This is a genomic window from Pseudomonas sp. H3(2019), from assembly GCF_007713465.1.
In the GTDB taxonomy this organism is placed as follows: domain Bacteria; phylum Pseudomonadota; class Gammaproteobacteria; order Pseudomonadales; family Pseudomonadaceae; genus Aquipseudomonas.
On record NZ_VMSG01000018.1, the window covers coordinates 57672 to 113868 of the forward strand.

At 59.8% G+C, this 56197-nt stretch carries 51 protein-coding genes and 2 pseudogenes (1 of these 53 running past the window's edge); 24 read left to right on the top strand and 29 right to left on the bottom strand.

What is annotated here, in order from left to right; genetic code table 11:
• The 7 genes and pseudogenes from FPT12_RS18495 to cfaB all read left to right on the top strand — a co-directional run.
• Nucleotides 1-344, top strand: partial view of an Lrp/AsnC family transcriptional regulator gene (locus tag FPT12_RS18495; RefSeq protein ID WP_054594814.1) — the 3' portion only. The gene continues 130 nt to the left of window position 1, outside the view; the window shows 344 of its 474 coding nt (coding positions 131-474); its start codon lies off the left edge, out of view; its stop codon occupies nucleotides 342-344.
• A gap of 178 nt (nucleotides 345-522) precedes the next feature.
• Entirely contained in the window at nucleotides 523-2496 is a 1974-nt protein-coding gene (gene hflK, locus FPT12_RS18500) for a protease modulator HflK (protein WP_145018250.1), read from the top strand.
• Entirely contained in the window at nucleotides 2493-3536 is a 1044-nt protein-coding gene (gene hflC, locus FPT12_RS18505; protein WP_145018253.1) for a protease modulator HflC, read from the top strand. The genes hflK (FPT12_RS18500) and hflC overlap by 4 nt, the downstream gene beginning before the upstream one ends.
• Nucleotides 3533-4591, top strand: a complete 1059-nt coding sequence (gene hflK, locus FPT12_RS18510) for a protease modulator HflK (RefSeq protein ID WP_145018255.1) — start codon at nucleotides 3533-3535, stop codon at nucleotides 4589-4591. Before hflC ends, hflK (FPT12_RS18510) begins: the two co-directional genes overlap by 4 nt.
• Nucleotides 4588-6498, top strand: coding sequence for a cation-translocating P-type ATPase (locus tag FPT12_RS18515; RefSeq protein WP_145018258.1), 1911 nt, complete (start codon nucleotides 4588-4590; stop codon nucleotides 6496-6498). The genes hflK (FPT12_RS18510) and FPT12_RS18515 overlap by 4 nt, the downstream gene beginning before the upstream one ends.
• Nucleotides 6499-6502: 4 nt before the next feature.
• A pseudogene (locus tag FPT12_RS28035) lies at nucleotides 6503-6640 on the top strand (DUF2063 domain-containing protein); the annotation flags it as partial.
• Nucleotides 6641-6724: 84 nt separating this feature from the next.
• A complete protein-coding gene (cfaB, locus tag FPT12_RS18525; RefSeq protein ID WP_145018261.1) occupies nucleotides 6725-7912 on the top strand; it encodes a C17 cyclopropane fatty acid synthase CfaB in 1188 nt (395 codons plus the stop codon).
• Here the strand turns inward: cfaB and cls are convergent.
• Nucleotides 7909-9348, bottom strand: coding sequence for a cardiolipin synthase (cls, locus tag FPT12_RS18530; RefSeq protein WP_145018264.1), 1440 nt, complete (start codon nucleotides 9346-9348; stop codon nucleotides 7909-7911). The genes cfaB and cls overlap by 4 nt on opposite strands.
• A gap of 131 nt (nucleotides 9349-9479) precedes the next feature.
• Between cls and FPT12_RS18535 the strand changes: the two genes are divergently transcribed.
• On the top strand, nucleotides 9480-10001 hold the full coding sequence (locus FPT12_RS18535) for a DUF3617 domain-containing protein (RefSeq protein ID WP_145018267.1): 522 nt from the start codon (nucleotides 9480-9482) through the stop codon (nucleotides 9999-10001).
• A gap of 94 nt (nucleotides 10002-10095) precedes the next feature.
• On the opposite strand, the gene FPT12_RS18540 is transcribed toward FPT12_RS18535, so the two are convergent.
• Genes FPT12_RS18540 through folE2 form a run of 5 tightly spaced genes read right to left on the bottom strand, consistent with a single transcriptional unit; the run spans nucleotide 10096 to nucleotide 13976 of the window.
• Nucleotides 10096-10656, bottom strand: a complete 561-nt coding sequence (locus tag FPT12_RS18540) for a DapH/DapD/GlmU-related protein (RefSeq protein WP_145018270.1) — start codon at nucleotides 10654-10656, stop codon at nucleotides 10096-10098.
• Nucleotides 10653-11537 carry a metal ABC transporter substrate-binding protein gene (locus tag FPT12_RS18545; RefSeq protein WP_145018273.1) on the bottom strand — a complete coding sequence of 295 codons (885 nt, stop codon included), beginning with the start codon at nucleotides 11535-11537 and terminating at the stop codon, nucleotides 10653-10655. Before FPT12_RS18545 ends, FPT12_RS18540 begins: the two co-directional genes overlap by 4 nt.
• An 11-nt stretch (nucleotides 11538-11548) precedes the next feature.
• Nucleotides 11549-12415: a metal ABC transporter permease gene (locus FPT12_RS18550; RefSeq protein ID WP_145018276.1), complete on the bottom strand. Its 867-nt coding sequence runs from the start codon at nucleotides 12413-12415 to the stop codon at nucleotides 11549-11551.
• A complete protein-coding gene (locus tag FPT12_RS18555; protein WP_145018279.1) occupies nucleotides 12415-13083 on the bottom strand; it encodes a metal ABC transporter ATP-binding protein in 669 nt (222 codons plus the stop codon). The genes FPT12_RS18550 and FPT12_RS18555 overlap by 1 nt, the downstream gene beginning before the upstream one ends.
• Entirely contained in the window at nucleotides 13080-13976 is an 897-nt protein-coding gene (gene folE2 / locus FPT12_RS18560) for a GTP cyclohydrolase FolE2 (RefSeq protein WP_145018282.1), read from the bottom strand. Before folE2 ends, FPT12_RS18555 begins: the two co-directional genes overlap by 4 nt.
• Before the next feature lie 86 nt (nucleotides 13977-14062).
• Between folE2 and FPT12_RS18565 the strand changes: the two genes are divergently transcribed.
• Entirely contained in the window at nucleotides 14063-15274 is a 1212-nt protein-coding gene (locus tag FPT12_RS18565; RefSeq protein ID WP_145018285.1) for an N-acetylmuramoyl-L-alanine amidase, read from the top strand.
• On the opposite strand, the gene FPT12_RS18570 is transcribed toward FPT12_RS18565, so the two are convergent.
• Nucleotides 15271-15648 carry a glutamine synthetase gene (locus tag FPT12_RS18570; RefSeq protein ID WP_145018287.1) on the bottom strand — a complete coding sequence of 126 codons (378 nt, stop codon included), beginning with the start codon at nucleotides 15646-15648 and terminating at the stop codon, nucleotides 15271-15273. The two genes, FPT12_RS18565 and FPT12_RS18570, sit on opposite strands and share 4 nt — an antisense overlap.
• A 137-nt stretch (nucleotides 15649-15785) precedes the next feature.
• On the opposite strand from FPT12_RS18570, the gene zigA reads away from it, so the two are divergent.
• Together zigA and FPT12_RS18580 are read left to right on the top strand one after the other, a co-directional pair.
• Nucleotides 15786-16994 (top strand): zinc metallochaperone GTPase ZigA, encoded by a 1209-nt coding sequence (zigA, locus tag FPT12_RS18575; protein WP_145018290.1) that lies wholly within the window; start codon nucleotides 15786-15788, stop codon nucleotides 16992-16994.
• Nucleotides 16994-17635 (top strand): DUF1826 domain-containing protein, encoded by a 642-nt coding sequence (locus FPT12_RS18580; RefSeq protein WP_145018293.1) that lies wholly within the window; start codon nucleotides 16994-16996, stop codon nucleotides 17633-17635. Before zigA ends, FPT12_RS18580 begins: the two co-directional genes overlap by 1 nt.
• A 1-nt stretch (nucleotide 17636) precedes the next feature.
• On the opposite strand, the gene FPT12_RS18585 is transcribed toward FPT12_RS18580, so the two are convergent.
• Complete coding sequence (locus FPT12_RS18585) at nucleotides 17637-17993, bottom strand: NADH:ubiquinone oxidoreductase (RefSeq protein ID WP_145018296.1); 357 nt, start codon at nucleotides 17991-17993, stop codon at nucleotides 17637-17639.
• A 27-nt stretch (nucleotides 17994-18020) separates the two neighbouring features.
• Here FPT12_RS18585 and FPT12_RS18590 point away from each other — a divergent pair, with 27 nt between their 5' ends.
• Nucleotides 18021-18992: a GTP-binding protein gene (locus FPT12_RS18590; protein ID WP_145018299.1), complete on the top strand. Its 972-nt coding sequence runs from the start codon at nucleotides 18021-18023 to the stop codon at nucleotides 18990-18992.
• A 13-nt stretch (nucleotides 18993-19005) separates the two neighbouring features.
• On the opposite strand, the gene FPT12_RS18595 is transcribed toward FPT12_RS18590, so the two are convergent.
• Nucleotides 19006-19404: a DUF3301 domain-containing protein gene (locus FPT12_RS18595; protein WP_145018303.1), complete on the bottom strand. Its 399-nt coding sequence runs from the start codon at nucleotides 19402-19404 to the stop codon at nucleotides 19006-19008.
• A gap of 115 nt (nucleotides 19405-19519) precedes the next feature.
• On the opposite strand from FPT12_RS18595, the gene pdxY reads away from it, so the two are divergent.
• Complete coding sequence (pdxY, locus tag FPT12_RS18600; protein WP_145018306.1) at nucleotides 19520-20392, top strand: pyridoxal kinase PdxY; 873 nt, start codon at nucleotides 19520-19522, stop codon at nucleotides 20390-20392.
• A gap of 65 nt (nucleotides 20393-20457) precedes the next feature.
• Here pdxY and FPT12_RS18605 read toward each other — a convergent pair whose 3' ends face one another.
• Complete coding sequence (locus FPT12_RS18605) at nucleotides 20458-20940, bottom strand: acyl-CoA thioesterase (protein ID WP_019694342.1); 483 nt, start codon at nucleotides 20938-20940, stop codon at nucleotides 20458-20460.
• A 259-nt stretch (nucleotides 20941-21199) separates the two neighbouring features.
• Between FPT12_RS18605 and FPT12_RS18610 the strand changes: the two genes are divergently transcribed.
• Entirely contained in the window at nucleotides 21200-22963 is a 1764-nt protein-coding gene (locus tag FPT12_RS18610) for a cation:proton antiporter (protein ID WP_145018309.1), read from the top strand.
• Nucleotides 22964-22984: 21 nt separating this feature from the next.
• Here FPT12_RS18610 and FPT12_RS18615 read toward each other — a convergent pair whose 3' ends face one another.
• The 4 genes from FPT12_RS18615 to uvrD all read right to left on the bottom strand — a co-directional run bounded on the left by FPT12_RS18615 (nucleotide 22985) and on the right by uvrD (nucleotide 27272).
• On the bottom strand, nucleotides 22985-23392 hold the full coding sequence (locus FPT12_RS18615) for an SMI1/KNR4 family protein (protein WP_019694340.1): 408 nt from the start codon (nucleotides 23390-23392) through the stop codon (nucleotides 22985-22987).
• A 136-nt stretch (nucleotides 23393-23528) separates the two neighbouring features.
• Complete coding sequence (locus FPT12_RS18620; protein ID WP_145018312.1) at nucleotides 23529-24401, bottom strand: Tim44 domain-containing protein; 873 nt, start codon at nucleotides 24399-24401, stop codon at nucleotides 23529-23531.
• A gap of 178 nt (nucleotides 24402-24579) precedes the next feature.
• The gene (locus FPT12_RS18625; RefSeq protein ID WP_019694338.1) at nucleotides 24580-25020 is read right to left on the bottom strand and encodes an EamA family transporter; all 441 of its coding nucleotides are present in this window, start codon (nucleotides 25018-25020) and stop codon (nucleotides 24580-24582) included.
• A 68-nt stretch (nucleotides 25021-25088) separates the two neighbouring features.
• Nucleotides 25089-27272, bottom strand: a complete 2184-nt coding sequence (gene uvrD, locus FPT12_RS18630) for a DNA helicase II (protein ID WP_145018315.1) — start codon at nucleotides 27270-27272, stop codon at nucleotides 25089-25091.
• A gap of 261 nt (nucleotides 27273-27533) precedes the next feature.
• Here uvrD and FPT12_RS18635 point away from each other — a divergent pair, with 261 nt between their 5' ends.
• From FPT12_RS18635 to FPT12_RS18645, 3 genes are all read left to right on the top strand, one after another.
• On the top strand, nucleotides 27534-30404 hold the full coding sequence (locus FPT12_RS18635) for a bifunctional diguanylate cyclase/phosphodiesterase (protein WP_145018318.1): 2871 nt from the start codon (nucleotides 27534-27536) through the stop codon (nucleotides 30402-30404).
• Nucleotides 30405-30561: 157 nt separating this feature from the next.
• Entirely contained in the window at nucleotides 30562-31428 is an 867-nt protein-coding gene (hexR, locus tag FPT12_RS18640) for a transcriptional regulator HexR (protein WP_007954250.1), read from the top strand.
• A gap of 226 nt (nucleotides 31429-31654) precedes the next feature.
• Nucleotides 31655-31864 carry a PA3496 family putative envelope integrity protein gene (locus FPT12_RS18645; RefSeq protein WP_145018321.1) on the top strand — a complete coding sequence of 70 codons (210 nt, stop codon included), beginning with the start codon at nucleotides 31655-31657 and terminating at the stop codon, nucleotides 31862-31864.
• Here FPT12_RS18645 and FPT12_RS18650 read toward each other — a convergent pair.
• Complete coding sequence (locus tag FPT12_RS18650) at nucleotides 31806-32768, bottom strand: LysR family transcriptional regulator (protein ID WP_145018323.1); 963 nt, start codon at nucleotides 32766-32768, stop codon at nucleotides 31806-31808. The genes FPT12_RS18645 and FPT12_RS18650 overlap by 59 nt on opposite strands.
• 189 nt (nucleotides 32769-32957) lie before the next feature.
• Here FPT12_RS18650 and FPT12_RS18655 point away from each other — a divergent pair, with 189 nt between their 5' ends.
• Together FPT12_RS18655 and oadA are read left to right on the top strand one after the other, a co-directional pair.
• A complete protein-coding gene (locus tag FPT12_RS18655) occupies nucleotides 32958-34373 on the top strand; it encodes an acetyl-CoA carboxylase biotin carboxylase subunit (protein WP_020294870.1) in 1416 nt (471 codons plus the stop codon).
• Nucleotides 34374-34384: 11 nt separating this feature from the next.
• Complete coding sequence (oadA, locus tag FPT12_RS18660; protein WP_145018325.1) at nucleotides 34385-36208, top strand: sodium-extruding oxaloacetate decarboxylase subunit alpha; 1824 nt, start codon at nucleotides 34385-34387, stop codon at nucleotides 36206-36208.
• A 78-nt stretch (nucleotides 36209-36286) separates the two neighbouring features.
• Here the strand turns inward: oadA and FPT12_RS18665 are convergent, their stop codons facing one another.
• From FPT12_RS18665 to FPT12_RS18675, 3 genes are all read right to left on the bottom strand, one after another.
• Nucleotides 36287-37468, bottom strand: a complete 1182-nt coding sequence (locus tag FPT12_RS18665) for an autotransporter domain-containing protein (protein WP_256676805.1) — start codon at nucleotides 37466-37468, stop codon at nucleotides 36287-36289.
• Nucleotides 37469-38003: 535 nt separating this feature from the next.
• Nucleotides 38004-38840: an amino acid ABC transporter permease gene (locus tag FPT12_RS18670; RefSeq protein WP_145018329.1), complete on the bottom strand. Its 837-nt coding sequence runs from the start codon at nucleotides 38838-38840 to the stop codon at nucleotides 38004-38006.
• On the bottom strand, nucleotides 38837-39658 hold the full coding sequence (locus FPT12_RS18675; protein ID WP_145018331.1) for an ABC transporter substrate-binding protein: 822 nt from the start codon (nucleotides 39656-39658) through the stop codon (nucleotides 38837-38839). Before FPT12_RS18675 ends, FPT12_RS18670 begins: the two co-directional genes overlap by 4 nt.
• Before the next feature lie 113 nt (nucleotides 39659-39771).
• On the opposite strand from FPT12_RS18675, the gene FPT12_RS18680 reads away from it, so the two are divergent.
• Nucleotides 39772-40671, top strand: a complete 900-nt coding sequence (locus FPT12_RS18680) for a homocysteine S-methyltransferase family protein (RefSeq protein WP_145018333.1) — start codon at nucleotides 39772-39774, stop codon at nucleotides 40669-40671.
• Between the two features lie 94 nt (nucleotides 40672-40765).
• Here the strand turns inward: FPT12_RS18680 and FPT12_RS18685 are convergent, their stop codons facing one another.
• The 3 genes from FPT12_RS18685 to FPT12_RS18695 are packed head-to-tail and all read right to left on the bottom strand — an operon-like array spanning nucleotide 40766 to nucleotide 42533.
• A complete protein-coding gene (locus FPT12_RS18685; RefSeq protein WP_145018335.1) occupies nucleotides 40766-41437 on the bottom strand; it encodes a GNAT family N-acetyltransferase in 672 nt (223 codons plus the stop codon).
• Nucleotides 41438-41454: 17 nt separating this feature from the next.
• On the bottom strand, nucleotides 41455-41901 hold the full coding sequence (locus FPT12_RS18690; RefSeq protein ID WP_145018337.1) for a GNAT family N-acetyltransferase: 447 nt from the start codon (nucleotides 41899-41901) through the stop codon (nucleotides 41455-41457).
• A gap of 2 nt (nucleotides 41902-41903) precedes the next feature.
• Complete coding sequence (locus tag FPT12_RS18695) at nucleotides 41904-42533, bottom strand: FMN-binding negative transcriptional regulator (RefSeq protein ID WP_145018339.1); 630 nt, start codon at nucleotides 42531-42533, stop codon at nucleotides 41904-41906.
• A gap of 104 nt (nucleotides 42534-42637) precedes the next feature.
• Here FPT12_RS18695 and FPT12_RS18700 point away from each other — a divergent pair, with 104 nt between their 5' ends.
• On the top strand, nucleotides 42638-44182 hold the full coding sequence (locus tag FPT12_RS18700; protein WP_145018341.1) for a PLP-dependent aminotransferase family protein: 1545 nt from the start codon (nucleotides 42638-42640) through the stop codon (nucleotides 44180-44182).
• Between the two features lie 81 nt (nucleotides 44183-44263).
• Here the strand turns inward: FPT12_RS18700 and FPT12_RS18705 are convergent.
• The 7 genes and pseudogenes from FPT12_RS18705 to FPT12_RS18735 all read right to left on the bottom strand — a co-directional run.
• Nucleotides 44264-44398, bottom strand: a pseudogene (locus FPT12_RS18705) (polyamine ABC transporter substrate-binding protein); the annotation flags it as partial.
• Nucleotides 44392-45423: a histone deacetylase family protein gene (locus FPT12_RS18710; protein ID WP_145018343.1), complete on the bottom strand. Its 1032-nt coding sequence runs from the start codon at nucleotides 45421-45423 to the stop codon at nucleotides 44392-44394. The pseudogene FPT12_RS18705 and the gene FPT12_RS18710, both read right to left, overlap by 7 nt.
• A gap of 165 nt (nucleotides 45424-45588) precedes the next feature.
• Nucleotides 45589-47478 carry an ankyrin repeat domain-containing protein gene (locus tag FPT12_RS18715; protein WP_145018345.1) on the bottom strand — a complete coding sequence of 630 codons (1890 nt, stop codon included), beginning with the start codon at nucleotides 47476-47478 and terminating at the stop codon, nucleotides 45589-45591.
• A gap of 72 nt (nucleotides 47479-47550) precedes the next feature.
• A complete protein-coding gene (locus FPT12_RS18720; protein ID WP_145018346.1) occupies nucleotides 47551-48543 on the bottom strand; it encodes an AraC family transcriptional regulator in 993 nt (330 codons plus the stop codon).
• 119 nt (nucleotides 48544-48662) lie between these two features.
• A complete protein-coding gene (locus tag FPT12_RS18725) occupies nucleotides 48663-49667 on the bottom strand; it encodes an asparaginase (RefSeq protein WP_145018349.1) in 1005 nt (334 codons plus the stop codon).
• 97 nt (nucleotides 49668-49764) lie between these two features.
• Entirely contained in the window at nucleotides 49765-51216 is a 1452-nt protein-coding gene (locus FPT12_RS18730) for a sodium:alanine symporter family protein (RefSeq protein WP_145018352.1), read from the bottom strand.
• Between the two features lie 427 nt (nucleotides 51217-51643).
• Complete coding sequence (locus FPT12_RS18735; RefSeq protein ID WP_103314797.1) at nucleotides 51644-53068, bottom strand: aspartate ammonia-lyase; 1425 nt, start codon at nucleotides 53066-53068, stop codon at nucleotides 51644-51646.
• A gap of 180 nt (nucleotides 53069-53248) precedes the next feature.
• Between FPT12_RS18735 and FPT12_RS18740 the strand changes: the two genes are divergently transcribed.
• Nucleotides 53249-54157: a LysR substrate-binding domain-containing protein gene (locus FPT12_RS18740; RefSeq protein ID WP_145018355.1), complete on the top strand. Its 909-nt coding sequence runs from the start codon at nucleotides 53249-53251 to the stop codon at nucleotides 54155-54157.
• Nucleotides 54158-54203: 46 nt separating this feature from the next.
• Here the strand turns inward: FPT12_RS18740 and FPT12_RS18745 are convergent, their stop codons facing one another.
• The gene (locus FPT12_RS18745; RefSeq protein WP_145018358.1) at nucleotides 54204-54479 is read right to left on the bottom strand and encodes a hypothetical protein; all 276 of its coding nucleotides are present in this window, start codon (nucleotides 54477-54479) and stop codon (nucleotides 54204-54206) included.
• A 59-nt stretch (nucleotides 54480-54538) separates the two neighbouring features.
• On the opposite strand from FPT12_RS18745, the gene purE reads away from it, so the two are divergent.
• Nucleotides 54539-55030, top strand: a complete 492-nt coding sequence (purE, locus tag FPT12_RS18750) for a 5-(carboxyamino)imidazole ribonucleotide mutase (protein WP_019694319.1) — start codon at nucleotides 54539-54541, stop codon at nucleotides 55028-55030.
• Nucleotides 55031-55041: 11 nt separating this feature from the next.
• Nucleotides 55042-56124 (top strand): 5-(carboxyamino)imidazole ribonucleotide synthase, encoded by a 1083-nt coding sequence (locus tag FPT12_RS18755; protein ID WP_145018361.1) that lies wholly within the window; start codon nucleotides 55042-55044, stop codon nucleotides 56122-56124.
• The last annotated feature ends 73 nt before the right edge of the window (nucleotides 56125-56197 follow it).

Sequence of the window (56197 nt, forward strand, 5' to 3'; positions counted from 1 at the left end):
AAGAGGCCGGGGTGATTCGCGGTTATCAAGCCAATCTCGACCGCGACGAAGTGGGGCTGGGGCTGACCGTGTTTGTCGGGGTCAAGGTCGAGCGCCACAACGACGAAGAGGCCGAAGCGTTTCGTCTGGCGGTAACGGCATTGCCTGAGGTGATTTCAGCGTTTCTGGTGTCAGGCGAATCGGATTTTCTGCTGCAAGTGGTGGTGCCGGACTTGCGCGGTTATGAGCGCTTCCTGACCGGCAGCCTGCTCAAGTTGCCGGGTGTGAGTGATATACGCAGCAACTTTGCGATTCACACGGTGAAAACCCCTGGGCCATTACCGCTGGGGCATTTACCGAGCTGATGCCCTGCGCAGCCCGGCTACGCTTTACCTTTCTGCTTCATCATTTGTGCCGGTTGGGCGATGGGCGGGGAGCCAAAAAATCACTACCATCGTTATATCGTAACGATTTTCAAAAAATGCAACGGCCTGACGACTTATCCACAGGCCTGGCTCACGTAACAACAAGTACTGAGGTGGTATGCAAGTCGATCTGGAGGCTGAGGGAGCGAACGTGGAAGGACTGCCACGTTTTCAGCAGGCGGTGTTTCACGGTCGTCGGTTGAAGCGGGTGGGTATCGGCCTGGCGAGTCTCGCAACCGCAGGATTGTTGTTGGCGTTTTTTGTCGGGCTGTTTGCACCACAATCGCTCTGGGCGCCACTATTGGTCAGTCAGTCCTCGGCGTTGATCGTGGTGGTGGCCGGTCTGCAATCGGCCTGGTGGATCACCCAATGGCGGGCGCGGGCGCTGGTTGAACCGGTGGTTGTGCTGGCTGCGGAACAGACCGAACCCACCGAGGCGCTCGGCTGGTATGAGCGACTGTTGGCGCGAGCGGGTGAGCGCTGGATTCGATTGCTGGCGCAGATCGGCGCGCCGACGTTGTGGCTGGCCGGTTGGTCATTGCTGGTGATGTTCAGCCTCGAACAATTCTGGAGCCTGACATTACCCGCTGCTGCACTGGGCCTTTCGGCCAGCGTTGGGGCGGCGCTGTCGTTGTTGCTGGCGTTCGGTTTGTTGGTGTGCGAGCGCCAACTGGCCCAGGAAAATCCCGCCGAATGGCCCGAAGCCGGACAGTTGGCGCAGCTCACTCGCGTGGCGATCATCTGCCTGGTGATCAGCGCATTCTGTCTGTTGTTCAGCAGCGAAACGGCTATCTGGCCGGCGCGTCTGGCGGTGTTGATCGGGTTACTGCCGGGACTGGTCGCCGTAGAATTGTTGCTGCGTGCGGCACTGTCGTTGTTCAGTCCTCGTCGCGATCTGCTCGAACCGACGTTGCTGGCGCGCAGTTTTGTCGCGGACATGTTGCGCTGGCCGCCACAACCTTTGTTGGCGTTGCAGCACGAATTGCATAACCGCTTTGGCATCGATCTGCGGCAGATCTGGGCTTTCACTTACATGCGTCGGGCCTTCTTGCCTGTGCTGGCCGTGGTGCTGTTCGTGGGTTGGCTGCTCACCGGGATTCACGAAATACCGCTGCAAGGGCGGGGGATCTACGAGCGTTTTGGCAAGCCGGTGCAGGTGTTTGGCCCGGGTTTGCATGCTGGTCTGCCTTGGCCGTTGGGGCGGGTGCTGAGCGTCGAAAATGGCGTGGTTCACGAATTGGCAACCAGCGTCGGTGACGCGCCAGCAGCGACGGTGGCCGATCCTGCGGAAGGGCCCGCGCCGGCGATTGCCAACCGGTTGTGGGACGCCAGCCACGTGAATGACAAGTCCCAGGTGATTGCCAGTAGCAGCAACGATAAACAGAGTTTCCAGATCGTCAACATGGACGTGCGTTTTGTCTACCGCATCGGTTTGAGCGATCAGGCCGCGTTGGCGGCGACCTACAACAGCACCGATGTACCAACACTGATTCGCAGCACCGCGAGCCGGATTCTGGTACACGACTTTGCCTCGCGGACCCTCGACGGTTTGCTTGGCGCAGATCGGGTAGGGCTCGCCGAAGACATTGGTCGTGCAGTGCAGGCTGATTTGCAGAAACTCGACAGTGGCGTGGAAATTCTCGCCACGGTCGTCGAAGCCATTCACCCTCCGGCCGGAGCTGCCAACGCCTATCACAGCGTGCAAGCTGCGCAGATCGGCGCGCAAGCGTTGATCTCGCGCGAGCGTGGTGCGGCTGCCGAGCAGACCAATCAGGCGCAATTGCAGGCCAGTGTCGCCCATGACCATGCGCTGGCCACGGCCCGTGAAGTCAACGCCACGGCTCAGGCCGATGACCTGCGTTTCGCTGCCGAACGCAAAGCCTACGCCGTAGCCGGTCGAGCCTTTGTGCTGGAGCAATATTTCGCACAACTGAGCCAAGGATTAGCCAACGCCAAAGTACTGGTCCTCGATCATCGCTTGGGCGGCAACAGTACGCCGACCATCGACTTACGCAACTACACGTTACCCGCCACCTTACCGACTGACACTTCGCCGTCACGTCAACCCGTTCAGTCAGGAGCCGCCCATTGAGTCCGTCGCATTCCCACGAGCCGCATGATCATCACGACCACGCCGGCCACGACCATGGCGGGCATCATCACGGCCATCACCATCATCACCATGGCGACCCGCAAGAGGCGGGCCCGTTCCCGTGGCGACGCATGGGCTGGGCGGCGCTGCTGGTGCTGTTTGCCATTGCGACGGCGAGCCTGGTGCAAGTGCGCTCGGGCGAGGCGACGGTGATTACCCGTTTCGGCAATCCTTCACGGGTACTGCTCGAACCTGGCCTCGGTTGGCGCTGGCCGACACCGTTCGAGGCGGCGATACCGGTCGACCTGCGACTGCGCACCACCTCCAGCGGTTTGCAGGACGTGGGCACACGCGATGGTTTGCGGATCATCGTTCAGGCCTATGTTGCGTGGCAGGTGCAGGGTGATCCGGACAATGTGCAGCGCTTCATGCGAGCGGTACAGAACCAGCCGGACGAAGCTGCGCGGCAGATTCGTACGTTTGTCGGCTCCGCGCTCGAAACCACCGCCAGCAGTTTCGACCTGGCCAACCTGGTGAACACCGACGCCAACCAAGTGCATATCGCTGATTTCGAGGCACAACTGCGCAAGCAGATTGATCAGCAACTGCTGACCACTTACGGCGTGCGTGTGCTGCAAGTGGGGATCGAACGCCTGACATTGCCGTCAGTGACCCTGACCGCCACTGTCGATCGTATGCGCGCCGAGCGTGAAACCATTGCCACCGAACGCACCGCCATCGGCAAGCGAGAGGCGGCGCAAATCCGTTCAGCCGCCGAGCGCGATGCGCGCATCGTCCAGGCCGACGCCACGGTGAAGGCTGCGGATATCGAGGCCCAATCGCGGGTTGAAGCCGCGCAAATCTATGGCAAGGCTTACGCGGGTTCGCCGCAGTTGTACAACTTGCTGCGTTCGTTGGACACCTTGGACACGATGGTGAAACCGGGCACAAAGCTGATTCTGCGTACCGATGCAGCGCCATTTCGAGTGTTGGTCGATGGACCGCCGACGCTGGATAACAAGTCTGGGTCGCAGCCATGAGTGTGGTTCCACGTGGAACAAATGAACTCGACAGCCCGTGGATTCAGGCGGGGCGCCTGACATTTCTCGCGCTTTACGCGGTAACGGTGTTGGCGGCGTTGGCCTGGGCTTTCTCCAATGTGCGGCAGATTGATCCGCAGAATCGCGCCGTGGTGTTGCACTTCGGAGCACTGGATCGTATCCAGAACGCCGGCTTGCTGTTGGCGTGGCCGCGTCCGTTCGAGCAGGTGATTTTGTTGCCGGCAGCGGATCGAGTGATCGAACGGCGGGTGGAAAATCTGCTGCGTTCTGATGCTGCGCTGCAAGGTGAGCGTGTGGCGAGTTTCGCCGCTCCACTGAGCGATGCACTCGCCGGCTCGGGGTATTTGCTCACTGGCGATTCAGGCGTGGTGCAACTGGACGTTCGGGTGTTTTACAAAGTGACCGAGCCTTACGCCTTCGTCCTGCAAGGTGAGCATGTGCTACCGGCGCTGGACCGCTTGGTGACTCGCAGTGCGGTGGCGCTGACGGCTGCGCGAGACCTGGACACTATTCTGGTCGCTCGGCCGGAGTTGATCGGTGCCGATAATCAGGCCGCCGAACGGCGCGAACGTCTGCGCGGTGATCTGGTGCAAGGGATCAATCAACGCTTGGCAGAGTTAGCCGCGACGGGGCAGGGACTGGGTATCGAGGTCGCCCGGGTCGACGTGCAATCGAGTCTGCCCGAACCTGCGGTCAATGCTTTCAACGCGGTACTGACCGCCAGTCAGCAGGCGGATAAAGCCGTGGCGAACGCACGTACTGAAGCCGAAAAACTCACTCAGACCGCGACCCAACAAGCTGACCGCACACTGCAAGTCGCTCACGCTCAAGCCAGCGAACGCCTGGCCAAAGCGTCGGCTGACACCGCCACGGTGCTCAGCCTGGCACAGGCGCAGCAGAAGGGCAGCGACCCGGAAATGCTCCTGCGGATCTATCGCGAGCGTATGCCGAAAATTCTCGGTCAGGCCGGCTCGGTTACGACGGTCAACCCTAAAGACGATTCCCGCCTGATCATTCAGGGAGCCGAACAATGACAACTCAAACCGCCGCCGCGCCAAGCATGTTGAGTACGGCTGAACAACGCAGCGCTGCACGCCAGTTGACCTTGGCAATGCTTGCTTTGGGCCTGCTCGGCCTGGGGTTGGTCTGGCGCTGGTTGTCTCCGGAGCAAACCGGTGTCAGCCAGTTATTGCTTGGGTTGGCTTCGTTGCTGGTAGCCGTTCCGGTCATGCGTTCGGCCTGGTACAGCCTGCGTTATCCGAGCCTGCACGGGATCACCGATCAACTGATTGCTCTGGCGATGATGGGCGCCTGGGCGACGGGCGATCTGCTGACCGCGGCCTTGTTGCCGATCATCATGATCTTCGGCCACGTGCTGGAAGAGCGCAGCGTGATTGGCTCTCAGGAAGCGATTCACGCGTTGGGCCGTTTGACGCGCAGTCACGCACGCAAGGTTCAGGCCGATGGCTCGATTATCGAAATCGACAACGCTGCGTTGAAGGCCGGAGACATAGTGGAAGTGCGCGCAGGCGATCGAGTGCCGGCCGATGGGCTGGTGCTATCCGGTCAAGCGAGTCTGGACACTGCGCCGATTACCGGTGAGTCGGTGCCACTTGAAGCCACCGTCGGCATGCAAGTGTTCGGCGGGGCGATCAACCTCGATGGTTTGCTGCGGTTGGAAGTGACCCGCACCGGCAACGAATCGACCCTCGGCAAAGTCATTGCACTGATGCAAAGTGCCGAGCGCTCCAAGCCACCGATCACCCGTTTGCTGGAACGCTATGCCGGCAGCTACATGGTGCTGGTGTTGCTGTTGGCCGCAGTGACCTGGTTCGTCACCAATGATGCGCAAGCGATGCTCGCGGTACTGGTTGCCGCGTGCCCCTGTGCATTGGTGCTGTCGGCCCCGGCCACGGCGATTGCCGGGATCGCGGTGGCGGCGCGCCACGGCATTCTGATTCGCAGCTCGGCGTTCCTCGAAGAGTTGGCGGACCTGACGTCGTTGGTGGTCGACAAGACCGGCACCCTGACGTTCGGCACGTTGCGTTTGCAGTCGATCGACAGCCCGGTCGAGGACCGCAGCACGTTGCTGAAACTGGCCGCCAGCCTCGGCTCGGCCAGCAGCCACCCGGTCAGTCGGGCGTTGGCCGGGCTGGTGACTCAGGAGCATTTCCTGCTGCTGTCGGACATTCGTGAGCGTCAGGGCCTGGGTGTGGTGGCGATGACCGAGCAGGGCGAAGCTGCACTCGGTCGACCCGAGCTGTTTGCGCAGTTGGGCATCGCCACCTCGACGGTGCCGGAGCATGATGGGCCGATTGCCGGACTGGCGTTGGATGGACGTTTCCTCGCGTGGTTGTTGCTGGCTGACAGCGTCAAACCGGAAGCGCGTTTTGCCATGAGAGAACTGCGTGAACTGGGCCTTGGCCGGCAGTTGTTGTTGACCGGTGATCGACAAAGCGTCGCCCACAGCCTGGCCCATGAAGTCGGCATCAGCGATGTCGAGGCGCAAGCCTTGCCGGAAGACAAGCTCAACCGCGTCCTGACTGAAATCGACAATGGTTTCCGGCCGATGGTGGTCGGCGACGGCATCAACGATTCATTGGCGCTCAAGGCTGGCGTGGTCGGAGTGGCCATGGGCGCGGGCGGCGCAGACATCGCCTTGGCCTCGGCCGACATCGTGTTGATCGGCAGCGATCTGCGTCGACTCGGTACCTGCGTGCGCTTGAGCCGCCAGTGCCGGCAGACCTTGCAGGTCAATGTGATCATCGGTCTGGGCTGGACGCTGGCGATCGTCGCGTTCGCCGCGTTTGGCTGGCTGGGAGCGGCAGGGGCGATGATTGCTGCGGTCCTGCATAACCTGAGCACGTTGCTGGTGTTGGGCAATGCCGGGCGTTTGTTACGGTTCCAGGAGCCGCTGCTGAAGCTGAAAGAAGAGAGTTGAGCGCCTGGTCAATGAGGGCTGGAGCTTTGCCGAACTGTGCGCACAATTGACAGTCAACTGTGAATAGGGCGCACCTCTTCAGGCCGTCACGTGGCTGAAACAGTGGGTTTTCGACAGTTTGTTGCCCCGTCGTGACTCATAGGAAAAGGCTATTAAATCGATAGCCAGCTAATTTTCCACAATGGTCTACCCTCAAATCAGACGTCTGAAACAAGGGGGACTATTCATGCTCGCGCAATTACCACCGGCCTTACAGAATCTGCAATTACCGCTTCGTTTGCGACTCTGGGATGGCCATGAAATTAATCTGGGCCCTGCGCCCAGCGTCACGATTGTGGTCAAGGACCCACAATTAGTGTCTCAATTCACTCGCCCAAGCCTCGACCTGTTGGGCGCCGCTTTCGTTGAGGGCAAGCTCGAACTCGAAGGCTCGATCAGCGATGTGATCCGGGTGTGTGATGAGTGGAGCCAGGCATTGCTGGATGACGCTGACGACAATCAACTGGTGCGCTCAGTCCATGACAAAGCCACTGACGCGGCGGCGATCTCCTATCACTACGACCTCTCGAATGCGTTCTATCAGCTCTGGCTCGACAGTGACATGGCGTATTCCTGCGCTTACTTCGAAACCGGCAGCGAAACCCTGGAACAGGCCCAACAAGCAAAATTCCGCCACCTGTGTCGCAAACTACGGCTACAACCCGGCGAGTACCTGCTGGATGTCGGCTGCGGCTGGGGAGGGCTGGCGCGTTATGCGGCGCGGGAGTTCGGGGTGAAAGTATTTGGCATCACCCTGAGCAAGGAGCAGTTGGCATTGGCCCGGGAGCGAGTGATCGCTGAAGGTTTGCAGGATCAGGTTGAGCTACAACTGCTTGATTACCGCGATCTACCTCAGGATGGGCGGTTCGATAAGATCGTGAGTGTCGGCATGTTCGAACACGTCGGGCACGCCAACCTGGCGGAGTACTGCAAGACATTGTTCGGTGCCGTGCGTGAAGGCGGCCTGGTGATGAACCATGGCATTACCGCCAAGCACACGGATGGCCGGCCGGTCGGACGTGGCGCTGGCGATTTCATCGAGCGCTATGTATTTCCTAACGGTGAATTACCGCACCTGTCGATGATTTCGGCCGAGATCAGCGAAGCGGGGCTGGAGATCGTTGACGTCGAAAGTCTGCGTCTGCATTACGCTCGCACGCTGGACCACTGGAGCGAGCGGCTTGAGGATAACCTTGAAGCCGCGTCCAAAGAAGTTCCGGAGCAGGCGTTGCGGATCTGGCGATTGTATCTGGCGGGCTGCGCCTATGCGTTCGCGCGGGGCTGGATCAACTTGCACCAGATCCTCGCGGTCAAGACCCACGCCGACGGCAGCCATGAGCTACCGTGGACGCGTGACGACATCTACAACCCTTAAAGAATCGGCGAGATAAGCCGGGCGACCCGCATGCCAAGCTGTTGCAGGCGGTGGGTCTTCCGGCTTTCGCCTTTGGCAATTTCGTGGGCCTGAGCAAAGTCGTCGTTGAGCATGTGTTCCACCAAACCTGCGAACTCGCTGTCGACGGTCAATAGCATGACTTCGAAGTTGAGCCGGAACGAACGATTGTCCAGATTTGCACTGCCGATGGCCGTGATCTCACTGTCGATCAGCACGACCTTCTGATGCAAGAAGCCCGGTTGGTAACGGAACACCCGAACCCCGGCACGTACGGCTTCGAAGGCGTACAGGCTGGAGGCTGCATAGACGATCCGGTGATCCGGCCGCGATGGCAACAGAAGCCGCACATCGACACCGCGCAGCACGGCCAGGCGTAGTGCAGCAAACACCGCTTCATCGGGAATGAAATACGGGCTGGTGATCCACACGCGTTCGGTTGCGGACTGGATGGCTTCCACGAAAAACAGTGAGCAGGTTTCGTGAGGGTCCGCCGGGCCGCTGGCCAGCAGTTGGCAGAGCACGCCGCCATCGGGGTAGCTCTGTGGCAATATCAGCGGTGGCAGTTTTCGGGAGGCCCAGAACCAGTCTTCCGCGAAAGACTCCTGCATGCACGCAACCACGGGACCGCTGACGGCAATGTGCGTATCGCGCCAGGGTGCCAGCGGTGGTTTCTGGCCCATGTATTCGTCACCGACGTTATGTCCGCCGACAAATCCCTGCACACCGTCGACCACGACAATCTTGCGATGGTTACGGAAGTTCACCTGGAACCGATTGAGCCAGCCACTGCGTGTGGCAAACGCTTCGACCTGCACCCCGGCATCGCGCAAGGGTTGAACATAGCTATGAGGCAGGGAGTGGCTGCCGATCCGATCGTAGAGCAGGTAAATAGCGACGCCTTCCGCGGATTTTTCCATCAGCAGGGTTTGCAGGCGTCGGCCGAGTTGGTCGTCATGGATGATGAAAAACTGAATCAACACGGCTTCGCGGGCGGCACGGATCGCTTCGAAAATCGCATCAAAGGTTGCCTGGCCGTTGATCAACAGGCGCACCTGATTGTTTGCCAGGCACGGCATCCGCCCCAGCTTCGGCATCGCCCGCAACGAGGTGTAGGCCTTGGAAGCGCGGGCTGTCAGCGCTTCCTCAATCCACGGACGCCAGTTCAGGTCAGCGATGGCCTTGCGCATTTCTTCGTTGGCCTGTCGACGAGCCTTGATATACGCGTCGAAGGTGCTGCGACCGAAGACCAGATAAGGTATGAGCGTCAGGTAAGGTATGAACACCAGCGACAAGGCCCAGGCAATCGAGCCTTGAGCGGTCCTGACGGTCAATACGGCGTGAATGGCGGCGATCGTGCCCAGTGAGTGGATGAGCGCGATCAGATACGCGAAAAGATGGGGTCCAAAAAAATCCATGGGGCAACCGTGCTCCTGACAATTCAATGCTTAACAGACCATGTTCCACGGCGAATGTCGCTATTTAATTAGACATGCAACCGAAGTAGATTGGCGACGTCTAACGGCCACTATTGTCTAGGAGTTACTCGATGAACGTACGTCTGCTGGGTTTGGCCATGGCTGTTGGCTTGTCACTTCCTGTGGTCGCTCAGGCGCAGATGCTGCAACCGGGTTTGTGGGAATTGACCTCAAGCAACATGAAGGTCGATGACCAGAACCTGCCGGATCTGCAGTTGATCCTCAGCCAGTTGGGCAGCCAGATGACGCCGGCACAAAAGGCCGCGCTGGAGAAACAAGGCATCACCATGGGCGGTAAAGGGATTCGTGTATGCCTGACCCAGGCACAGGTTCAATCCGATACCATTCCGCTACAGGACCCACAATCGGGTTGTACGCAGCAAGTCACCGACCGCAGCGGTAACCAGTGGAAGTTCCGCTTCAGCTGCCCGAAAGCTCAGGGTGCCGGTGTTGCTACGTTCCTTAGCGACCGTGAGTTCAACACCACGGTCAACGGCACGTTCAATGCCACCGGCATTCAGCAAAAGGGCAGCATGGATACTCGTGCCGTATGGTTGGGGCAGGATTGCGGGACGGTCAAACCTCGCGCCTGATCTCTATTGCTGGCAAGGCCCAGACCTTGCCAGCAATAGCTTCCGCTTCAATCCTGCTTCAACACTCATCCGCCCCAGATCCCGAGGCTCATGCTCAAAACTCGTTCTGCAGCGCTTTGTAGCCGCGCACCAGATCGACGTTGGTACGCGCCACGTCCTCGGAAAACTCCAAGGCGCTGACACTGACCGGCGGGAACTGGCACAAGTCGGTTTTGGGACCGATGCGGGTGGTGGACGGCACGTAGAAGTCGGCCGGCAAGTCTCGTCCGTCGACCACCGAGTTGTGCCGCACGACACAACCGTCGCCGACTGCACAGTTGAACAGCACGCTGTTGAAACCGATGAACACCCGGTTACCGACCGTGCATGGGCCATGGACGATGGAGCGGTGAGCGATGGAGCTGAACTCGCCGATGGTCACCGCTGCACCGGATTTGGAGTGGATAACCACGCCGTCCTGAATATTCGAGTTGGCGCCGATGGTGATCGGCTCCATCTCGCCCGATTCGTCGACTTCGTCGGCGCGAATCACCGCGTAGGGACCGACGAAAACATTCTCGCCAATCACTACCTTGCCGCAGATGATCGCGGTTTTATCGACGTAGGCGGACTCGGCAATCCGCGGCAAATCGCCGGACGGGTTCTTGCGGATCATGGCTTGCTCAGGGCGTCGTAAAGCGTATTGAGGTTGTATTCGAACAGCCCGGCAAAGGTGCTGGCCGGACCTTCGGCGGCGAGTGCGTCCGAGTACAGGGTGCCGCCAATTTGCGCGCCGCTTTCATCGGCGATTTGCTTGAGCAGACGGGCGTCCTTGATATTTTCCATGAACACCGCTTTGACCTTGGCCTGACGGATCTGGGTGATCAATGCAGCAACTTCAGCGGCGGACGGTTCGCGCTCGGTGGACAAGCCTTGAGGCGCCATGAAGTCAATGCCATACGCCTGACCCAGATACCCGAACGCGTCATGAGACGTAACGATCTTGCGGTTGCCTGGAGGCAATGCGCCGAGCTTGGCTTTGGCTTCGGTTAGCAGACGGTAGATCTGTTTCAGGTAGGTCTGGCTGTTGTGTTCGTAGTCGGCTTTGTTTGCCGGGTCTGCGGCGATCAACGCCTTGGTGATGTTGTTCACATAGAGTTCGGTGTTCGCCAGATTGTGCCAGGCGTGCGGATCGGGGATGGTCTCGCCGTCCTCTTCCATTGTCCTGGGGATCACTCCGCGGCTGGCAGTGATCACCGGGGTTTTGGTTGCGGTGCTGGCCACCATGCGGTCCAGCCATGGCTCGAAGCCGAGGCCGTTTTTGAAGATCAGTTTGGCCTTGAGCAGGGCCTTGGCGTCATTCGGAGTGGGTTCGTAGGTGTGAGCGTCAGCATCCGGGCCGACCATGTTAGTGATCTGGATGTGCTCGCCACCGACCTGATGAACCATGTCGGCAAGGATGCTGAAGCTGGTGACCACCGGGAGCTTTTCGGCTGCCGATGCCGTTGAAAGCGACATCGACAACCACACACTGAACAGCACGAGTAGAGCGCGCATCGGGAAACACCTCATTGGGATGTGAGCAAAGGCGGGCGGCGCAGCAAACCGTGCACCGGACCGAATACCACGGACAGCAGGTACAACGCGCCGGCCACCAGCACGATGGCCGGGCCACTGGGTAGCGAGTAGTAGAACGACAGCAACAGACCGAGCCATACCGAGAGACAGCCGAGCAGCCCGGCGATGACCATCAGCATCGGCAAGTGGCGGCTCCAGAAGCGTGAAGCGGCGGCCGGTAACATCATCAATCCGACCACCATCAGCGCACCGATGGCCTGGAAACCGATCACCAGATTCAGCACCACCAGGGTCAAAAACACGCCATGGGCCAACGGGCCGAGACGGCTGACGGTTTGCAGAAACAGCGGGTCGAGGGTGTCCAGTAGCAGTGGCCGATAGATCAACGCCATGGCGATCAGGCTGATCCCCGAGACCCAGAGCATGCCGGTTAATGTCGGGCCGTCGACGGCCAATGCCGAGCCGAACAACAGGTGGAGCAAGTCGAGGCGTTTGCCGGCGATCCCCAGAATCAGCACGCCACTGGCCAGCGAGATGGGGTAGATCGCTGCCAGGCTAGCGTCCTCCCGAAGGCCAGTGCGGCGGGTGATCCATGCCGCCAATCCGGCCATGCTCAGCCCCGCACCGAGGCCACCGATGGTCAGTGCTGGCAAGCTCAAACCGGCGAACCAAAACCCTAACGCGGCACCGGGCAAGATGCCGTGAGCCACGGCATCGCCGATCAGGCTCATGCGCCGCAGGATCAGAAACACCCCAAGCGGTGCAGTGCTGCAAGCCAATACCAGACCGCCAATCAGTGCTCGGCGCATGAATACGAATTCGTGGAACGGTTGCCAAAGTTGCGCGGCGGCGAGCATTACGCCACCTGCGTGTGTGGTTGCTGGAGAATCAGTTCACGGCTCGGCGCCAGGACGCAGCCCGTGTTTTTGATCAGCAATGTTTGAGGAATGTGTTGGCGAACCGCAGCCAGGTCATGACAAACCACAACCAGGGTCCGGCCTTCGTTGTGCCAGGTGTGGATATGTTTCCACAGCAGTGCCTGGCCGAGTTCATCCAGCGCCGCGTGAGGTTCGTCGAGCAGCAACAGTGGCGCTTCGGCGAGGCTCAAACGGGCGAGCAGGGCGCGTTGCAATTCGCCGCCCGACAGCGCCATCAATGGGCGTTGTTCCAAACCGTTCAGGCACCAGTCATTCAGCACGCTGTCGAGGCGTTGGCGGCGAACGTCCGGCGTTTGTTTGCTGCCCCAGAATCCGGCGCTCACCAATTCTTGCAAACTGATTGGGAACTGTCGGTCGAGGTACTGTTGCTGTGGCAAAAAGGACAAGCCACCCCGTGGCGAAACGTCGAGAGCAACTTTGCCAGCTAACGGTTTTTGCAGGCCGGCGATGACTTTCAGCAAGCTGCTTTTACCCGAGCCATTGGCGCCGATTACTGCGGTCAGGCTACCGCCGGGTAAATCAAAATCGAGGGCGGGAGTGAGTGGTTGGCCGGGTGCACCCCAGCGTAATCCTTGGCAACGAATCATGCGGCCTCCCAGTTCCAGCGACTTTCGGCCACCGCATCGTGGGCGTGCAGACTTTCGGCGTGAACTACGCGCAACTGAAAAGCCTTGATGCCAGGCGAGCGTTTCAACGCCAGGTTCAAACGCCGCGCGGCGTCTTCGCAGAACATCAGGTTTTGTCCGTTAGCGAGTGCGAAGGCTTGTTCGTCGGCACGTTTTACTGCGGTTTGAACGGCGGTGCCGAGTGCGGCTTCGGCGTCGTTGAGTGCGGTGATCAATGGCAAATCGTCCAGATAGTCATCCAGTCGTAGCCGTAATTGCGCACTGCTGCGTTGGCTGTGGGGCGTCGCGACGATGCCTTTTGATGATCCGAGCCAAGTCAAAACGTCGGCGTGCTGCAACGGCTTGTTGGCAAAGTCATCGATGAATTGCTGCTGAATAAGTTGTCTCGAAAGCGCTGCTGAGCAGGGGCAAGTGGATGAGTAAGACGCTTCAATTTTAAGTTCCACGTGGAACACTGCGTTTTCCAATCGAGCTTCGACAGTGATCGGATAGCTTTTCCAGCCGGCCAAAGGGCTGATCAAGGCTGGGCGTTTGAGCAGCAAATCGGCGTGAATCCGTAGGTAAGCGGCATTGGATAAACCCTCGTGGCTGTCGAGGAAGCGTTGCAGAACTTGCCGCAACAACGCCGGAGTGAGGCTTTCCTGCTCAAGCATTTCCAGCGCCAGATACAGCCGAGACATATGAATGCCACGCGCTTCGCCATCATCGAGACTGACGCCCGCATCGGCTTTCGCGTTCAATCGCTGGCCGTCGAACACAACAGGAAGAGCAATGCCGTACATGCCTACCCACTCGAGTGGCAAGGCTTGGCGTGAGGCCTGCGCGGCGATATCCGGCAGAGTCAGCGCATTCATGAGCAGGTCCATCGTTGGAAATGTTTTGCCATGTTATATTATAACAAGTAAATCGACGATGCCTTTTTCTCGAGCGGTCTTTCACTATGCACAGGCGACAATTGCTCAACCTGTTGTTGGCCAGCGCTGCGCTGGTTTTACCTTTCGGCGTGTCGGCGACGCAGATCCGCAATGCACGGCTCTGGCGTTCGGATGACAAGCTTCGCCTGGTACTCGATCTGAGCGGACCGGTGCAGTACAAAACCTTTTCGCTGAGCGCACCCGAGCGACTGATCATCGACTTGAGCGGTGCGCAGCTCAGCGGTGACTTCAGCCAGTTAGTGCTCACCAACACGGTGATTCGTTCGATCCGTTCAGGGCACTTCGGGCAAGGCGATACGCGGATCGTCCTCGACCTTGCCGGTCCGGTGCGGCTCAATAGTTTTCAACTGCCGCCACAGGACGGGCAGGGCCATCGTCTGGTGCTCGACCTGCTCAACGCCGCGCCCGTGCAGATCGCTGCGGCGGCACCTTTGGTCCAGCGAGAAACACCGGCTGACAAGGCTCACCCCAAGCGCGACATCATCGTCGTGGTCGACCCTGGCCATGGCGGCAAGGACCCCGGCGCGATTGGCGCCAAAGGCGAGCGCGAGAAAGACGTGGTGCTGTCCATCGCACAATTGCTGGCCAAGCGTTTGAAGCGCGAGAAAGGTTTCGATGTGAAGTTGGTGCGCAATGACGACTTCTTCGTGCCGCTACGCAAGCGTGTGGAGATCGCCCGTACGCACAAGGCCGACATGTTCATCTCGGTGCACGCTGACGCGGCACCACGGCTCACGGCCTCTGGTGCTTCGGTTTACGCATTGTCCGAAGGCGGTGCAACCTCGGCCACGGCACGTTTCATGGCGCAGCGGGAAAACGGTGCCGACTTGTTGGGTGCGACCAGTCTGCTCAATTTGAAGGACAAGGATCCGATGCTCGCCGGAGTGATCCTCGACATGTCGATGAACGCCACCATCGCCGCCAGTTTGCAGCTTGGCAACACGGTACTTGGCAGCTTGGCGGGGATTACCACATTGCATCAGAAACGCGTGGAACAGGCCGGATTTGCAGTGCTGAAGTCACCGGATGTGCCTTCGATCCTGGTCGAAACCGGCTTCATTTCCAACGCCCGAGACAGTCAGAGGCTGGTGACAGCGCGGCACCAAAAGGCGGTAGCCGACGGCCTTTTTGAAGGTTTGCAGCGCTACTTTCAGAAGAATCCGCCGCTGAACAGCTACATGGCCTGGCAGCAGTCGCAGCAAAAATCGCAGGTCTAGCAACCCGTCAGTCGGCTACAGGTGAACTTGCCGCTGGAACCGCCAGAGCTGGAAAACCGATTGAGGGTGGTCCAGCCAACGCGGCGGGTGTAACCGACCCAGGCTTCGCCGTCGGACGCCAAACCGGTGAAGAACGTCAGTTGGCCGTAACGGCTGCTGGTTTGCGCCCAATAGCGTTTACCGCTCACTTCAAACCCGCGCATGTAGGTCGTGCTGCCCGCCGTAGCGACGCTGTAAGAGTTGCCGTCCGGGTCTACGCAGGCCAGCAGATTAGCGCTGCGCGTGCACTTCGCCTGGCTCGATGCCTGCGCGCAGGCGTCTGCTGCGACAAACAGCGAAAGACTCAACAGTGTGCATTTCAAGGCGTTGTGCATGGGTTTTCTCGTGGTGCGAACGGGCTCAAGCATTGCGTCCTTCGTCGCTGGGAGCAAGAGGAGATTGGTGTGTTTGTGTTGTTATACTATAACATTAAAAATTCACCTGACCGGCCACTCCTGATGAGGAATACCTGATGCCCAATCGTCTCCCCGTTACCGTGCTGTCCGGTTTTCTCGGCGCCGGCAAAAGCACGCTGCTCAACTACGTACTTCGCAACCGCGAGAATCTTCGGGTCGCGGTGATCGTCAATGACATGAGCGAAATCAACATCGACGGCAGCGAAGTTCAGCGCGATGTCACCTTGAACCGCGCCGAAGAAAAACTCGTCGAAATGAGCAACGGCTGCATCTGCTGCACCTTGCGCGAAGACCTGCTGGAAGAGGTCAGCAAGCTGGCCAGAGACGGTCGTTTCGACTACCTACTGATCGAGTCCACTGGTATTTCCGAACCTCTTCCCGTGGCGGAAACGTTCACCTTTCGCGACGAGAAAGGCCAAAGCCTGGCCGACATCGCGCGGCTCGACACCATGGTCACGGTGGTCGATGGGATGAACTTTCTGCTCGATTTTCAGGCCGCCGAAAGCCTCGCTTCACGGGGTGAAACCCTTGGCGAAGAAGACGAGCGCTCGATCACCGACCTGCTGATCGAGCAGATCGAATTCGCCGATGTGCTACTGATCAGCAAGATCGATCTGATCAGCAGCACCGAGCGCGAAGAGTTGATCGCGATCCTCAAACGGCTCAACGCTCAGGCGCACATTATCCCGATGGTCATGGGCGAAGTACCGTTGAAACAGATCCTCAACACCGGCCGCTTCGACTTTGAAAAAGCCTCTCAGGCACCAGGCTGGCTGCAAGAGTTGCACGGTGAGCATGTGCCGGAAACCACCGAGTACGGCATCGCTTCCATGGCTTATCGGGCACGTCGACCGTTTCATCCGCAGCGCTTTTTCAGCTTCATCAATCGGCCGTGGGTGAATGGAAAACTGCTGCGCTCCAAGGGCTTTTTCTGGTTGGCCAGCAAGCACCAGGACGCCGGCAGTTGGTCCCAGGCCGGTGGTTTGATGCGTCATGGATTTGCCGGTCGCTGGTGGCGCTTTGTGCCGAAAGCACAGTGGCCACAGGATCAGGAAAGTACCGCCGCGATCATGGAAAACTGGACCTCCGCCACCGGTGATTGCCGTCAGGAGCTGGTGTTCATCGGCCAGAATATCGACTTTTCTGAACTCACCGAACGCCTCGACAATTGCCTGCTCAACGATGACGAAATGTCCCTGGGTGTCGAAGGCTGGCGCCTGATGGCAGACCCGTTTGGTCCATGGCTCGAAGAGGAGGCAGCCTGATGTTGGCGCCGAGTCTGAAAGCGCGCCCGGTGGTTCGTCAGGTACAGGGCCAAACCCCTGAAATTTTCACGCAGATACTTGAAGACGGTACCAACCTGGCGCTCTGGCAGCGCCATTTGCCGGTACATATCGCCGATTTCGGCACATTGTTGTTATCGCTGAATGAACCACTGGGCGAGTCTTTGGTGGTGGAGTTGGCAACAGACGACGTTGAACCCGATCTGCGGGGGCTGGCCGCAAGCTTTAGTGATCTGGAGGGTTACGAAGGGTTTATCGCTGACGTTTCATGGCTGGTCAGCGCGTTTGCCTGCTTGCTGGGGGCGACGCGTATAGGCTTGCGTTTACGAGTGCTGGATAAAGCCATGTGCCCGCGTTTTCACGTCGATCATGTGCCAGTGCGGCTGATTACCACCTACGCCGGCATCGGCAGTCAGTGGCTCAGAGAAGGTGCCATGGATCGTAAGAACCTGGCCAGGGCGGAGACCGAGCCGCAGGACTGTGAGCAAATGCTCTGTGGTGAAGTGGCGTTGCTCAAGGGCGAGAAGTGGCACGGCAACGAGGGCTTCGGGTTGATTCATCGTTCGCCGCAACCGGCACCGGGTGAGCGCCGGCTGATCCTGACCCTCGACTGGCTCGCGTGACTCAAGGCGTGAGCCACGCGCCCTGACTCTGGCTTTCGCAAAAAGGCTTCAGGTACACCGCGTCTGTGGCCACGCCGTAATAGTGAATATCCTGCCGGTAAGGCATATTGGCAACTTGAGCGTTGCTGCATACACCGAAGGCACCGCTGGGACATTGCTCGAGGAATGTGACATCGACCTTCTGCCCCACGAGATTTGGCTGGCAGAAGCCGTCATGGAACATTTTTTCCGGGATGTTGCGGTTCTGCTGGCAGACTTTGACATCGAGTCGCTCCGCTTGGCTATGAACCACACAGGCCTGGGCCAACGCCTCGCTCGAAGCGAAGGCCAACAGCAATGACAAACCGATCAGTCGCATCCTTTTGCTCCCAAGAAACCGTCGAACATGCTGCAGAACATTCCTACTCACGTCATCGCCGGACCGTTAGGCGCCGGCAAGACCAGCCTGATCAAGCATCTGCTGACGCAGCGGCCGGCGAACGAGCGCTGGGCGGTGCTGATCAACGAGTTTGGTCAGGTCGGTCTCGATGCCGCGCTGTTGACCACGGGCGCCGATGGTATCGCACTGGGAGAAGTGGCTGGCGGCTGTTTGTGTTGCGTGAATGGTGCGCCGTTTCAGATTGGCCTCGGGCGGTTGCTGCGCAAATCACGGCCGGATCGCTTGTTTATCGAACCCTCGGGGCTGGGACACCCGGCGCAATTGCTCAAGCAATTAGGTGACGCGCCGTGGCTGGGCGTTCTGGCGATTCAGCCAAGCGTTCTGGTGCTCGACGCTCAAGCACTGGCCGACGGAAAACCACTGCCGGAGGCGCAACAGCAAGCGCTACCAAGCGCGGGCCTGTTGCTGTTGAACAAGGCCGAGCACCTGAACGATGAAGATCGCCAGCGCATCACCGCGCAGTTGCCGGAATGCCCGCTGTATTGGACGCAGCAGAGCGCACTGGCATTGAGTGATTTGCCGGGCGTGCACAGTCGAGCGATCGAGGGTGTGGATAACTTCAGTGCGCCTAAAGGTCTGGCGCAGATGCCGGCAGTCTGGACTGATCCGACGCAGCCGATTTGCCTGAGTCAGCAGCAGGAAGGTGGCTGGAGCATTGGTTGGCGTTGGCACCCGAGTCAGTCGTTCGAACTTTCCCGGGTCCAGGCTTGCCTGGCGGCCTTGGACTGGCGCCGGGCCAAGCTGGTTATCCACAGCGCCAAGGGTTGGGTGTCGGCCAACTCGCTGGATAACGCCGCGCTGCGCTGGCAACCCAGTGAATGGCGTCAGGACTCGCGCATCGAGCTGATTTTCGATAAGCCGCAGGATGCCGAATTACTGCAGAGGAAACTTGCGAGCTGCCGGGTGAACCTGATTTAACGCGGTTCAGGGCTCAGTGACGCAACTTGTTGTGGTCCTGGCGCCATTGACTCAGCTCGATCACCTCGGCGCTGGGCAGCACAGGTTTTTCCTCGAGCGGGATCGGGTAGGGTGCCAATTCGATCTGCGCGCTGTGGGCACCGAATTGGGTGATGGTGCCCACATGACGTGTTTCGCCAGTCACGGTGAACTCAAAGTTATACACACGGGCCAGACGTCGCCGCCCGTTGGCGTCCTTCACGAAGCCGATTTTTTTCAACGCCACATTGCCGTCGAGCAATTCGATGTCGAGTTTGGCGCAATGCCGCTTGACCCGTTCCAGGGCCCGCTCGCGCAAGCCATGGTTGTGCCATAGCCAGGCGGCACCGGTCGCCAGCAGCATCAGCACGAAGATATTTCCAAGGGTCAGCATGAACAGTGCTCCAACAAATTAGTGTCAGCTTAACTGTGTCTTCGGTCTGTCGTACAGGCCATGTTTAGTCGCATACTGCGCGGCTCGAATTTCAATCGGTTTACGGAAATCCCGCATGAAACGTACTCCCCATCTGCTCGCCATCCAGTCTCATGTGGTTTTCGGTCACGCCGGCAACAGCGCCGCGGTTTTCCCGATGCAGCGGGTCGGGGTGAACGTCTGGCCGCTTAACACCGTGCAGTTTTCCAACCACACTCAATACGGCCAGTGGGCCGGTGAAGTGCTGGCGCCGCAGCAGATTCCCGAGCTGGTGGAAGGGATCGCGGCCATTGGCGAGCTGGGCAACTGCGACGCGGTGCTGTCCGGTTATCTGGGCAGTGCTGCTCAAGGGCGGGCGATCCTCAGCGGTGTGGCGCGGATCAAGGCGATCAACCCCAGCGCCTTGTACCTGTGCGACCCGGTGATGGGGCATGCGGAGAAAGGCTGCATCGTACCGGCTGAAGTCAGCGACTTCCTGCTGGATGAAGCGGCGACGGTGGCGGATTTCATGTGCCCGAATCAGTTGGAACTGGACAGTTTCTCCGGTCGCAAGCCGCAGTCATTGTTCGATTGCCTGGCGATGGCTCGCGCGCTGTTGGCGCGTGGTCCGAAGGCGGTGCTGGTCAAGCATCTGGACTATCCCGGCAAGTTGCCGGACAGCTTCGAGATGTTGCTGGTGACGGCCGAAGGCAGTTGGCATCTGCGTCGTCCATTGCTGGCGTTCCCACGTCAGCCGGTGGGCGTGGGCGACCTGACGTCGGGTCTGTTTCTGGCGCGGGTGTTGTTGGGTGACAGCCTGGTCGCGGCCTTTGAATTCACGGCGTCGGCGGTGCATGAAGTGCTGCTGGAAACCCAGGCCAGCGCAAGCTATGAGCTGGAACTGGTGCGAGCCCAGGACCGTATTGCCCATCCTCGGGTGAAGTTCGAGGCGACGGCGATCAGTTTGTAACGTCGTCGCGGCGGAAAAGATCGCAGCCTGCGGTAGTTTCTACAGAGGCTGCGATCTGCGCGGTGTCAGGCGTCTGCCTTGATTTCGCGATAACGCTGATCCAGTTCCTGACGAATCTGCCGACGCTGTTTGGCTTGGGCATATCGGCGTTTATCTTCGCTGTTCTGCGGTTGCAACGGTGGGACAGCCGCCGGCTTACGCTGATCGTCGACCGCGACCATGGTGAAGAAGCAGCTATTGGTGTGACGCACCGAGCGCTCTCGGATGTTCTCGGTCACCACCTTGATGCCGACCTCCATCGAGGTGTTGCCGGTGTAGTTGACCGAAGCCAGAAAGGTCACCAGCTCACCGACATGGATCGGTTCGCGAAAGATCACCTGATCCACCGACAGGGTTACCACGTAGCGTCCGGCATAACGGCTGGCGCAGGCGTAGGCGACTTCGTCGAGGTATTTGAGCAGGGTGCCGCCGTGGACATTGCCAGAGAAGTTGGCCATGTCGGGGGTCATCAATACCGTCATCGACAGCTGGGCGTTTCCGGGTTCCATAGCACACTACTCACGGTTCAAGGCTGGGATTGCGGGTGCACCTCTGTGGGTGCCTGGCTGGCTTTTCAAAACCACCGTTAACGGGACGCCACGCCGATGATGGCCGTCACGCCCGAATCGATCTGTTTCTATATATTGCACCGCCTTTGCGCCCGAAGTCGCGGTGTTACCCTTCAAAAGCCCACCTCAAGGGCCCTTTCATCCGATCTGGTAATCGCCCAACGACGTCAGCACACCCAACCGCCAAGGAGTCCTTGCCATGCATGCCATCAGTTTTATTCAGGATCTGGCAGTGATCATGCTGGTTGCGGGTGTGGTGACCATTGTTTTTCATCGGCTCAAACAGCCGGTCGTCCTGGGCTACATCGTTGCCGGTTTCATCATTGGCCCGCACACCCCGCCATTCGGGTTGATCCACGACGAGCAAACCATCAAGACCCTTGCCGAACTCGGGGTGATTTTCCTGATGTTTTGCCTGGGCCTGGAGTTCAGCCTGCGCAAGCTGTTCAAGGTCGGTGCCACGGCGTTCATCGCGGCGTTCCTGGAAATCGTGCTGATGATCTGGATCGGCTACGAAATCGGCCGCTGGTTTGACTGGGGCACCATGGACTCGCTGTTCCTCGGCGCGATCCTGGCGATCTCCTCGACCACCATCATCGTCAAGGCCCTCAACGACCTGAAGATGAAGAATCAGCGTTTTGCCCAGCTGATCTTTGGTGTGTTGATCGTCGAAGACATCCTCGGTATCGGCATCATTGCCTTGCTTTCGAGTATCGCCGTCAGCGGCACCGTGAGCTCCGGCGAGGTGTTTTCCACGGTCGGCAAACTCTCGCTGTTCATGATCGTTGCGCTGGTGATCGGCATCCTGCTGGTGCCGCGCTTGCTGGCTTATGTGGCCAAGTTCGACAGCAACGAAATGCTGCTGATCACCGTACTTGGCCTGTGTTTTGGCTTTTGCCTGCTGGTGGTCAAGCTTGAGTACAGCATGGTGCTCGGGGCGTTTCTGATTGGCGCGATCATGGCCGAATCTCGGCAGCTGGTGAAAATTGAACGCCTGATCGAGCCGGTTCGCGACATGTTCAGCGCTATATTCTTTGTCGCCATTGGCCTGATGATTGATCCGCAGATTCTTCTTCAGTACGCCTGGCCCATTGCGGTGATTACCGTCGCGGTGGTGCTCGGCAAGATGCTCTCCTGTGGCCTTGGGGCGTTTATCGCCGGCAATGATGGACGCACCTCACTGCGCGTCGGTATGGGCCTGTCGCAGATTGGCGAATTCTCTTTCATCATTGCGGCGCTGGGCATGACCTTGCAGGTCACCAGCGATTTCCTTTATCCGGTGGCGGTCGCTGTTTCGGCCATCACCACCTTACTGACGCCGTACCTGATCCGTGCCGCCGATCCGCTTTCGTTGAAGTTGGCTGCAGTTATCCCGCTGCGTTTGGGCCGCGTGTTGGGGATGTATGGGGAGTGGTTGCGCAGCATTCAACCGCAGGGCGAGGGTGCGCAGCTGGCGTCGATGATTCGGCGGATTTTGTTGCAGGTCGGGGTCAATCTGGCGCTAGTGATGGCAATCTTCTTCTCGGGCAGTTTTTTTGCCGAGCGGATTTCCAGCTATCTGCATGCCTGGATCGATGATCCAAGCTGGCAGAAGGCATTGATCTGGGGCGGGGCGTTGTTGCTGTCGCTGCCGTTCCTGATTGCCGCTTATCGCAAGCTGAAGGCGCTCTCGATGTTGTTGGCGGAAATGGGCGTGAAGCCGGAGATGGCCGGCCGCCACACACAGCGAGTGCGTCGGGTGATCGCCGAAGTGATCCCGATTCTCTCGCTGCTGGTGATTTTCCTGCTGCTGGCAGCCTTGTCGGCTAGTATCTTGCCGACCAACAAGTTGCTGGGGCTGATCGCCGTTGTAACCGCCGCGGTGGCGGCTCTGCTCTGGCGCTGGTTCATCCGCGTGCACACGCGGATGCAGGTCGCCCTGCTGGAAACCCTGGACAACCACAAGGATTCGTCCGGGTATTGACCCAGCGGGGCGTCAGGCAGATCAGCTTTCCAGCCAGACGTCCCGCGCCCAGTGCCACACCGATTCCCAGGTTTCTTCGGCCAACAGCTCTTCTTCGGCCAGCCACAGCACCACGGTGCCGTCTTCTTCGACCAGGTAGTAGTTGTCACCGTCCTGGCAGATCGGAATCATGCTGCGATCAACACCGGCATCCCAGGCGTTGGCGGCAACGTCCGGCAGGTAGGTGTGCGATTGCGGGTCGGTGACAGTCACCGGCTCCAGGCTGCCGTACACGACGTCGCTGACGGTCAGCAGGAATTCTCTGAAGACGAACGGGATATCGATGAACAGTTGTTCTTCGATTTCCACCAGCAGGTCTTCGTCAGGCAGCTCCAAGGGCACCGGTACCGGTTCGTTGGCTTCTCGCAGTTGTTCGATGATTTCTTCCACGTCCGGGATCCTCTTGCTCAATGGCGCGGTTTAGTTGGGGCGGTTTATACAGTAGCTCGCTATAGATGCAACTGCGAAATAGAAAACCCCGGACGAGTCCGGGGTTTTTATTACAGCATGCGAAACGAGGGCGGTATTAACCGTTCTGACGGATACCGGCCACCAGCCAAGGCTGGTTTTCGCCTTGCGGACGTTCCATGTTCCAGCTTTCGCTGAACACTTCGCCCTGGTCGAAACGCGAGGTTTTCGACACGCCCGTGAAGGTCAGGGTGGCGATGGTCTTGTCGGCGCGATCATCCACGCCGTCCAGTTGAACGGTGAGATTGTCGATGTAGGTGGACTGGAAGCCGTCACCCAGATCGGCGCGTTCGCGCTTGAGGAACTCCAGCATTTGCGGGGTTACGAACTCGGCGATCTTGTCCATTTCATTGGCGTCCCAGTGCTGTTGCAGGGACTGGAAGTGGTTGCGTGCGGCTTCAACGAAGCGCTCTTCGTTGAACCAGGCCGGAGCGTTGATCACCGGACGAGCGGCAGCAGGAGCCGCCGAACCGCCGAAGATCGAACCCATGGCCGGCTTCTGTTCGTACACTTCACGCTGCATTGGCGCGCCCGCAGGGGCCATATGCTCTTGTTGCTTGCGGCGACGAGCGGCGATGAAGCGGAAAATCACGAACCCGATGACTGCCATGATCAGGATGTCGAAAATCTGCATGCCATGGAAGCCGCCGCCCATGAACATGGAGGCCAGCAGGCCGCCGGCAGCGATGCCGGCCAGAGGGCCGAGCCAGCGCGAAGCACCGCCGGCTTTGGCGGCAGCGCCTGCGGCACCCGCAGCACCGGCGGTCGCGGCAGCAGAACCCATGCCAGGCGAGGACGGCGCCATTTGGCTGGTCTGGTGGGTAGGCGCAGCACCTACGCTTTTGCCGCCACCGAAGCGCTTGGCGTTGGCGTCGAGGCTCATCGTCAGGCCGATGCACAGCGCCAGGGCGATGCTAAGAAAACGTTTCATAAAGGGAATTCCCATTTGTGGATGGCACGCGCGCCATGTTGCACAGGTGAAGTGACACTGGCTAGCGGCAGAGTGTTTCGGGCTTTTGCCTGACAGGCTGCGTTCAGCTCCGTCGATACAAGTAGGCGCATGTATCTTTGTCTGTAGGACAAGTGGATTGGTTGAGCAGGAACGTTGCTTAACGTCGCAATGCCAACATCACCACGCCTGCCGTGATCAGGCCGATTCCACCCCATTGGCGCAGGTCGAGCCGCTCACCCAGCAACACTGCGCCCAGCACGGCCACCAGCACCACACTAAGTTTGTCGACGGGGGCTACCAGCGAGGCTGGCCCGAGTTTCAGCGCACGGAAGTAACAAATCCACGAGGCACCGGTTGCCAGGCCAGACAGCAGCAGGAACAGGTAGCTCTTGGCGGATATCGATCCTAATGACTGATATTGGCCCGTTGCGTACAAAATCAAGGCCAGGCTGACCAATACCACGATCGTGCGCAGCAGTGTGGCGAAGTCGGAATTGACGTTTTCGATGCCGACCTTGGCGAAAATCGCGGTCAGCGCAGCGAAAGCAGCCGACAACAGGGCCCAGAATGTCCAGGAAGAAAAGAAGCCTGAGCCCATGCGTATTCCTCTAAGTTGATCGTTCCCACGCAGAGCATGGGAACGATCATCAACGGTGTTGCGATCAGTCAGATGGCTTCGAGCTTGGCGTAGCCGAGCATCAGCCACTTGCTGCCTTCGCTGAAGTTCACTTGCACCCGGGCCTGCGCGCCAGCGCCTTCGAAGTTGAGGATCACCCCTTCGCCGAAGACCGCGTGTTGCACTTGCTGACCGAGGCTGAACGCGGTTTCCGGGATCTCCGTGCCGGCGAACATGCTGCTCGAACTTTGCTTCTGGCCGCCACCGAATGGGCGGCTGACGCTGTTGGACAGCCGCACTTCCTGAATCAGGCCTTTAGGGACTTCGCGTACGAAGCGTGAAACCTTGTTGTAGGTTTCGCTGCCGTACAGGCGTCGGGTTTCGGCGTAGGTCATCACCAGGTTTTGCATGGCCCGGGTAATGCCGACGTAAGCCAGGCGGCGTTCCTCTTCAAGGCGGCCGGGCTCTTCCAGGCTCATCTTGTGCGGGAACAGGCCTTCTTCCATGCCCACCAGGAATACGTAAGGGAATTCCAGGCCTTTGGCGCTGTGCAAGGTCATCAGCTGAATGCTGTCTTCGTGCTCGTCGGCCTGAGTGTCGCCGGCTTCCAGCGAAGCATGGCCGAGGAACGCGGCCAGCGGCGTCAGGTCTTCGTCTTCTTCGGCGCTTTCAAAGTTGCGCGCCGCGCTGACCAGTTCCTCAAGGTTTTCTACCCGCGCCTGACCTTTCTCGCCTTTTTCCGCTTCGTGATAGGCAATCAGGCCGGACTGCTCGATGACGGTCTGGGTCATCAGGTGCAACGGCATTTCGGCGGTGGTGGTCGCCAGGTGCTCGATCAACTCGATGAACGCACCCAGAGCGCCGGCTGCGCGACCGGTGAGGCCTTTATTGGCCACCAGCTGACGCATGGCTTCCCACATCGACACATCGCTGTGACGAGCGTGATCACGGATCGCTTCGACGGTTTTTTCGCCAATGCCACGGGCCGGAACGTTGATCACCCGTTCCAGCGCCGCATCGTTGCCGCGACCTTCGAGCAAACGCAGGTAAGCCATGGCGTTCTTGATTTCAGCCCGCTCGAAGAAGCGCTGGCCGCCATAGATGCGGTACGGAATGCGTTCGCGCAGTAGCGCTTCTTCCAAAACCCGCGATTGGGCGTTAGAGCGGTACAAAATCGCGATATCGCTGCGCGCCATGCCGGTTTTCAGCGCGCTTTCGATGGTTTCCACCACGTAGCGTGCTTCGTCATGTTCGTTGAATGCGGCGTACAGGTTGATCGCTTCGCCTTCGCCGCCGTCGGTCCACAGCTCTTTGCCCAGACGCCCGGTGTTGTTGGCGATCAAGGCGTTGGCGGCCTTGAGAATTCCGGCGGTGGAGCGGTAGTTCTGCTCCAGGCGAATGACTTCCGCGTCCGGGAAGTCGGCCGAATACTGGTGAATGTTCTCGATTTTCGCGCCGCGCCAACCGTAGATCGACTGATCGTCGTCGCCCACCACCATCAGGCTGTCGCCGCCCTTGGCCAGCAGACGCAACCAGGCGTACTGCACGGCGTTGGTGTCCTGGAATTCGTCCACCAGCACATGACGGAAGCGCTTCTGATAATGCGCCAGCAGGCCCGGATGATCGCGCCACAGGTCGAGGGCGCGCAGCAGCAGTTCGGAGAAGTCGATGACGCCCGCGCGCAAGCACGCGGCCTCGTAGGCTTCATAGATGCTGCGCATGGTGGCCAGGAACAGATCGCCACTGGCTTGAATATGTTGCGGGCGCAGACCTTCGTCTTTCTGCCCGTTGATGAACCACTGGGCCTGACGGGCCGGCCAGCGTTGCTCGTCCAGTCCCAGCTCGCGGATCACCCGCTTGACCAGCCTCTGCTGGTCATCGCTGTCGAGGATCTGGAAGGTCTGGCTCAGGCCGGCTTCCTGCCAGTGCGCCCGCAGCAAGCGGTGCGCCAGGCCGTGGAAGGTGCCGACCCACATGCCGGCCGGGTTGATACCCATCAGTTGCTCGATGCGATGGCGCATCTCGGCAGCGGCCTTGTTGGTGAACGTCACCGACAGGATCGAGTGTGGCGAGGCGTTCTCGACCTGGATCAACCAGGCGATACGGTGCACCAGCACACGGGTTTTACCGGAACCAGCACCGGCCAGGACCAACTGACGACCCACGGAGGCAGCTACGGCCTGGCGTTGGGCATCGTTGAGGGAGTTCAGCAGAAGGGAGAGATCATCGCGCATCAGGGCATTCTAGGGTGCCGCGCCACACCGGGCAAACCGAGCTTTGCATTAACCGATGAAAGAAGTGCAGGGGACGACCGGTCAGTCATTCATCGCAAGCCTTGATGGGCCGCGCTTCTGCGGTTTTGAGCGCTGGCAACGGGCCATTTGATTTGTCGATTTTCTGATCTGGAGCTGTTTGGTCCGGGCCATTGCTTGTGTATGCTCCGTCGACATTTCGGGCTCATCACGCTCGCCTTTATAAGAACAAGAATATTGCCTATGACCCTCAGCACCAGCCTGTCGGGCCCTTCTGTGGATCCGCGGGTTATCCGCAAACAGTACGCCATGGAGATGGCGGTCGAGCGCACGCGTCTGCTGTATCAGGGCTCGTTGCTGCCCACGTTGTTCATGTTGATCAATGGCCTGGTCTGCGCCGGGTTGCTCTGGAGTCCGCAGCGCTATTTCCTGGTGAGCATCTGGCTGATCTGGTTACTGTCGCTGGTGGCGCTGCGGGTGATTCAGGTCGCAGCCTTCGACTCGGCGATGCCCAGTCGTCAGGCGCAGCCAGTCTGGCGTCGAATGTTTCTGTTGGGTTCGGCCATGACCGGCCTGACGCTGGCCGGTGCCGGTATTGCCTTGGTGCCCACCGACAGTTTCCTGCAACAAGCCTGGGTATTCGGCCTGATCGGCGCGGCGACCCTCTCGGCCAGTGTCGCCTATGCGGTGAGTCTGCCGGCCTTCCTGTCTTTTACCTTGCCGTGTCTGTTACCGGCGATCGGTTATTTGTTCTGGGGCGGCGATGAACAGCAGCAAGGCTGGGGTTGGCTCGGGCTGATTCTGTTGGGCTCACTGAGTGTGGTCGCGTGGCAGGTTAATCGGCTGATCCAGCACGGCTTGATGCGGCGTTTCCAGAATCAGGCACTGATTGAGCACTTGCAGCAGGCGCAAAGTCGCAGCGAGCAACTCAATCAGGAATTGGCGCGGGAAATCGAACAGCGTCGCCACGCCGAAGAAGAGCTGCGTGAAGCCCAGGTCGGCCTCGAAAGCCGTGTCGCCCAGCGTAGCCGCGAACTGGACGCCGCCAACCAGGCCCTGAGCAAGAGCGAAGCGCGGCTGGCGCTGGCGTTGAAGGCCAGTGAACTGGGGCTCTGGGACTGGAACCTGCAAACCGATGAGGTGCATCACACCCAACTCAAGGAGTTGTTCGGCCTTGAACCGGAATTCGTCACGGCGATGCTCAGTCACTTGAAGCCGCGCCTGCACCCGCAGGACTTGCCGCCGCTGCGGCGGGCGCTGGTCGAGCATTTGAAGGGCCGCACCGAGGATTATCAGATCGAATACCGCGTGCGCCATGGTGATGGCCACTGGGTCTGGATCGAAGACCGCGGCCGGGCAGTGGAGCGGGGGGCCAATGGACGGGTGATCCGGATGGTCGGCACCCGGCGTGACATCAGCGTCAGCAAAGGGCTTGAAGAGCAGCGGCAACTGGCGGCGACAGTGTTTGAAGCGGCCAGCGAAGGCATTGTGATTTTCGATCCGGATTACGCCTTGATCGCGGTCAATCAGGCGTTCAGCCGGGTCACCGGGTATCAGATTGAAGATTTGCTGGGGCGCAATGTGGTCGAACTGCCGTGCAGTCGTGATGCGCGGCGGCACTACTCGGCGATCCATCAGGCACTGGAACAACACGGTAGCTGGCAAGGTGAGTTGGTGGAGGCGCGCAAAAACGGCGAGCTCTATCCACAATGGCTGCAACTGAGTGTGGTGCGCGATGCTCGAGGAAATATCAGTCATATCGTGGGCTTTTTCGCCGATCTGTCAGCCCGGCGCGAATCCGAAGAGCGCATGCGCTACCTGACCCACTACGACGAACTGACCGGGCTGGCCAACCGCTCATTGTTCCGTGAGCGCCTGCATGAAGCCCATCAACGGGTACGCCAGGGCGGCCGGAGTCTGGCGCTGCTGCACATCAACCTGGACCGTTTCAAATTGCTCAACGACAGCCTCGGCCATGAAGTCGCCGATCAGATGCTGCAGAAAATGGCTCGGCGTCTGGTCAATGCGCTGCCAGAGGCGGACACCATTGCGCGTTTGTCGGGAGACGAGTTCGCGGTGCTGTTCGATGCTTATGGCAACCTGTCGAGCCTGGCTCGGGTCGCTACCCGATTGTCGGCCAAGCTGCGCTTGCCGCTGACCGTTGAAGGGCATGAGCTGGTGGTCAGTGCGTCGATGGGCATCAGCATGTTGCCGGACAACGCGCGGGAAACTTCCGCGCTGGTCAGCCAGTCAAACATGGCCATGCAACATGCCAAGCATCTGGGCGGGAACAACTTCCAGTTCTACACCGACAGCCTGCAGGCCAGCACCCTTGAGCGCTTGCAGCTGGAGAACCAACTGCGCAAGGCCATCGAAGAAAAGCAACTGAAGGTGTTTTACCAGCCGAAACTCTGCCTCGCGACTGGCCGTTTGAACTCCGCTGAAGCGTTGGTGCGCTGGGATCATCCGACCATGGGGCGGGTGCCGCCGGGGGATTTTATCGGGTTGGCAGAGGAAGTCGGATTGATCGGGGCCATTGGCGAATTCGTGCTACGCCAAGCCTGCTGGCAAGCGTGCGAGTGGCAGCGTCAGGGGCTGGAGCCGATTCGGGTTTCGGTCAATCTGTCGGTCCACCAGCTGCGTCAGGGCAAGCTGGTCAGCCTGGTGCGCCAGGTGCTTGAAGAAACCGGTCTGGCGCCTCACTACCTCGAACTGGAACTGACAGAAAGCCAGTTGCTGGACAGCGTCGAGCACATCATCGCGACCTTCCAGCAGTTGCGCGACCTTGGTGTGAAGCTGGCGATCGACGACTTTGGCACGGGGTATTCGTCGCTGAGCTACCTCAAGCGCATTCCCGTGGACTACGTGAAGATCGATCAGGCGTTCATCCGTGGGCTGGGGGAGGGCGGTTCAGACGCCGCGATCACCCGGGCAATCATTGCCATGGCGCATGGGCTTTCGCTGAAAGTAGTGGCGGAGGGCGTGGAAACGTATGAGCAGCTGGCGTTTCTCAAGGATCAATCCTGCGATGAAGTGCAGGGCTACCTGATCAGCCGGCCGGTGCAAGCGTTTGTATTGGCGGACTTACTGCGTGCGGACAATCTGTCTGCGTAGCTGCTGCGGTTGTATAGACCACCTTGCTACATGGTGTGCGCCCGGCCAAAACAAGGACATGGAGTTACGCATTGAGCAGGCAAAAAGCGAATTCTTGTAGTATAACTACAAAATTGCTACATCCCCGGCGTCAGCCAATAACAATGAGTCCTGCCCTTTGAACCTGTTGCAACACATCGCCCAGTCGCGCCACCTGTTACGCAAATCGGAGCTCAAGGTTGCCGATCACGTGCTGCTTGACCCTGCGGCTGTGATGCACAGTTCCATGGCCGATCTTGCCCACAGCGTCGGCATCAGCGAGCCGACCATCGTGCGTTTCTGCCGTGCCATTGGTTGTTCGGGTTTTCAGGACTTGAAGCTGAAGCTGGCGCAAAGCCTGGCAGCTGGGGCGAGCTTCGGGCAGTTCGCGATTCACGAAGACGACTCGGTCGCCGACTACAGCCTGAAAATTTTCGACACCACCCTGCACACCCTGATGGAAGTTCGCGAGAAGCTCGATCCGTTGGAGTTGCAGAGGGCTGTGACCCTCATGTCCCAGGCTCAGCGCGTCGAGTTCTATGGTTTTGGGGCGTCCGGCGCCGTTGCGGCGGATGCCCAGCATAAATTCTTCCGGTTGCTGCTGACGGCTGCGGCCTATTCCGACCCGCACATGCAGGCGATGTCGGCGGTCACGCTGAAGCCGACGGACGTGGCGATCTGCATTTCCCAGTCCGGCCGCTCCAAGGACCTGTTGATCACCGCCAACCTGGTGCGTGAAAGCGGTGCCTCGCTGATCACGTTGTGCCCAAGCCAGACCCCGTTGGCCGAGCTGTCGACCGTCAACCTGGCGATCGATGTGCATGAAGACACCGAAATCTATACGCCGCTGACCTCGCGTATCGCACACCTGGTGGTGATCGACGTGCTGGCCATGGGCGTGGCCATGGCGCGTGGGCCGAGCCTGGTCAACCACCTCAAGAGCGTCAAGCGCAGCCTTCGCAGCCTGCGTCTGTCGCCCAAGTCGGTCAAAGCCCTCGACGATTGACCTCAAGGCTGGTGATCGTTCCCACGCGCAGCAAAGGAATGCAGCCAAGGACGCTCCGCGTCCCGCAATGCAGAGCGTCGCAAGAGGCGCTACCACGCAGAGCGTGGGAGCGATCAATAGCGTCCTCGAAGTTGGCAACTTTCACATCCCTGTAATCCCCGCGCCGCTAAACCGTCATCCCCCGGGCCTATCTTGAAACTCCCGTACTCGCCTTGGGAGACTCGAAATGGCCCAGCACTACGAAGAACGCAACAGCGCAGTCAGAACCCGCCGTCAGCAAGAAGACCAGCGTCGCATGGCGTTTCGCCGCGCGATTGAAGATCGCTGCGAGCACCGCCAGCTTCTGGCCGAGATCGGTGAATACCCGGATCTGGAACTCAATTACTGGCAGGCAAAACCGGCAGTTTCGCGTCGAAACGCTCAACCAGCGCGCTGATCTGCACCCGTTCACTGCGGATAAACCCCAGGAACGCATGCGCTACCGGTGACAGGCGTTTGGCTTTGGCCTGCACCAGGCACCAGCTGCGGTACAACGGCAGCTCTTCGACCGGCAGCTCTTTGAGCCCGCCGGTCGCCAACTCCAGGTTCAGGGCGTGGCGCGTCAACAAGGCCAGGCCCAGACCCGCCACCACACATTCGCGCTGGGCTTCGGCCGACGAGACTTCCTGGGTCTGGTTGAAGTGCACGCGCTTCTCTTTGAAATACTCCTCGCACGCCAGCCGTGTCCCGGAGCCGGGTTCGCGCAGCAGCAATGTGTAGGGCTCAAGATCCTGCAAGCGCAGGGGGCCCATATGGCACAGCGGATGATCCGGTGGCGCCACGGCGACGATCGGGTTGTTGAGGAACGGCAAAAACTCCAGGCCCATGTCCTGCGGCACCATGGACATGATCACCAGGTCGTCGCGGTTGTCGGACAGGCGTCGGATGACCTGTCCGCGGTTGACTACCGTCAGTTGCAGGTTCACTTCCGGGTGTTGGCGCTTGAAGGCGGCAAACAAGTGCGGTACGAAGTACTTGGCGCTGGATTCCACCGCCAGTTTCAGCTGGCCTTGCAATGAGCCTTGCATGTCCGAGAGCTGCATATCGAGGTTTTCCAGGCGCCCGAAAATATCCCGGCTGGCGCGCTGTAACGCTTCAGCCGCTTCGGTCATGTAGAGCTTTTTGCCGACGTAATCGAACAAAGGCTGACCAATCAGCTCTTCAAGCTGACGAATCTGTAGGCTGACGGCCGGTTGTGTGAGCGACATTTCGTCGGCGGCGCGGCTGTAGGAACGCAAATCGCAGACTTCGTTGAAGATCTGAAGCTGGCGTAATGTCATACGCATCAAGGACTTACGCATTATTGAAACACTCTGGTCGCGGGCGGGCCCTTCAACTATAAGTCTTTACTTATGCCTGACCCAATTATTATTGATTTTTGTTAATCCCTTGAGCGGGCTAGTGTGACTACGCGACTGGCTTGAAATATTTAGTCACGCGCCGACCCAGTCCAAGGTCGTGGGTAGCAACCGGCTCAAGGGAACCTCCAAGTGATAAAAAAAATCCTGATTGCCAACCGTGGTGAGATTGCCGTACGAATCGTACGTGCCTGCGCCGAGATGGGCATTCGTTCGGTCGCGATCTATTCCGACGCCGATCGCCATGCGTTGCATGTCAAACGCGCCGATGAAGCCCACAGCATTGGTGCCGAGCCACTGGCCGGCTACCTGAACCCGCGCAAGCTGGTGAACCTCGCGGTGGAAACCGGTTGCGACGCGTTGCACCCAGGTTATGGCTTTCTTTCGGAAAACGCCGAGCTGGCCGATATCTGCGCCGAGCGCGGTATCAAATTCATTGGCCCATCGGCAGAAGTCATACGCCGCATGGGCGACAAGACCGAAGCTCGCCGCAGCATGATCAAGGCTGGCGTGCCGGTCACGCCGGGCACAGAAGGCAACGTCGCCGACATCGCCGAAGCCCTGACCGAAGGCGATCGCATCGGTTACCCGGTGATGCTCAAGGCCACCTCCGGTGGTGGCGGTCGCGGGATTCGTCGCTGCAACAGCCGCGAAGAGCTGGAGCAAGCTTTCCCGCGGGTGATTTCCGAAGCGACCAAGGCCTTTGGTTCGGCGGAAGTCTTCCTCGAAAAATGCATCGTCAATCCCAAGCACATCGAAGCGCAGATCCTTGGCGACAGCTTCGGCAACGTGGTGCACCTGTTCGAGCGTGATTGCTCGATCCAGCGTCGCAACCAGAAGCTGATCGAGATCGCCCCGAGCCCGCAACTGACGCCAGAGCAACGCGCCTACATCGGCGACCTGTCGGTGCGTGCAGCCAAGGCGGTGGGTTACGAGAACGCCGGCACCGTGGAGTTCCTGCTCGCCGAGGGCGAGGTGTACTTCATGGAGATGAACACCCGGGTGCAGGTGGAACACACCATCACCGAAGAAATCACCGGTATCGACATCGTCCGTGAGCAGATCCGCATTGCCTCCGGTCTGCCGCTGTCGGTGAAGCAGGAAGACATCCAGCACCGCGGTTTTGCGCTGCAATTCCGGATCAACGCCGAAGACCCGAAAAACAACTTCCTGCCGAGCTTCGGCAAGATCACCCGTTACTACGCACCCGGCGGTCCCGGTGTACGTACCGACACGGCGATCTACACCGGTTACACCATTCCACCGTTCTACGATTCGATGTGCCTGAAACTGGTGGTCTGGGCGTTGACCTGGGAAGAAGCGATGGACCGTGGCTTGCGTGCCCTCGACGACATGCGTCTGCAAGGGGTCAAGACCACTGCCGCTTATTACCAGGAAATTCTGCGTAACCCGGAATTCCGTAGCGGTCAGTTCAACACCAGCTTCGTTGAAAGCCACCCTGAGCTGACCAACTACTCGATCAAGCGCAAACCCGAAGAGCTGGCCCTGGCCATCGCCGCCGCCATCGCCGCCCACGCAGGCCTGTGAGGACTATTCCAATGACTAACTCTTTACCTACAAAGCGTATCCACATAACCGACACAATCCTGCGCGACGCCCACCAATCGCTGCTCGCGACCCGCATGCGCACCGATGACATGCTGCCGATCTGCGACAAGCTCGACAAAGTCGGCTACTGGTCGCTGGAAGTCTGGGGCGGCGCGACGTTCGACGCCTGCGTGCGCTTCCTCAAGGAAGACCCGTGGGAGCGTCTGCGCAAACTGCGTGCGGCGCTGCCTAACACCCGTCTGCAAATGCTCCTGCGCGGCCAGAACCTGTTGGGCTATCGCCACTACAGCGACGACGTGGTCAAAGCGTTCGTCGCCAAGGCGGCGGTGAATGGCATCGACGTGTTCCGCATCTTCGACGCGATGAACGACGTGCGTAACCTGCGGGTGGCCATCGAAGCGGTGAAAGCTGCCGGCAAACACGCTCAGGGCACCATCGCCTACACCACCAGCCCAGTGCACACCATCGAGGCTTTTGTGGCGCAAGCCAAGCAAATGGAAGCCATGGGTTGCGACTCCGTGGCGATCAAGGACATGGCTGGCCTGCTGACCCCGTACGCCACTGGCGAACTGGTCAAGGCGCTCAAAACCGAGCAGTCGCTGCCGGTGTTCGTCCACTCTCACGATACCGCTGGCCTGGCTGCGATGTGCCAACTCAAGGCCATCGAAAATGGTGCCGACCATATCGACACTGCGATCTCCAGTTTCGCCTGGGGCACCAGCCACCCAGGCACCGAGTCGATGGTCGCCGCCCTGAAGGGCAGCGAATACGACACCGGCCTGAGCCTGGAACTGCTGCAGGAAATCGGTTTGTACTTCTACGCCGTGCGCAAGAAGTATCACCAGTTCGAAAGTGAATTCACTGCCGTCGACACCCGCGTGCAAGTCAACCAGGTGCCGGGCGGGATGATTTCCAACCTCGCCAACCAGTTGAAAGAGCAGGGCGCTCTGAACCGCATGAGCGAAGTGCTGGCCGAAATTCCGCGGGTTCGCGAAGACCTCGGCTTCCCACCGCTGGTGACTCCGACTTCGCAGATCGTCGGCACTCAGGCGTTCTTCAACGTGTTGGCCGGTGAGCGTTACAAGACCATCACCAACGAAGTGAAGCTCTACCTGCAAGGCGGCTACGGCAAAGCGCCGGGTGTTGTGAACGAGAAGCTGCGCCGTCAGGCGATCGGCAGCGAAGAAGTCATTGATGTCCGTCCGGCGGATTTGATCAAGCCGGAAATGACCAAGCTGCGCGGCGAAATCGGTGCCTTGGCCAAGTCTGAAGAAGACGTGCTCACCTATGCGATGTTCCCGGACATAGGGCGCAAGTTCCTTGAAGAACGCGAAGCCGGCACCCTGACACCGGAAGTGCTGTTGCCGATTCCGGAGGCTGGCGGCGTGACCTCGGCGGGTGGCGAAGGTGTGCCGACCGAGTTTGTCATCGACGTTCACGGCGAAACCTACCGCGTCGACATCACCGGTGTGGGCGTCAAGGCCGAAGGCAAGCGTCACTTCTACCTGTCCATCGACGGCATGCCGGAAGAAGTGGTGTTCGAGCCGCTCAACGAATTCGTCAGCGGTGGCAGCAGCAAGCGCAAGCAAGCCAGCGCGCCGGGCCACGTCAGCACCACCATGCCAGGCAACATCGTCGATGTGCTGGTCAAGGAAGGCGACACCGTGAAAGCCGGTCAGGCGGTGCTGATCACCGAAGCGATGAAGATGGAAACCGAAGTGCAAGCGGCCATCGCCGGCAAAGTGACTGCCATCCACGTGGCCAAGGGCGACCGGGTCAACCCGGGCGAAATCCTGATTGAGATCGAAGGCTGATTTAACAGCCTCGACTGCAACACTTTTACCTCGGGGGGGCATGTGCCCCCCTTTTTTTTCGCCCCGGATTTGTGGACGTTAGAAGCTCATCCGCCACTGCCCCATCACGCCGTTTTCGTGGCTGTTGCTGCTCATCTCACCGTTGTAGGCAACACTCAGGGAGTGCTGCTGTGAGACCCTCAGGTCCAACCCCGCTTCCAGTGTCAGGCTGTTGCGGTCCAGTGGAATGCCTTCGACGTAGAACGACTCGCCACCTACCAAAAAGGTCTGATGTACATGGCTGCTGACATTGCCGTAGATGTGCTTCCAGCCAGCGCTCATACGCGGGGTCAGGCTCATGCCGTTTTCCAGGTCGCTGCGGTGTGCCAGGCGCAGGCCAAAGATACTGTTGAAGTTGCGTTGGGTTTGTTTGTCGACTTTCAGCGCAGCATCCCCACCTTTTTCCCGGTAGCTGTCGCGTTGGTAATGTTCATACCCCAGGCTTGCGAAAGGCTCGGCCTGCAGGGCGCCACGCCCCAGGTTGTAACCGACTTCGGCGAAAACCAGCTGGCTGCTGGCGTCGTAGCTGCCTTTGAGTGGGTCGCTGTAACCATTGAAGGCAATGTTGCGTTTGGTGGTTCCGTCATGACTGCTGTAGGTCGCACCCAGCCGCAATGCCAACGGACCACTTTGGCGCAGCGCATAGGCACCGAGGTGCCAGCTGTCGAGATCGCCGTCCAGTAATACCCCGTCCAGGCGTGTTTGTGATTTGCCACCGAGTACGCCTGCGCGCCAATCATTGTCGAGTGACCAGTCGGCCCCCACCACTACACCGTGAGTGCGTTGTCGTAATGCGCTGTCGTCCTGTTTGTCATCGAGGGTTGCGGAGTTGCCCAGCGCCTGGATCCAGACCCTGCCGTTGCTATCGTGACCGGTTGCCGAGTGATCTTGCAGGCTCGCGTCGTTGCTCAGCTCGCGCAGGGTCGAAAGCATGCTCGCGCTCACCGGCCGGACACTGCTCAGCGTGGCATTGGCGAGGTTGGCGTTGCTGGCGCCAGCCAGTTGCTCCAGCGCTATGGCGGCCGTTGCGGTGTTGCTGGTGAGCAGGGCATTGATGGCGGCATTGTTTGCAAGCGTCTTCGGCGTTTGTGTTGTGCCGGGTTTATCGGAGTCGAGGCTGTTGGCGACCGAGGGGGCATTGGTCATCACTTCCGCCGGGAGTTCAGGTGTCAGTGCAGCGCTCAATCCTTCACTTGCCGAGGGTTCTTTGGGGGCAATCATGTCCTCGACGAGCAGCGGATCAGGATCAGGAACAGCAACAGGAACGGCTTGTCTGTTATCGGGGGGGATCAACGCCACTGCGGTGGTGACGGGGACGTCGGGTAAGTGCTGTTCGACAGAGTCCTGAGGGGTGGGTTTGGGTTTCGCAGGTTTTCGGGCTTTGACCGGACGAGGCTTGGTCTCGGTTACTTCGGGCTCTGTTAGCTGAGCATGGGACATTTCGCTGCAGCCGAAGACGAGGGCGATTGCCAGAGCGAGATGGTGTGGACGATGAGTGTGCAAAATGGGCATTGAATGCGACCTCTTCCTTGGGGAGGTCGAACTCTAAAAGGGCGGGCACATGCCTCGATGCCGGGTATTTCCGGCTCTTGTGCGAGGTGTTGGAGCTTCGGTTGTAGAAAAGACTCCGCCTTGGAGGCCGCATGACTATTGGCCTCCCGTTGCTGACGTTTTTCCTTACGTCGTTCTCGGATACATCGATTTCAGGAGGGTTGCGATGCCTTGGATGCACAAGGCTTGCGGCGAAATGGACGTCTTAGCTCCGCTGCTTGTACGCCTTCCCGTAATGCTGCTCCATCCGCGCCTGAATCAACTCCAGACCAATCGACATCAGCCAGTAGATGATCGCTGCCGTGCTCAGCATTTCGATGTAGCGATAGCTGGAACGGCCGTAGGACTGCGCCAGGAACATCACTTCCCAGACGCCCATCACCGAGATCAGTGATGAGTCTTTGAGCATCGAGATGAATTGGTTGGTGGTGGGCGGGATGATGGTGCGCATGGCCTGTGGCAGGGTGACTCGCCAGAAGATCACCGACTCGCGCATACCCAACGCGAGGGAAGCTTCGCGCTGGCCATGAGGTACACCGACGATGCCCGCACGGAAAATTTCGCTCAGGTACGCACCGTAATTCAGCGATAACGCGATGATCCCGGCGGCAATGGCGCCGGGGACAATGCCCAGCTGCGGCAGGCCGAGGTAGATCAACAGGATCTGAATCAGCAGCGGCGTGCCCCGAAAAAACGACGCGTAGAAACTGGCGATGCCGAACGCCACGGCACTCTTCGACAACCGCGCCAGGGCGGTGATGAAGCCCAGCAGCGACGAGGCGACAATCGAGCACAGGCACAAAAACAGTGTCAGTGCTGCGCCTTGCAAGAAGCCGTTGGGCGCCAGATGCAGGCCGATCAGGTTCGGCAGCTTGTCGAGAATGATCGAAAACTTCAGGTCGAAGCTCAGGAAGAAACTCGCGAACAGACCCAGCATCGCCGCCCAGGTCAGGTACAGGCGGGTACGAAAACCAAAGACGCGTTTGAGCAATGACTCGGCCACCGGTTGCGGTGGCTGAGGAGGGCGGGGGAAAGAAGTCATTTGCTGATATCGGCGCCGATCCATTTTTGTGACAGCCGGCTCAGGGTGCCGTCCTGTTTCAACTGGGCAAAGACTTCGCGCACTTTGCCATCCCACTGGGCATCACCCTTTTCGATGGCCACGGAGTTGGGTTCCGAGTACAGCGGCTCGCCGGCAAGCTTGAAGCGCTGGTCCTGGGTCAGGCGCGGTTGTGCGGTCACCAGGTTGGTGAGGACTGCATCCAGTCGCACGCCAGCGCCCAGGCTCAGGTCCTGGAAGGCGACGTTGTCGGTGTCATATGGGGCGATCTGCACGTCCTCGAACGGGTACTGCAATCGGGTGTCTTCAGCGCCTTCGATCACCAGGTTCTTGTTCAGGTAGCTTTCGTAGCTGGATGCGCTGGTGAGGCCGACTTTTTTGCCGCTCAGGTCTTTGGCGTTATGGATGCGATCGTCTTTGGCATTGACCACAATCACTGCTGGCGAAGCGTAGTACTCCACCGGGAAATCGAAGACTTCGGCGCGGGCCTTGCTCGGGGTCATGGAGCAGATGCAGATGTCATAGCGACCGCTCCAGCGACCGGCAGCGATCACGTCCCAGGACGGTGTTTCGAGACGCAGTTTGACGCCAAGTTTGTCCGCCACGGCTTTAGCCACGTCGACGTCGAAACCGTCGAGCTGGTTCTGATCGTTGAGGAACGAGAACGGCGGATAGCTTTCCATCAGCACGCCCACCAACTCTTTCTTTTGCTCGATACGGTCCAGCGTCGCACCGGCAAAGGCTTGGGAAGAGGCAGCGAGAATCGTCAGGCCCAGGGCCAGTAGCGGTTGAAGTTTCACGGGCAGTTCCTGACTAAAAAAGAAGTTGTTATTAACGGAATGGTGCGTATTTAATAGTTATAAGGACGACTCCGGTAGTGAGTTATTTTCATAAGCATATGAGAAAAAAACATATGGACGCAGGCAGCACGGTAATTCTGGATGGCGGTATGGGTCGCGAACTGCAACGCCGAGGCGCGCCGTTCAGGCAGCCTGAGTGGTCCGCGCTGGCGTTGAGCGAAGCACCGCAAGCGGTTGAGGCCGTCCATACGGCCTATATCGAAAGCGGTGCGAACGTGATCACCAGCAACAGCTACGCGGTGGTGCCGTTTCATATCGGTGAAGAACGTTTTGCGGCTGAAGGTCAGGCGCTTGCCGCTTTGGCAGGTGAGCTTGCACGGCGTGCCGCCGACGCGGCTAAACAGCCCGTGCGTGTGGCGGGTTCATTGCCGCCGCTGTTCGGCTCCTATCGTCCGGACCTTTTTGATGCTGCTCGGGTGACTGAATTGCTGACGCCATTGGTCACGGGGCTGGCGCCTCATGTCGACCTGTGGCTGGCCGAAACCCAGAGTTCGATTGTCGAAGCGCGGGCTATTCATGCCGGTTTGCCAAAGGACGGTAAGCCGTTCTGGCTGTCGTTTACCTTGAAGGATGAAGACACGGACGACGTGCCGCGTTTGCGTTCGGGTGAACCTGTAACCGAAGCCGCTGCGGTGGCCGCAGAGCTGGGTGTCGAGACGTTGCTGTTCAACTGCAGCCAGCCGGAAGTCATCGGTGCGGCGATTGATGCTGCGCGGGAAACCTTCGAGCGTTTGGGTGTGAAGACTCACATCGGCGCGTACGCCAACGCCTTTCCGCCGCAACCGAAAGAGGCCACGGCCAATGATGGTCTGGACCCGTTGCGCGAGGACCTCGATCCGCCTGGTTACTTGCATTGGGCGGCCGATTGGCAGAAGCGCGGCGCCAGCCATCTCGGTGGTTGCTGCGGGATTGGCCCGGAGCATATAGCGGTGTTGGCGCAGAAGTTGGCGTGAAGCCATTCGCGAGCAAGTGAAGCATCGCTTGGGGCATTATCGTAAAGTCAAAAGATCGCAGCCGCAGGCTGCGATCTTTTACTGTCAGGCGCTGTTACCCCCGGCACTCAGCCAGTGTTTTCAACTGACCCGAATCCGTCTGGTTTTCATCCGACAACCACTTCTCAAACCCCACCCCAATCGCCGGCCACTCCGAATCCAGAATCGAATACCACGCCGTGTCGCGGTTCTGACCCTTGACCACCATGTGCTGGCGGAACACGCCTTCGAAGCTGAAGCCCAGGCGTTCGGCCGCGTATTTTGAACGAGCGTTGCCGTTGTTGCACTTCCACTCCAGGCGACGGTAGCCCAGGGCGAACGATTCTTTGGCCAGCAGGTACACCGCTTCGGTGCTTTTCGGCGAGCGCTGCATCGCTGCGCCGAAGGTGACGTGGCCGATTTCGATGCGGCCGTGGGCCGGAACGATCGACATCAGGCTGAGCATGCCCTGCACATCGCCGCTGGTACGGTCGACGATGCAGAAGAAATACGGGTCGCTGTTGGCGGCATGATTATTCAGCCAATCGTTGAAGGCGCTGCGCTCCGGGAATGGGCCGTATGGCAAGTAATCCCACAGTTTCGGGTCGGCGCCCGGGCCTTGCAGGGCTTTGAACAAGCCGTCGGCGTGGCGCGCCGGGTCGAGTTTCTCCAGGCGAATGAAGCGCCCTTCGATCAGTTGAACCGTTGGTGCCGGGACACCTTTCCAGTCAGCGAGTGAAGTCGACATGTTGCTCTCCTTGAGCCTCAAAGGGCTTTGCAAAACTGGATGAAACCCGGGCGTTCGGCAATGCGCTCGTAGAGCTGGATCGCGGTGGCGTTGGTTTCGTGGGTCAGCCAATGAACATCGCAGCAACCGTCGGCCTTGGCTGTGGCGTAGACGAATTCGATCAGCAATCGACCGATACCAGTACCACGCTGTTCAGGGGCCACCAGCAGGTCTTGCAGGTAGCAGGCGTTTTCGATGCTCCAGTTCGAGCGCTGGTAAATGAAGTGCACCAGACCCACTGCCTTGCCATCGAGCCAGGCAAGGGCACCGTTGGTGGGTTCGTTCGGGTCGAGCAAACGTTGCCAGGTACTCTGATAAACAGCGCTGGGCAATTCGGTGTCGTAGAAGCGCAGATAGGCTTGCCACAACGGTTGCCAGGCGGCGTGGTCATTGGCGGTAACGCGGCGAATTTCAATTTGGCTCATGATCATTCCTTTGGTATCAAATGGGCGAGGGCCTGGTCGTGCGGGTTGGCGCTGGCGATCAGCCCTTCGCGCACGCCGGCGATGTCTGCGCTACTGCGGTTCTGGCTGAGCTTGCGCTTGCCTTCCAGGCGCTGGATGGGCAGGGCGAAGCCGACAATGGCCTTGAGCATCCCGTCGATGTAATGGGCTGGCGCATCGTCGACTTTCCACGGTTTGGCGCGGCCATGTTCATGGCGATCGGTCAGGGCGCTGACCAGATTACGCAGACGATGAGCGTCGCTGAACACCTCGGCGTTGCCATAGGCGTGCACCGCCACGTAGTTCCAGGTCGGCACGACTTTGCCGTGGTCAGCTTTGCTGGGGTAGAACGATGGGCTGACGTAAGCATCGGCCCCGGCAAAAATCACCAGCGTCTCGGCCCCGGCCTCCAGTTCCTGCCATTGCGGATTGGCCCGGGCCAGATGGCCGTAAAGGGTGCCATTCGGGCCTTGTTCGGGGCTGAGCAGCAGCGGCACATGGCTGGCCTGCAAGCCCTGCTCGCCGTGGGTGACCAGGATGGCCAGGCGTGTGTCGAGGATCTGCTGATGCAGGGCGGGAAGGTCTTCGATGGCGAATGCGCTGGGGGTATACATGGATATTTTCCTTGGCGAATGCTTGTATCCTAGGCAGGCTATTGGTCTGTTGTAAGAGCCATTAACAGCCAATTTCGTAGGTCCATTAGCGAGGCTCCGTTGCCATGAACAACCCGCTGCTGTCCCTGTCGTTCAACCCGGCGGGTATCGAACTCGATCGCCGTCAGGGCTTGAGTCGTCAGCTTTATCAGGCTTTACGCGTGCGGGTGCTCGACGGTCGGCTGGTGAGTGGCACACGCTTGCCCGCCAGCCGCGATCTGGCTGCGGCGTTGTCGATTTCGCGCAATAGTGTGGTCCGTGCCTACGACCAACTCTACGCCGAAGGTTTCATCGAGGGGCGGGTGGGGGACGGCACGTACGTGGCGCAATTGCCGCAAACTGCGTTGCCGGCGAAAAAACTATCCACAAAAGTATCCACAGGGTTATCAACAGGCTTACCCACAGGGTTATCCACAAATTGGCTGAATTTACCTGTGGTTACATCCAGTAAAGTTATCCACAGCGGGGCTTTAGAGCGGATCGAGAAGCATCATTTGACCAGGCCTGCGGGTGGTCCACCGAGGGCTTTTCGGGTCGGTGTGCCGGCCTTTGACCTGTTCCCGTTCGAGGTCTGGGCCAAGCTGAATGCGGCTTTCTGGCGTAAGCCGGATTTACAGCAGCTGTGTTACGGCGCGCCGGAAGGTGACGAGCGCTTGCGCGGATTGATCGCGGCTTATCTGCGCAGCTCACGCGGCATGCAGTGCAGTGCTGAGCAAATTGTGATCACCAGTGGCGCACAGCAGGGGATTAGCCTTTGTGCACAGCTGCTGGTGGAGCCAGGCGATGGGGTCGCGGTGGAAAACCCCGGCTATCGCGCGGCCGGGCATGCCTTCGCCGTGGCCGGGGCGCGCTTGCATGGGGTTTCGGTGGACAGCGACGGTATCAATTGCGCCGAACTGGACGGGTTGAGCGATTGCCGATTGGCCTACGTCACGCCGTCCCATCAGTATCCGACCGGGGTGATCATGAGCCTGGCCCGACGTCTGGAATTGCTCGCCTGGGCCGAGCGCACCGACGGCTGGATCATCGAGGACGATTACGACGGAGAGTACCGCTACAGCGGCGCACCGCTGGCGCCCTTGGCGGCGCTGGATCGACAGGGTCGAGTACTTTACGTCGGCACCTTCGGCAAGGTCGCGTTTCCGGCGTTGCGTCTGGGGTATCTGGTGTTACCGATGGGCCTGGTAGACGCGTTCTCCCAGCGTCGTGCAGTGGATGTGCGCCATTCCGAGGTGAGCACTCAGGCGGTGATGGCCGAGTTCATGGCTGCCGGGCATTTTCAGCGGCATATCCGCCGTATGCGGCGCGCGGCCTTGAGTCGGCGCAACACGCTGTTGGCGGGTTGGCCTGCGGATATCCCGGGTGTTGGCAATCTGCCAAGTGTCGCGGCGGGGCTGCACTTGACGGTGCCGGTCGACACTCAGGCCCACGAGCGCGAATTGATCGACGCCGCCGCGAGTGTTGATGTCGAGATCAATGGCCTGAGCAACTATTGGCTGCCGGAGTCATGCACCCCTCCAGACCAGCGCGCCGGGCTGGTGCTGGGGTTTGCGGCGGTGCCCGAGGAGGCGATCCGCGCAGCGCTCGGGCGGTTGAAAAAGGTCTGGTGACGTTGATGCCTGAAGGGTTGAGTCTCCGTCACAAAAAGACCCGCACTCGTGCGGGTCTTCGGTTTCAGCGGAGTGAGTGTTTCAGGTCCCGGATTTGATCTTGGTCCAGGCCCGGGTCCGCGCCCGTTCCGCATCGCGCGGCAGCGGTTGCAGAGTGTAGAGCGTGCTCATGGCCGCTTCGGTCGGGTACAGATTCGGGTTGCTGCTCCTCATTGGGCGCTTTCAAAACCCTCGAGAACGTTCACGGCATTGATGCCGATTTCTTCCACCGCGTAGCCGCCTTCCATCACGAACAGGGTCGGCTTGCCAAGGGCGCCGATGCGTTCGCCCATCGCCAGGTAATCCGGGCTGTTGAGCTTGAACTGGGAGATCGGGTCGTCCTTGAAGGTGTCGACGCCAAGAGACACGACCACGATATCGGCGCCGTAGCGCTCAATCTCTTTGCAGGCCTGCTCCAGCGCCGCGTTCCAGGTGTCCCAGCCGGAACCTGCGGGCAACGGGTAGTTGAAGTTGAAACCCTCACCCGCGCCTTCGCCGTGTTCGTCTTCGTAACCGAGGAAGAATGGAAATTCAGCTTCCGGGTGGCCGTGGATCGAGGCGAACAGCACATCGCTGCGCTGATAGAAAATCGATTGGGTGCCGTTGCCGTGGTGGTAGTCGACGTCGAGGATCGCGACTTTCTTGTGGCCCTGATCGAGGAATGCCTGGGCGGCGATGGCGGCGTTGTTGAGGTAGCAATAACCGCCCATCAAGTCGCTGGCGGCGTGATGTCCCGGTGGGCGACATAGGGCAAACGCGCTGCGGGCACCGCGCTGGATCGCGGCCTGGGCGGTCAGTGCGACTTGCGCTGCGCTATACGCCGCTTGCCAGGTGCCGGCTGTGATCGGTGCGCCGCCGTCGAAGCTGTAATAGCCGAGTTGGCCATGCAGGCTTTTCGGGATGACCGTGCGCAGGGTGCGCGCCGGCCAGGTGTACGGCAGCAAGTCGCCGTCGCGTTCGAACTCGGTCCAGCGCTGCCAGGCGCCTTTGAAGAAGGTCAGGTAGTCGTCGCTGTGGATGCGCTGGATCGGCCCCAGCCCAAAATCCTGCGGCGCTTGCACCGGCCCCAGACTGCGGGATTGAACGCGTGCGAGAACGTGGTCGGCCCGCGAGGGCATTTCGAAGCAGGGCATCAGTTGCCCGTCCATCAATTCGCAGCGTCCATGGTGCAGGTGGTGATCGTCCGAGTAGATCGTCAGCATTTTTCTTGTTCTCCGCAGGCTGGTTCGGTTGAACACAGTCTTGCGGCGTGCGGCGATTCAGAGAACGGCAGGAAAGGCCAAAAGGGGATCAATATGGCCAAAAGATTTGACCGAAATTCGCCCCTTGTTGGCGCGGTGACGCCCCGGTTCGGGGCGACAAGATACTTACGCGCTTGGCGTGGCGCCTGCCTCTTCCGGGAAGTAGCGTTGCAGCACTTGCAGCATGTCGTCACGTTTGCGTTGTTTCAGCCAGAAACGCGTGACTTCCAGGTTGTCGCCCTTGCACTGATGACCGGCGCGAGGGTCGGCGCCTTTTTCCAGCATCAGCGTGAACAGTTCCAGCGTCTGTTGCTGGTAGACGACAGGGTCAATTCCGCTCGACCCGCTCGCTCGGGCCAAGCGCAGCAATGCCGGTTCGAGTACTTCTTCATTGCTGTTGCAGCGGCCTTCTCGATAACCCGCATTGAGTTGCACTTCGCTTTTGACCAGCAGTACAGCAGCGGGGTAGGCACCGCTTTCGATGGTCCGATAGAGCGCCGATTCCCCCTGTTTTTTATCTCGCAGGTCAAGGTTTTGAGGGTACTTGAGCAGCCAGGTGAAAAGGTCGGAATCCATCACCGTGGCGTGTTGCATCAGCACGGTTTCACCGTCGACATTGGTTTCGTCGATGGCGGCTCCCGCCTCAAGCAAGAATTGCAGGCGCCGGGCCTTCTCCGGGTCTTTGCTTTCGCGACGATCCTTGTTCAGCGCCTGCATCACCACGGGCTCGCTACCGTTGATACCTTGAGTTTTCGCACCGTGTTCCAGCAGCAAACGGGCGATTGCAAAGTTGGGCTTGTCCAGCGCATGAAGCAGCGCACTGCGCCCGTCTTCGCCTTGGGTGTCGGCAGGCATGCCGGCGTCCAGCAGACTGCGTACGCGGGTTTCATCCTGAGCGTCCACCGCTTGCAGCAGCGGCCATTGAGCCTTGCAGATTTTTGGGTCGCCTTGGGTGATGCTCAGTCTTTCCAGGACCCGCTCAGGAATACTCATGTTGCGCGCCAGGCGCAGGCCGCAGTAAATCCGGTAGTACTCCAGTGCTGGGGCCAGGCTGGTGGTGTACTCGGGAAATTTCTCATACCGGGACCAGTACAGGTCTGCCATGTTCAGGTAGATCGGGACGCGTTGAGGGTCGCGGCGGACGACTTCCTTGAACAAGTTCGTGGTGACGTTGTCCGGTTTGGTTGCACTTCGCCAGAACGCGATGTCATTGAGCAGCCCGGCAAAGTCTTTCTGGTCGGCACCGACAAGGCGAAAGTCAGTGTTGATAAACAACTCTTCGACATTCTTCAGGCCCGGGCCTTTGTCCTTGTCTTTACTCAGTTGCTGGTGCAGCTCGCGGAGGCGTTTCGCGCCGTCTTCGGCTACGTAGGGCTGGTCGACCACGCTGAAGCTGAATGGCGTTTCCGGGACGTGGTACAGCATCGCCGGTCGCGCGGATTCGAGCGCCTTGAGCCAGGCGTCTGAAACCTGCGGGAGGGTCGCTTGCAACGCCTGGAACACCAGGTGCTGATCGTTTGAAAAGCGCCCGATAGCCAGTAGCGGCGTACCCGGTTGGCGGCTGTCGACCAACAGGTAACGCCGGGTTTCCCAGCCGTTACGTCCACATTCAAAACTCAGTTCGTTCATTGCGATGCCGGGTGCCAACTCGATATGAGTGGCGCTACGGCTCATGACAAGATTGTCCTGGCTCTTGGTGCAGTAGCGAAATTCTTCCGTCGTCATCAGCGGTATCGGGCCAAATTTATACGCGCGCTCCCGATAATTTTCATCGCGATAAACGTTGAGGTAAAACAAACCGCGGTACTCACTGAGCAAGCCGACCAAGGGCGGTGATATGCCCGTCGCACTCTCCGTGACGGCCGTGGGAACGATGATGGCCTTGTATTCAGGCGCATCAACCACGGCTTGAGGGGGTAGCCCAAACCAGTCCAGTTCAATCGCTTGCGCCACCACGGGCAGGTTGAGCAGCAGGGCCAGCAAGGCAAAGCGTGTGCAGCGACGAGGAAGGGGCATCAAGCAGGAACACCGACAACATGATTGGGCTGCGTAATGTAGTTCAGCGTCGTCCACTGCGCCTGCTTTATCTCAAGGCCTGAACTGACTCGGTGCCACGCCGCTCCAGCGCACAAACGCATGGCGCAAGCTTGCGGTCTCGCTGAATCCCAGCGCCTCGGCGATGCGGTAGATCGGCAGTTGGTCTTCGTACAGCATCTGCTTGGCACGTTCAAAGCGCAGTTCGTCGAGCAATTCCTGATAGCTGCACCCCAGGTCCTTCAGGTGTCGACGCAGAGTCCGCGCCGAGCAGTTCATCTGTTCGGCCAAGCCTTCAAGGCCTGGCGCGGCGTCGAGTTGGGCGGCGAGCAGTTGGCGGATCCGCCCCAGCCACGCCTGGCGCCCAGTGAATTCCGTGTTGTGCTTGCGACAGCGTTCGGCCATGGCCTGGTGGGTGATGGTGTCGGCGAGCGGCAAGGGTTGGTCCAGCCAGTGTTTGTCGAAGGCGAAGGCGTTATCGGTGCTGTCAAAGCGCAGGGGGCAATCAAAGTGCGTGGTGTAGCTGGCCTGATAATCCGGTGCCGAATGTTCGAAACGGGCACCCAGCAGCGGCAGGGGATGACCGAGCAGGTCGTCGCAGATGACTTTCAACGAGACCAGGCAGAACTCGGCATTGAACACCGCCAGCGCCGGATTTTCCCGGTAATCGGCGGCGGCGAACCAGATTCGGTCGCCATCTTCCTCAAGGCTTAGCTCGAACAGTGTTCCCAACAGCGCCGGATAGCGCAGCGCCAGGCGCAAAGCGTCACCGAAGGTGGCACTGGTGAGCAGGGCATAACCGAGTATGCCGTAGGACGAAACGTGCATCCGCCGGCCCAGTTCCAGGCCAATGTCACGCTTGAGCGCGACTGCGTTGGCGCAGACCTGCATTTCCTGGTTGGTGGTGATTCGCGTGTCGGCGCGGCTCAGATCAGCGGCGCTGATACCGCTGCCGGCCAACAGCGCCTCACTTGAAAGCCCATCGGCCTTGAAGGCGTTGAGCACCAGGGAAACGGCGTTGAGGGTGGTGAGGTGGGAGTGGAGCATGGGTGATTCCAGCTTGGGAGTGCTGGAAGGGGAGCAAGTTGTGTGCCCAATGACGACCCTGTAAAGATCGTTCCCACGCAGAGCGTGGGAACGATCAAGCGACAGGGTTTTGTGTGGTGTCAGCTAAGTTCGCCGCAAAAGTCGAGCTCTACAAGCCGTCGAACCTCTGCCGTGTCCAGATCTGCACCCAACAGCGCATGCAATTTGCCAAACGCGGCTTCACGGGTCATGCCGCCGCCGGACAACACGCCCACGCCACGCAAGCGACTGCCGGCCTCGTAGACATCCAGCTCAACCCCGCCTTCATGGCATTGGGTGATCGCGACCACCACGATCCCCTGATCCCGCGCACGCGCAAGGCTGGCGAGAAACTCGGGGTTGTCACTCGGCCCGGTGCCGCTGCCGAAGCATTCCAGCACCAGACCCTGGACGCCGCTGTTCAGCACGCCATCGAGCTGTTCCGCGCCGATTCCTGGAAACAGTGGCAGCACGCCGACCTTGGCCAGTTGCTTGCTCTGACGGTACTCAAGCGCAGCCGGCAGAGCAGGTGCTTTGACGCCTCCGCCCTGGCGTTGCAGGCGGGCAAACGGGTGCCGACCGAAGCTGCGAATCTTCGCGCAGCGGGTCGGGTCCAGCAGCTCGCCATGGAAGTACAACTGCACGCCCGGTGCCAGGCCTTGGCCGAGGGCGACCAGTGCACCGCCGAGGTTTTCCCAGGCATCGCTGTCAGGCACGCCGGCCGGCAGCATGGAACCGGTAAACAGCACTCGTGCATTCAGGCCAAGCAATTGAAAACTCATGGCGGCGGCGCTGTAGGCCAGGGTGTCGGTACCGTGCAGGATCAGCACGCTATCGCAGCCGTCGACTTCGACCGCTTCGATGACCGCGTCACGCAGGCGCTGCCAGTAGGCCGGGGTCATGTTGGCGCTGTCGATCAGCGGGGTCATTTCTCGGAAGCGCCAGTTCGGCACCACCAGATCAGGCTGGCTGTGCAGGTAATCGCGCATCCGGGCTTCGAAACCGGACGCCGGGGCCAGGCCGTTGGCGCTGGCTTGCATGCCAATGGTGCCACCGGTGTAGAGCACCATGACGTGCTGCGCAGCAGGATAAGTTGCGGGAATCATGTGGGGTCTCCTGAACGATGACAGCGTACGACCGAGCATGACGCCGGTCGCACGCTGTGTCACGTCGGGCGCAGGGGATGCGCCCGGTTTTAACCGATCAGCGTTGCGCTGCGGTCACGCCTTGCGACTCGGCTTCGGCTTTCGGAGCGGCGGCTGGCGGGTTGGCTGGCCAGGCTTTGAGGTCCAGGTCCAGGTCCGGGAATTTGCTGGAGTCGAACACTGGCGTCTTGATCCCGGCGCGGCGTTGAGCGTCGTAGTCATTCAGGATGCGCATGCCGACGTTGAACAGCAGGAACAGCGCGATCAGGTTGACGAACGCGAGCAGGGTCATGGTGATGTCGGCGAACGCGAACACCGTCCCGAGGTTTTCGATCGCACCCCAGAAGATCAACGCCAGTACCATTGCGCGGTAGCCGATCAGCACCTTGCGATTTTCACCGATCAGGAAGCGCAGGTTGCTCTCGCCCAGGTAGTAGTTGTAGAGGATCGAGGTGAACACGAACAACGCCAGCGCGACGCTGATGAACATCCGGCCCCAATCACCGACTACGGCGGCCAGGGAGTTCTGGGTCAGGGCAATGCCGTCACCTTCGAAGCCTGGTGTGTAGAAGCCCGACAGCAAGATCAGCAATGCAGTGCAGGTGCAGATCACGAAGGTGTCGAGGAACACGCTGAACGCCTGAACCACGCCTTGTGCGACCGGGTGCTCGACCGAAGCCACGGCTGCGACGTTAGGCGCACTGCCCAGGCCGGCTTCGTTGGCGAACACGCCGCGCTTCACGCCCATGACGATGGCGCTGCCGATCAGGCCGCCGAAGGCCTGGTCCAGACCGAAGGCGCTCTTGACGATGGTTATCAGCATGCCCGGTACGTGGTCGAATTGCAGCACGATCACGTAGATAGTCACGCCGATGTAGACCAGGGTCTTCACCGGTACCAGCAGGTCGGCCACTTTGGCGATCCGCTTGATCCCGCCGATGAACACCAGGCCCAACAGCACCGCCAGGCCCAGGCCGGTGTAGGTGGTGTCGAGGCCAAAGGCGTTATTCAGCGAGTGCGTTACCGCATGCGATTGCAGGCCGTTGAAGGCGAAGCCGAACGTGACCAACAGCAGGAACGCCATGATCATGCCCAGCCAGCGTTTCTTCAGGCCATGCTGGATGTAGTAGGACGGGCCGCCACGGAATTGGCCTTCGGAGTCGCAGCGCTTGTAGAGCTGGCCGAGGGAGCATTCGAAGAAGCTGCTGGACATGCCGACCAGTGCAGTCACCCACATCCAGAACACTGCGCCCGGGCCACCGAGGGTCACGGCGATGCCGACACCCGCGATATTGCCTGCGCCGACGCGGCCGGCGAGGCTGAGCATCAGGGCCTGGAACGAGCTGAGTTGCTCGCTGCTGTTACGCAGGCTGTCCTTGAAGACCGAGAACATGTGTAGGAAGTGACGCAATTGGACGAAACGCGAGCGGATCGTGAAGTAGCTACCGAGCCCGACAATGAGCACGATCAGTACTTTCCCTGAGAGGAAGTCGTTGATGACTTCGAGCATGGAGTATTCCTCGCTGTTTTTTGTTTAGGCGATTGTTGGCGGTCTGAAACACCGCGTTACACCGGTTTGTGCACGGCACAACGGATGGGGCGATGTTCGTTCCGGATCCATATCGCGGGTTTGTTATTAGTTCGGGTTCCGCATGTGTTTTGGCCTCGCTACCGACGACCACTCATACGAAGAGGGGCGGCACTATACCTATCCAAGTGACGTCCGTCTGCACGGTTGTGGTGCGAGCGACGAAACGAAGCCTTTTTTCATGTAGGAATATGGCTTGCAAGCCGTACTCCTACAGAAATCGCGCAGGTACGACATACACCGTCGAACCCGCAAAGAATCTAAAAAAAAGGGCCTGGAGAATGATCTCCAGGCCCTCAAAAGGTGAGAGGTGTCTAGTCCCTCGACCTGGTGAGCAGTTACAACAGCGTTAGGCTTTCAGTGGTACCAGACGCGGAGCAATCATGTTTTCCGGGCGCAGGATGTCGGCGAGCATGGCGTCGTCGAGCAAGCCTTCTTCGCGCACCAGTTCCAGCACGCCGCGGCCGCTTTCAAGAGCGATACGGGCGATGCGGGTGGCGTTTTCATAGCCGATGTACGGGTTCAGCGCGGTGACCAGACCGATCGAGTGCTCGACCAGTTCACGGCAGCGGGCTTCGTTGGCGGTGATGCCGACGATGCAGTGCTCGCGCAGCATGTCCATGGCGCGTTGCAGCAGGCGGATCGAGTCGAAGATCTTGAAGGCGATCAACGGCTCCATCACGTTCAGTTGCAGCTGGCCGCCTTCGGCCGCGATGGTCAGGGCCAGGTCGTTACCGATGATCTGGAAGGCCACCTGGTTAACGGCTTCAGGAATAACCGGGTTGACCTTGCCTGGCATGATCGAGCTGCCTGGCTGACGCGCTGGCAGGTTGATTTCGTTGATGCCGGTGCGTGGGCCGCTGGACAGCAGGCGCAAGTCGTTGCAGATCTTCGACAGCTTGACCGCGGTGCGTTTGAGCATGCCGGAGAACAGCACGAAGGCGCCCATGTCGGAAGTCGCTTCGATCAGGTCGGCGGCCGGTACCAGCGGTTGACCGCTGATCAGTGCCAGGCGCTGAACAGCCAGGTGCTGGTAACGCGGGTCGGCGTTGATGCCGGTACCGATCGCGGTGCCGCCCAGGTTCACTTCGGTCAGCAGTTCCGGTGCCAGTGTCTTCAGGCGTGCCAGGTCTTCGCTCAGGGTGGTGGCGAAGGCGCGGAATTCCTGGCCAAGGGTCATCGGCACAGCGTCTTGCAGTTGGGTACGACCCATCTTCAGAACGTGGCTGAATTCTTCACCTTTGGCCGCGAACGACTGGATCAGGCTGTCGAGGCTGGCCAGCAGGGCGTCGTGACCCAACAGCAGACCCAGGCGGATGGCCGTCGGGTAGGCGTCGTTGGTCGACTGCGCCATGTTCACGTCGTTGTTCGGGTGCAGGTATTGGTATTCGCCCTTGCTGTGGCCCATGGCCTCCAGCGCGATGTTGGCGATGACTTCGTTGGCATTCATGTTGGTTGAAGTGCCAGCGCCGCCTTGAATCATGTCCACCACGAACTCTTCGTGGAAATCGCCGCGGATCAGACGGGCACAGGCTTCGCTGATGGCAGCGTGCTTGACATCGCTCAGGTGACCCAGCTCGCGGTTGGCGTCAGCAGCAGCCTGCTTGACCATTGCCAGACCCACAACCAGCTTCGGGTAATGCGAAATCGGAACGCCGGAGAGACGGAAGTTGTTCACCGCTCGCAGGGTCTGGATGCCGTAATACGCTTGAGCTGGTACTTCGAGTACGCCAAGCAGGTCTTTTTCTGTGCGGAAAGATGCAGCGGAAGACATGATAGAAATCATCTCGATATGGACCCGGTCTGTGCCGGAACGCTACGGATGCTAGGCTTGTGGAAAATTTTGGGCCAATGCTGTTAAGCACTGCCCTATGCACATTCGGCATAATGTCTGTGTGACGCCGTGTGTGCGGTGAACGTGTGACCTAAATTGGTGCGTGTCCGGGAGGACGTGATGAATCTGGAAAGCAAATGGCTCGAGGACTTTAGTGCCCTGGCCGCCACCCGCAGCTTTTCGCAGGCCGCCGAACGGCGCTTCGTGACTCAGCCGGCATTCAGCCGGCGGATCCGCAGCCTGGAAGCCGCGTTGGGGCTGACTCTGGTCAATCGCTCGCGCACACCCATCGAGCTGACGGCGGCGGGTCAGCTGTTTCTGGTCACGGCGCGTACGGTGGTCGAGCAACTCGGCGAAGTATTGCGGCATTTGCATCACCTCGAAGGCGGGCAGGGCGAAGTGATACAAGTCTCTGCCGCTCACTCCCTGGCCCTGGGTTTCTTTCCGCGCTGGATCGCACAACTGCGCAATGAAGGCCTGAACATTGCCACGCGGCTGGTGGCGACCAACGTCGGCGACGCCGTCCATGCGTTGCGCGAAGGCGGCTGCGATCTGATGCTGGCGTTTTATGACCCGGATGCGGCCATGCAAATGGACCCGGAGATTTTCCCGTCACTGCACCTGGGCGACACCGAAATGCTCCCGGTCTGCGCGGCCGATGCCGACGGCAAACCGCTATTCGACCTCGAAGGCGAGGCCAGCGTGCCGCTGCTGGCCTACAGCGCCGGGGCTTTTCTCGGCCGTTCGGTGAACATGCTGCTGCGCCAGCGTGCGCTGCGCTTCACCACCATTTATGAAACCGCCATGGCCGACAGCCTGAAAAGCATGGCGCTGGAAGGGTTGGGCATTGCCTGGGTGCCGCAGCTCAGCGTGCGTGCCGAACTGGCGCGCGGCGAGCTGGTGGTCTGCGGTGGCCCGCAATGGCACGTGCCACTGGAGATTCGCCTGTACCGCTGCGCGCTGGTGCGCAAGGCCAATGTAAGGCTGTTGTGGCGCAAGCTGGAAGGCAGCGCCGCGCAAACCCCTTGAGACTCTGAAGATTCAGTGTGGGATTCGTGTTGTATTGGATTGACCTTCAGGTCAATAAAACCGGCACTTTGCGCCGTATGACAGATGGTCGCGCGGGGGGCTGTTTATCTGCTTCATTGAGGTATACTGCGCGGCCTTCGGCCGGTTTGACTGGCCAGGTTTCGAAGGTAAAACTCGCCGAGCGAAGATCAGGCAAGGCAAAAACAAGCGAGAAAGCGGAGTTGGCTTTAGCCAATGAGCATTTCGAGATTGTTTTTAACGCTGCATGATTGAGCGCAGGCAGTTTTAACTCGAAACTAATTCGTACAATCAAGCCACGCATTTGCGTGGCTTGTTGTTTTTTGACGCGCCTGCGGGCGCCCAGAGAGAAGAGGCACGACGATGAGCGCACTGGTTGGCGTGATCATGGGCTCCAAGTCCGATTGGTCCACCCTTAGCCACACCGCCGATATGCTGGAAAAGCTCGGCATCCCTTACGAGGTGAAAGTGGTCTCTGCCCACCGCACCCCGGACCTGCTGTTCCAGTACGCCGAAGAGGCCGAGGCCCGTGGCATCGAGGTGATTATCGCCGGTGCCGGCGGCGCGGCCCACTTGCCTGGCATGTGTGCGGCCAAGACCCACCTGCCGGTACTGGGCGTGCCGGTGCAGTCGTCGATGCTTTCGGGCGTCGATTCGCTGCTGTCGATCGTGCAGATGCCTGCAGGTATTCCGGTTGCCACCCTGGCCATCGGCAAGGCGGGTGCGATCAACGCCGCGCTGCTGTCGGCGAGTATTCTGGGCGCCAAGCACCCGCAATTCCACGCGGTGCTGAAAACCTTCCGTGCTGAGCAGACAGACAGCGTCCTGGACAATCCAGACCCACGCATCGCCTGAGGTTGTTGACGATGAAGATCGGTGTAATCGGTGGCGGCCAGTTGGGTCGCATGTTGGCCCTGGCAGGTACGCCGCTGGGAATGAACTTCGCTTTTCTGGACCCCGCGCCGGATGCCTGCGCAGCCGCGCTGGGCGAACACCTGCGGGCCGATTACGGCGATCAGGATCACCTGCGCCAGTTGGCCGATGAAGTCGATCTGGTGACCTTCGAGTTCGAAAGCGTCCCGGCCGAAACCGTGGCCTTCCTGTCGCAATTCGTCCCGGTTTACCCGAGTGCCGAAGCGCTGCGCATCGCCCGCGATCGCTGGTTCGAAAAGAGCCTGTTCAAGGACCTGGGTATTCCGACCCCGGCTTTCGCCGATATCCACTCGCAAGCCGATCTGGAAGCCGCGGTTGCCACCATCGGCCTGCCCGCCGTGCTGAAAACCCGCACCCTGGGTTACGACGGCAAGGGCCAGAAAGTCCTGCGCACACCGGCCGATGTGGTCGGCACCTTCGCCGAGTTGGGCAGTGTGGCCTGCTTGCTGGAAGGCTTCGTGCCGTTCACCGGCGAAGTCTCGCTGATCGCCGTGCGCGCTCGCGATGGTGAAACGAAGTTCTACCCGTTGGTCCACAACACCCACGACAGCGGCATTCTCAAACTGTCCGTGGCCAGCACCGACCACCCGCTGCAAGCCTTGGCCGAGGATTACTCCAGTCGTGTGCTCAAGCAGCTGGACTATGTCGGCGTGATGGCGTTCGAGTTCTTCGAAGTCGACGGTGGCCTCAAGGCCAACGAAATTGCCCCGCGTGTACACAACTCCGGGCACTGGACCACTGAAGGCGCCGAGTGCAGCCAGTTCGAAAACCACCTGCGCGCCGTGGCCGGCCTACCGCTGGGTTCGACCGCCAAGGTCGGCGAGAGCGCGATGCTCAACTTCATCGGCGTCGTCCCGCCGGTCGAGAAGGTCATCGCCATCGCTGATTGCCATCTGCACCACTACGGCAAGGCGTTCAAGGTCGGCCGCAAGGTTGGTCACGCCAACCTGCGCTGCGCCGACAGGGAGACGCTCGCGCAGCAGATCCTAAAGGTCGAAGCGCTGATCAGCGAATAGTTTCATCTGGCGGCGATGGAACCTTCGGTCGCCGCCGATCTCTGATGGCAGGATGCCAAAGTCTGGCTAGGCT

Excerpts from the sequence above, each read along its gene's own strand:
- hflK (WP_145018250.1), top strand. The coding sequence starts at position 523 with ATGCAAGTCGATCTGGAGGCTGAGGGAGCGAACGTGGAAGGACTGCCA.
- hflK (WP_145018255.1), top strand. The coding sequence starts at position 3,533 with ATGAGTGTGGTTCCACGTGGAACAAATGAACTCGACAGCCCGTGGATT.
- FPT12_RS18515 (WP_145018258.1), top strand. The coding sequence starts at position 4,588 with ATGACAACTCAAACCGCCGCCGCGCCAAGCATGTTGAGTACGGCTGAA.
- cfaB (WP_145018261.1), top strand. The coding sequence starts at position 6,725 with ATGCTCGCGCAATTACCACCGGCCTTACAGAATCTGCAATTACCGCTT.
- cls (WP_145018264.1), bottom strand. The coding sequence starts at position 9,348 with ATGGATTTTTTTGGACCCCATCTTTTCGCGTATCTGATCGCGCTCATC.
- FPT12_RS18535 (WP_145018267.1), top strand. The coding sequence starts at position 9,480 with ATGAACGTACGTCTGCTGGGTTTGGCCATGGCTGTTGGCTTGTCACTT.
- FPT12_RS18540 (WP_145018270.1), bottom strand. The coding sequence starts at position 10,656 with ATGATCCGCAAGAACCCGTCCGGCGATTTGCCGCGGATTGCCGAGTCC.
- FPT12_RS18545 (WP_145018273.1), bottom strand. The coding sequence starts at position 11,537 with ATGCGCGCTCTACTCGTGCTGTTCAGTGTGTGGTTGTCGATGTCGCTT.
- FPT12_RS18550 (WP_145018276.1), bottom strand. The coding sequence starts at position 12,415 with ATGCTCGCCGCCGCGCAACTTTGGCAACCGTTCCACGAATTCGTATTC.
- FPT12_RS18555 (WP_145018279.1), bottom strand. The coding sequence starts at position 13,083 with ATGATTCGTTGCCAAGGATTACGCTGGGGTGCACCCGGCCAACCACTC.
- folE2 (WP_145018282.1), bottom strand. The coding sequence starts at position 13,976 with ATGAATGCGCTGACTCTGCCGGATATCGCCGCGCAGGCCTCACGCCAA.
- FPT12_RS18565 (WP_145018285.1), top strand. The coding sequence starts at position 14,063 with ATGCACAGGCGACAATTGCTCAACCTGTTGTTGGCCAGCGCTGCGCTG.
- FPT12_RS18570 (WP_145018287.1), bottom strand. The coding sequence starts at position 15,648 with ATGCACAACGCCTTGAAATGCACACTGTTGAGTCTTTCGCTGTTTGTC.
- zigA (WP_145018290.1), top strand. The coding sequence starts at position 15,786 with ATGCCCAATCGTCTCCCCGTTACCGTGCTGTCCGGTTTTCTCGGCGCC.
- FPT12_RS18580 (WP_145018293.1), top strand. The coding sequence starts at position 16,994 with ATGTTGGCGCCGAGTCTGAAAGCGCGCCCGGTGGTTCGTCAGGTACAG.
- FPT12_RS18585 (WP_145018296.1), bottom strand. The coding sequence starts at position 17,993 with ATGCGACTGATCGGTTTGTCATTGCTGTTGGCCTTCGCTTCGAGCGAG.
- FPT12_RS18590 (WP_145018299.1), top strand. The coding sequence starts at position 18,021 with ATGCTGCAGAACATTCCTACTCACGTCATCGCCGGACCGTTAGGCGCC.
- FPT12_RS18595 (WP_145018303.1), bottom strand. The coding sequence starts at position 19,404 with ATGCTGACCCTTGGAAATATCTTCGTGCTGATGCTGCTGGCGACCGGT.
- pdxY (WP_145018306.1), top strand. The coding sequence starts at position 19,520 with ATGAAACGTACTCCCCATCTGCTCGCCATCCAGTCTCATGTGGTTTTC.
- FPT12_RS18605 (WP_019694342.1), bottom strand. The coding sequence starts at position 20,940 with ATGGAACCCGGAAACGCCCAGCTGTCGATGACGGTATTGATGACCCCC.
- FPT12_RS18610 (WP_145018309.1), top strand. The coding sequence starts at position 21,200 with ATGCATGCCATCAGTTTTATTCAGGATCTGGCAGTGATCATGCTGGTT.
- FPT12_RS18620 (WP_145018312.1), bottom strand. The coding sequence starts at position 24,401 with ATGAAACGTTTTCTTAGCATCGCCCTGGCGCTGTGCATCGGCCTGACG.
- FPT12_RS18625 (WP_019694338.1), bottom strand. The coding sequence starts at position 25,020 with ATGGGCTCAGGCTTCTTTTCTTCCTGGACATTCTGGGCCCTGTTGTCG.
- uvrD (WP_145018315.1), bottom strand. The coding sequence starts at position 27,272 with ATGCGCGATGATCTCTCCCTTCTGCTGAACTCCCTCAACGATGCCCAA.
- FPT12_RS18635 (WP_145018318.1), top strand. The coding sequence starts at position 27,534 with ATGACCCTCAGCACCAGCCTGTCGGGCCCTTCTGTGGATCCGCGGGTT.
- FPT12_RS18645 (WP_145018321.1), top strand. The coding sequence starts at position 31,655 with ATGGCCCAGCACTACGAAGAACGCAACAGCGCAGTCAGAACCCGCCGT.
- FPT12_RS18650 (WP_145018323.1), bottom strand. The coding sequence starts at position 32,768 with ATGCGTAAGTCCTTGATGCGTATGACATTACGCCAGCTTCAGATCTTC.
- oadA (WP_145018325.1), top strand. The coding sequence starts at position 34,385 with ATGACTAACTCTTTACCTACAAAGCGTATCCACATAACCGACACAATC.
- FPT12_RS18665 (WP_256676805.1), bottom strand. The coding sequence starts at position 37,468 with ATGATTGCCCCCAAAGAACCCTCGGCAAGTGAAGGATTGAGCGCTGCA.
- FPT12_RS18670 (WP_145018329.1), bottom strand. The coding sequence starts at position 38,840 with ATGACTTCTTTCCCCCGCCCTCCTCAGCCACCGCAACCGGTGGCCGAG.
- FPT12_RS18680 (WP_145018333.1), top strand. The coding sequence starts at position 39,772 with ATGGACGCAGGCAGCACGGTAATTCTGGATGGCGGTATGGGTCGCGAA.
- FPT12_RS18685 (WP_145018335.1), bottom strand. The coding sequence starts at position 41,437 with ATGTCGACTTCACTCGCTGACTGGAAAGGTGTCCCGGCACCAACGGTT.
- FPT12_RS18690 (WP_145018337.1), bottom strand. The coding sequence starts at position 41,901 with ATGAGCCAAATTGAAATTCGCCGCGTTACCGCCAATGACCACGCCGCC.
- FPT12_RS18695 (WP_145018339.1), bottom strand. The coding sequence starts at position 42,533 with ATGTATACCCCCAGCGCATTCGCCATCGAAGACCTTCCCGCCCTGCAT.
- FPT12_RS18700 (WP_145018341.1), top strand. The coding sequence starts at position 42,638 with ATGAACAACCCGCTGCTGTCCCTGTCGTTCAACCCGGCGGGTATCGAA.
- FPT12_RS18710 (WP_145018343.1), bottom strand. The coding sequence starts at position 45,423 with ATGCTGACGATCTACTCGGACGATCACCACCTGCACCATGGACGCTGC.
- FPT12_RS18715 (WP_145018345.1), bottom strand. The coding sequence starts at position 47,478 with ATGCCCCTTCCTCGTCGCTGCACACGCTTTGCCTTGCTGGCCCTGCTG.
- FPT12_RS18720 (WP_145018346.1), bottom strand. The coding sequence starts at position 48,543 with ATGCTCCACTCCCACCTCACCACCCTCAACGCCGTTTCCCTGGTGCTC.
- FPT12_RS18725 (WP_145018349.1), bottom strand. The coding sequence starts at position 49,667 with ATGATTCCCGCAACTTATCCTGCTGCGCAGCACGTCATGGTGCTCTAC.
- FPT12_RS18730 (WP_145018352.1), bottom strand. The coding sequence starts at position 51,216 with ATGCTCGAAGTCATCAACGACTTCCTCTCAGGGAAAGTACTGATCGTG.
- FPT12_RS18735 (WP_103314797.1), bottom strand. The coding sequence starts at position 53,068 with ATGTCTTCCGCTGCATCTTTCCGCACAGAAAAAGACCTGCTTGGCGTA.
- FPT12_RS18740 (WP_145018355.1), top strand. The coding sequence starts at position 53,249 with ATGAATCTGGAAAGCAAATGGCTCGAGGACTTTAGTGCCCTGGCCGCC.
- FPT12_RS18745 (WP_145018358.1), bottom strand. The coding sequence starts at position 54,479 with ATGCGTGGCTTGATTGTACGAATTAGTTTCGAGTTAAAACTGCCTGCG.
- purE (WP_019694319.1), top strand. The coding sequence starts at position 54,539 with ATGAGCGCACTGGTTGGCGTGATCATGGGCTCCAAGTCCGATTGGTCC.
- FPT12_RS18755 (WP_145018361.1), top strand. The coding sequence starts at position 55,042 with ATGAAGATCGGTGTAATCGGTGGCGGCCAGTTGGGTCGCATGTTGGCC.